The sequence below is a fragment of the Plantibacter sp. genome (genome assembly GCF_059073635.1).
In genome coordinates this window covers 225,379-281,636 of sequence record NZ_JCACOF010000012.1, presented here as the reverse complement: position 1 = coordinate 281,636, position 56,258 = coordinate 225,379, and the positions used below count along the sequence as shown (strand labels likewise).

The following is a 56,258-nucleotide window of genomic DNA, read 5'->3' as shown; positions in this document are numbered from 1 at the left end:
TCGGTGGGGCGTTCCTCCGAAGCACCCCGGCGGGACCCGTCACCGCCGCGACGGCGCGGTTCGCGCTTCTCGCGCCGGCTCCGACGACCGTCGTGCGACCCGGACTGATCCTCCGGTGACGTCGTGGACTCGTCCGCGACCGACTCCTCGGAACCCTGCGCCTCGGTGTGCTGCGACTGCGTGTGCTGCGCCTCGGCCACGACGGCGTCGGCCACGGCCTCGGCGGCGGCGAGCTCCTCGTGGTGCAGCGTGCGCGCCGCGATCAGGGCGAGCGCGTTCTTCGCGTCGTCGGTGATCCCGTGCGTCTGTCCGGCCGGCTTCTGCTGGGCGCTCTGGCCGTTCGAGGACGGCTGGCCGCCCTGGGACCCGCCCTTGCCGCGCCGGCGCTGCTGCTCCGGCTGCGGCGTCTGGCGGTGCTTCACGACGGGGTCGTGGTGCACGACCACGCCGCGTCCGGCGCAGACCTCGCAGGGCTCGCTGAACGTCTCGAGCAGGCCGAGACCGAGCTTCTTGCGCGTCATCTGCACGAGACCGAGCGAGGTGACCTCGGCGACCTGGTGCTTCGTGCGGTCGCGGCTGAGGCACTCCACGAGGCGGCGCAGCACGAGGTCGCGGTTCGACTCGAGCACCATGTCGATGAAGTCGACGACGATGATCCCGCCGATGTCGCGCAGCCGCAGCTGACGCACGACCTCCTCAGCGGCCTCGAGGTTGTTCTTGGTGACCGTCTCCTCGAGGTTGCCGCCGGAACCGACGAACTTCCCCGTGTTGACGTCGACGACCGTCATGGCCTCGGTGCGGTCGATCACGAGGGATCCGCCGGACGGCAGCCAGACCTTGCGGTCGAGCGCCTTCTCGATCTGCTCGGCGATGCGGTAGTCCACGAAGGAGTCGCCCGTGCCGTCGTACGGCTCGACCCGCTCGAGCAGGTCGGGGGCGACGCCGCGCAGGTAGCTCTGGATGTCCTGCAGCGCATCCGAGCCCTGGATGACGAGCTTGTGGAAGTCCTCGTTGAAGACGTCGCGGATGATCTTGATGAGCAGGTCGGGCTCGCTGTGCAGCAGTGCCGGCGACTGGACCGTCTCGATCTGACGGGAGATCTCCGACCACTGCGACTTCAGCCGCGTGACGTCGAGCGTGAGCTGCTCCTCGGTCGCGCCCTCGGCGGCCGTGCGGACGATGACGCCGACGTTCTCCGGGAGGACCTCCTTGAGGATCTTCTTCAGGCGGGCGCGCTCCGTGTCGGGCAGCTTGCGCGAGATGCCGTTCATCGAGCCGTTCGGCACGTAGACGAGGTACCGACCGGGGAGCGAGACCTGACTCGTCAGGCGCGCACCCTTGTGCCCGACCGGGTCCTTCGTGACCTGGACGAGGACCTTGTCGCCACCCTTGAGCGCGAGCTCGATCCGGCGAGGCTGGTTGCCCGTCTCCACGGAGTCCCAGTCGACCTCGCCGGAGTAGAGCACCGCGTTGCGTCCGCGACCGATGTCGACGAACGCCGCCTCCATGCTGGGCAGGACGTTCTGCACGCGGCCGAGGTAGACGTTGCCGATGAGCGACGCCTCCTGGCTCCTGGCGACGTAGTGCTCCACGAGCACGCCGTCCTCCAGCACGCCGATCTGCGTCTTGCCGTTCTTGGAGCGGACGACCATGACACGGTCGACCGATTCGCGGCGGGCGAGGAACTCGGCCTCGGTGACGACCGGACGACGACGACCGGCGTCGCGTCCGTCACGGCGACGCTGCTTCTTGGCCTCGAGCCTCGTCGAGCCGCGCACCTTCTGCGGTTCGGTGATGAGTTCCGGCTCACGCGGCGTGCGGACCTTGACCACGTTGCGGGTGTCGGGGCGCGAGTCGCCACCCCGCTCGCCCTGCTCCGGTCCGTCCTCGCCGGCACGACGACGCGTGCGACGCCTCGACGAGCTGAGCTCCGCCTCGAGCGGTTCGTCGTCGCGGTGGACGATCGGCGGCAGGTCGGGCGCCTGGAACAGCAGCATGGTGGTCGGTGGACGCACCGGTGCGGCAGGTGCCGACTGCTCGTCGGGCCCGGCCGCCTGGGCGTCCGTCTCGGTGCTGGTCGACTCGTCCGCCGTCTCAGGCGTCGTGAGGTGCTGGTCGGTCGGTTCGTGCTCGGTCCCCGGCGTGGCCGGATCCTCGGTGTGCTCTTTCACCATTCCTGGTGTACTCCCCTATGCCGGGTCGGTGGCCGCGCCACCCTCCGGTTCTTCGTCTCGTGCGTGCGGCCGCGGGTGCAGCCGTTCGCAAATCCTGTGTGATCGCTGGCTCTCGGAGCTCTCACGATCGTGCCGGCACGTGCCGGCGGGTCCTGGGCTCTCATTGCCCAACAAGCCTGTTGTGTCGTGCGGTCGAGCGCGGCTCGGGCACCACCCCACGATTATCGCACGAACAGGGCCGACGGTCCTGAGTACGGACCACCCGGGCATGTCCCGCCGCCGTTCAGGCGGGCGTGCGAGAATCAGGGCGTGTCAACTCCGGTCATCGACGCGCGCCCCAAGGGCCTCGCCATCTTCCTCATCGTCGCAGGTGTCATCGGGTGGATCGCGGCGTTCGCGCTCACCCTCGACAAGTTCCAGCTCCTGCAGGATCCGAACGCCCAGCTCGGCTGCAATCTGAGCATCCTCGTGCAGTGCGGGGTCAACCTGAACTCCTGGCAGGGTGCCATCCTCGGGTTCCCGAACCCGATCATCGGTCTCGCCGCCTGGATCGCCCCGATCGCCGTCGGCGTCGCGGTCCTCGCCGGTGCGCAGTTCGCGCGGTGGTTCTGGATCGCCTTCAACATCGGGTTCCTCGGCGCGCTGGGATTCGTCATCTGGCTGATCTCGCAGAGCATCTTCGTCCTCGGCACGCTGTGCCCGTGGTGCATGGTCACCTGGTCGGTGACGATCCCCTCGTTCATCGCGGTGACCGCGTTCACCCTGCGGAACGGCATCATCCCGGCGTCCCCCGCCGTCCGCCGCGTCGCCGGGGTCGTGTCCTCCTGGATCGTGGTGGTGACGCTCGGGTGCTACCTCGTGGTGGCGGTCATCGCCCAGCTCCGCCTCGACGTCCTGTCCTACCTGTAGCCGGTGGCGGCCCGAACGGCCGCCGGACGCGTACGACGAAGCCCGCCCCCGGAATCGGAGGCGGGCTTCGTCGTGCGGAGTCGGTGCGTCAGGCGAACCAGAGCGCGAGCTCGCGGGAGGCGGACTCGGGGCTGTCCGAGCCGTGGACGAGGTTCTGCTGGACCTTGAGGCCCCAGTCGCGGCCGAAGTCGCCGCGGATGGTCCCGGGCGCGGCGGTGGTCGGGTCGGTCGTGCCGGCGAGCGAGCGGAAGCCCTCGATGACGCGGTTGCCGGCGACGCGGATCGCGACGACGGGACCGCTCAGCATGAACTCGACGAGGGGCTCGTAGAACGGCTTGCCCTCGTGCTCGGCGTAGTGGGCGGCCAGCAGCTCGCGGTCCGGCTCGACCATGCGCAGGTCCACGAGCGAATAGCCCTTCGCCTCGATCCGACGGAGGATCTCGCCGGTCAGGTTGCGTGCGACGCCGTCAGGCTTCACGAGTACCAGGGTTTCTTCAACAGCCACGGTCAATCCTTCGCTTCTCGGTAGAGCGCCTGCTGACGCTCGATCTTGTCGCCTTGGACCATCGCATAGGTCCAGACGGCTGCGGCCATCCCGCCGACGAGGAACATCATCGGCACGAGCAGGCCGGTAGCCACGATAGCGGCTTGCACCGCCCAGCCCAGCCAATACCCCCAGCGGAATCGCAGGAGCGGGATCGTCGCGACGATGATCAGGCACAGCACCGCTCCGCCGATCAACGCGACCGGGGCCGGGAGGGCCTTCAGCCCGAAGATGACGAGCGCGCCGAGGAACATGACGATCATCTCGAAGCCGAGGATGATCGATCCGAGGGTCTGCTTGATGCTCCGTGGAGCCCGACTCCGTGCCATGCCGCTCATGCGGTCGCCTTCCATTCCCGGTCGTCGGCGATCTCGATCGCCTCGCCCACGAGGGTGATCGAGCCGGTGATCACCACCAGCCGGCGCGGCGCCTCCTCGGCCCAGCGCCGTGCGTCCTCCGCGGCCTCGTCGAGCGTGTCGGCGAAGGTCGACGCCGGCAGGTCGAGCGATGCGGCGAGGCGCGAGAGCTCCTCGGCGGGGATCGCCCGCTCCGACTCCGACTGGGTGAAGAAGAAGCCGGATGCGGCGGGCGCCAGGGTCGTCAGGATGCCGGCGGCGTCCTTGTCCTGGAGGATGCCGACCACGAAGGCGATCTCGTCGACGTCGAAGTAGCTGCCGAGTGCGGCGACCAGGGACGCGGCACCGTGCGGGTTGTGCGCCGCGTCGACGAGCACGGTCGGTTCGGTGCCGATGAGCTGCAGACGCCCCGGGGAGGCGACCTCGGTGAGGCCCTCCGCGAGGACGTCCTCCGCGATCGGCTGGGTCGCTCCGCCGAGGAACGCCTCGACCGCGGCGATCGCGAGCGTCGCGTTCCGTCCCTGGTGGTCCCCGTAGAGCGGGAGGTACAGCTCCGGGTAGGTGCCGGCGCGCCCTCGGACGGTGATGAGCTGTCCGCCCACCGCCACGGCGTCCTGCACGAGGGCGAACTCCTCACCTTCGAACACGGCCGGGTCGTCGACCGCCGCGGCGGCGTCGACGATCGCCTGACGCGCGTCGGGGTGCTGCGCGGCCGAGACCACCTGCGCCCCGGGCTTGATGATGCCGGCCTTGGTGCGCGCGATCTCGGCGATCGTCTTGCCGAGACGCTGCACGTGGTCGAGGTCGATGGGCGTGAAGACGGCGACCTCGGCATCGGCGGCGTTCGTCGAGTCCCAGGCACCGCCCATCCCCACCTCGACGACGGCGACGTCGACGGGGGCGTCGCCGAAGCAGGCGAATCCCAGGACGGTGAGCGCCTCGAAGAAGGTCAGCGCGGGCTCACCGGCCGCCGTGAGCTCGGCGTCGACCATCGCCAGATACGGCTTGATGTCGTCCCAGTTCCTGGCGACGGCCTCGTCCGAGATCCGCTCGCCGTCGATCCCGATGCGCTCGGTGAACCGGACGAGGTGCGGACTCGTGAAGAGACCGGTGCGGAGCCCGTGGGCGCGGAGGATGCTCTCGATCATGCGCGCCGTGCTCGTCTTGCCGTTCGTTCCGGCGATCTGGATGATCGCGAAGGACGACTCCGGGTTGCCGAGGAGCTCGAGCGCCCGCTTGGTGGCACCGAGACGCGGCTGCGGCTGGGCCTCCCCCAGCCGTTCCAGGAGCTCGCGGTACACGGCGTCGGCGGCATCGGCCGCGGACAACTCGTCTCCGGGGATCAGGTCATCGGACATCGGCGGTCTCCTCTGCACGCGCGACGGTCACGGTGAAGGCTCCGGCGTTGCCGAACTTCCCGGCCGCGAACGACTGGGCGAAGCCCGACGCTCCAGCCTGGGCCTCGTCGTCGGACCAGGTCAGGGACGTCGCCAGGGTGTCGCCGGCGAGGTCGACCACGTCGAGAGCACTGCGCACCGCGCGTTCGTCGGCGTCGTCCTCGAATCGGAGCTGCAGCCGGATCCGGTCGCTCACCTGCAGGTCCGCCGCCTTCCGGGTGTCCTGCACAGCACGGATGACGTCGCGGGCGAGTCCCTCCGCTTCGAGCTCGGGCGTCAGCGTGGTCTCGAGCAGGGCGAAGCCACCCGAGGGCAGGAGCGCGAGCGCAACGCCACCGGCGGCGCCCGAGGACGCCTCCATGACGAGCTCGTACTCGCCGTCGACGAGCTCGATGCCGCCGGCCGTGACCGTGCCGTCGACCTCGGACCAGTCGCCGCTCCGAGCGCCCTTGATCGCCTGCTGCACCGTCTTGCCGAGGCGCGGGCCCGCCGCGCGGGCGTTGATCGAGAGGCGCGAGGTGACGCCGAACTCGGTGCCGCTGGTGTCGGTCAACTCGGCGAAGGAGACGGCCTTGAGGTTGAGCTCCTCGCGGAGGATCGCCTCGAACGGTGCGAGCGACGCGGGGTCGGGCGTGACCACGGTGAGCGATGCGAGCGGCAACCGGACACGGAGACCGGCCTGCTTGCGGAGGGCGAGGGTGACACCGGAGACCTCGCGGACCCGGTCCATCGCCTCGACGAGTGCTGCGTCCTCCGGGAACGCCTCGGGCTCAGGCCAGTCGGTGAGGTGCACGCTGCGCTCGCCCGTCAGGCCGGTCCAGATCTGCTCCGTGATGAGCGGCAGGAGTGGAGCGGCGACCCGGCAGTACGTCTCGAGGACGGTGTAGAGCGTGTCGAAGGCGTCGCGGTCGAAGACGCCACCGTCGGTCGACCAGAAGCGGTCGCGGGAGCGACGCACGTACCAGTTGGTCAGGACGTCCGCGAAGTCCCGCAGCGAGGCCGCTGCGAGGGTCGCGTCGAACGCCTCGAGGTGGTCGGTCACCGTGACGACGAGCTCACGCGTCTTGGCGAGGATGTAGCGGTCGAGGACGTCGGTGGAGTCCGTGCGCCACTCGGCGTCGTAGCCACCAGGCACCGCCGTGTTGGCGTACAGCGAGAAGAAGTACCAGGTGTTCCACAACGGCAGCATCACCTGGCGGACGCCCTCACGGATGCCCTCCTCCGTCACGACGAGGTTGCCGCCGCGCAGCACCGAGCTCGACATGAGGAACCAGCGCATGGCGTCGGAACCGTCGCGGTCGAAGACCTCGTTGACGTCCGGGTAGTTGCGCAGCGACTTCGACATCTTCTGGCCGTCGCTGCCGAGGACGATGCCGTGGCTCACGACGCTCGTGAACGCCGGCCGGTCGAACAGCGCGGTCGACAGCACGTGCAGGAGGTAGAACCACCCACGCGTCTGGCCGATGTACTCGACGATGAAGTCCGCGGGGCTGTGCGAGTCGAACCACTCGCGGTTCTCGAACGGGTAGTGCACCTGGGCGAACGGCATCGATCCGGAGTCGAACCAGACGTCGAGGACGTCGGTGATGCGGCGCATCGTCGACCGGCCGGTCGGGTCGTCGGGGTTCGGCCGCGTGAGCTCGTCGATGTACGGGCGGTGCAGATCGGTCGGGCGCACGCCGAAGTCGGCCTCGAGCTCGTCCAGCGAGCCGTACACGTCGATGCGCGGGTAGGCCGGGTCGTCGCTCTTCCACACCGGGATCGGTGAACCCCAGTACCGGTTGCGGCTGATCGACCAGTCGCGCGCACCCGCGAGCCACTTGCCGAACTGTCCGTCCTTCACGTTCTCCGGCACCCAGGTGATCTCCTGGTTGAGCTCCTCCATGCGGTCGCGGAACTCGGGCACGCGGACGAACCAGCTCGACACCGCCTTGTAGATGAGCGGCTGCTTGCAGCGCCAGCAGTGCGGGTAGGAGTGCTCGTAGCTCGCCTGACGCAGGAGGCGTCCCTGTGCCTTCAACAGCTGGGTGAGCGGCTTGTTGGCGTCGAAGACCTGGAGACCGGCGACGTCGGACACCTCGGGGAGGAACTTCCCGCCGTCGTCGACGGAGACGATCACCGGGATGCCGGCGGCCTCGCACACCTTCTGGTCCTCTTCACCGTAGGCGGGGGCCTGGTGCACGATGCCGGTGCCGTCCTCGGTCGACACGTAGTCGGCGACGAGGATGCGCCAGGCCTGCTCCATGCCCCACTCGGCGTCGGCGTAGTAGTCCCAGAGGCGGTCGTAGGAGACGCCTTCGAGCTCGCGCCCGACGATCGTCCGGGAGACGGCGGCCTGCGCCTCGGCCGCGGAGTCGTAGCCGAGGTCCTTCGCGTAGTTGCCGAGCAGCGCCGAGGCGATGAGGTACTCGCCGCCGAGGACCTCGGTGTCGGCGTGGGCGGAGCCCTCCTCGCGGAGCACCGTGGCGTCGGGGGTGCCGTTCGGACCGGCCGGGACGACCGCGTACTCGATGTCGGGCCCGACGGCGAGCGCGGCGTTCGTCGGCAGGGTCCAGGGCGTGGTCGTCCAGGCGAGCGCGCGGACGGCGGTCAGTCCGAGGCTCTCGGCCTTCGGACCGACCAGCGGGAAGGTGACCGTGACGGTCTGGTCCTGACGGGAACGGTAGACGTCGTCGTCCATCCGCAGCTCGTGGTTGGAGAGCGGCGTCTGGTCGCGCCAGCAGTAGGGCAGCACCCGGTAGCCCTCGTAGGCGAGGCCCTTGTCGTGGAGCTGCTTGAAGGCCCAGATGACCGACTCCATGTAGGTCACGTCGAGGGTCTTGTAGTCGTGCTCGAAGTCGACCCAGCGCGCCTGGCGCGTCACGTAGTCCTGCCATTCCTCCGTGTAGCGGAGGACGGAGTCGCGTGCGACCTGGTTGAAGGCGGCGAGCCCCATCTCGTCGATCTGTCGCTTGTCGGTGATGCCGAGCTGGCGCTCCGCCTCGAGCTCGGCGGGGAGGCCGTGGGTGTCCCAGCCGAACCGGCGGTGCACCTGCTTGCCGCGCATCGTCTGGAACCGGGGGAAGAGGTCCTTGGCGTAGCCCGTGAGGAGGTGACCGTAGTGCGGGAGGCCGTTCGCGAAGGGCGGGCCGTCGTAGAACACCCACTCCGGAGCGCCCTCGCGCTGGTCGATGGAGGCCTGGAAGGTGCCGTCGGCGGCCCAACGGGCGAGCACCCCCTCCTCGATCGAGGGGAAGCTGGGCGACGGCGTCACGCCGAACGCCGCGCCGTTCGACGCCGACTCGGTTGGGGTCGGTTCCTGGGACTTCGGGTAGCTCATCGTTCTCCTGGCAGGTCTCGTGGGTCCTGCGAGGACGCCGGCGTTGCCGACGCGGTACCACCCCGCTTGCCGCTCCACTGGAACGGCCGCTCTGCATCGGCTGTGACGGGCCTGACCCGCTCGGTTCTACTGGGCTCCCGCTGAGCGGTCGCTGTTCTGCCGAGGACTCCCCGGTGATGGCCGGATCGATGTCGATGGTCCCATCGTACAGCCTGCGGAGCGGCTCCGAGGAGGGTCGGCTACGAGGAGCTCGGCCCGTCGATCCGGGCGAGGGCGCGGCCGTACCCGTCCACCACCGGAGCGATCGCGCGGCGGAGGTAGTCGCCGAGCTCGCCCCGGCCGACACCTGCGGCCGCCCAGGCCCCGGCGCCGGCGACGATCGCGCCGGCGAGCGCCGCTGCGGCGGACCGGATGGTCAGCTCGTCGGCGCGGACGGCGAGGCGCGCGAGCGAGACCCGGAGCACGGCTTGGAGACGCAGCAGACGTTCGAGGCCGGACGCCTGCAGCTCCCACGCGGTGTCCATCAGCTCGATCTGCGTGAGCGCCCAGGGCACGGCGCCGTTCGAGCGCTCCTCGGCGATGCCCAGGAGCGCGGCTTGCAGTGACGGCATGGCGTCGGCGACATCCGTCGCGGGGGCGTCCCCGGCTGCGGCGAGCGCCCGTTCGAGTCCGGCGAGCGCGGCGTCGACGTCGACCCAGAGGACGTCGCTCTTGGAGCCGAAGTAGTTGAAGAAGGTGTTGCGGCTGACGCCGGCGCGGCTCGCGATCTGGTCGACGGTGGTGCCGGGGTATCCCTGTTCGAGGAAGAGTTCGGCGGCCGCCTCCTCGAGGACGCGTCGGGAGGATCGTCGGGGTCTGCCGACGGCGTTCCGTGCCGGTGGTCGTGCCATGTGGGCTCCTTCCGCCGCCTGTGAGCCTAGCCGTCGTGCGAGGGGTCGGGGCGTGGTGCCGAGGCTCTATGCTGGTTCCGAGACGGCGTCCAATAATTCGTCCGACGCCGCCACCGGGCCCTCAGCACCCGGTCGATCGCCTTCTGGAGTCCCTGTGCCCGCATCCCCCTCCCCTGCCCGTCGACGCCCTGCGTCCTCGCGTCGTCCGTTGCGCATCGCCGCGGCGCTCGTTCCGCTCGCGGTCCTGCTCGCAGCGTGTGCACCGGGGACGCCGGCCGACGTCGAGCACGCCGAAGGCCGGTGGGACCCTCGTCTACGCCAGCGGGGACGCCGAGCCCACGTGTCTCGATCCGCACGTCGGCGGCAACTACCCGCAGGCCCTGTTGAGTGCACAGTTCCTCGAGCCGCTCGTCTCCCGAGACGCGAAGGGTGAGATCATCCCGTGGCTCGCCGAGTCCTGGACGACGTCGGAGGACGGTCTGACCTGGGAGTTCACGCTGCGGTCGGACGTGACGTTCACCGACGGCACCCCGTTCGACGCGGCAGCGGTCAAGGCGAACATCGAGCACCTGCAGGACCCGGCGACGAAGTCGTCCACGGGCTACCTCGCGGTGGGCAAGGTCGCGTCGGTCGAGGCGGTCGACGCCACGACGGCCCGGTTCATCCTCTCCGCTCCCGACAGCGCGCTCCTGGAGTCGTTGTCGCAGCCGTGGACGGCGATGGAGTCCCCGACGGGGATCGCCCGCGGTGAGGCGGCGAACTGCGATGCGCCGGTCGGTACCGGACCGTTCGTCGTCGACGAGTGGGTGAAGCAGGACCACGTCTCGCTCGTCCGGAACGACGCCTACGACTCGGCACCGGGCGACGCCGCGAACGACGGGCCGGCGTACCTCGACGGCATCACGTGGCGCTTCATCCCCGACTCCGCGTCGCGCTTCGCGGCACTCCAGAGCGGCGACGTCGACATCATCGACAACGCGCAGCCCGACACGATCGCGCAGGCGAAGGACTCGAAGACGATCGTCGACCTGGACGCACCGCGCCCCGGTGCCTCGAACCGGATCGAGCTGAACGCGGGACAGGCGCCGTTCGACGACCAGCGCGTGCGTGAGGCCTTCGTGCGGTCGACGGACGTGAACGCCGGCATCGAGTCCCTGTTCTTCGGCACGGCGAAGCGTTCCTACTCGCCGCTGTCGAGTGCGGAGGCCACCGCCTACTCCGACGAGAGCCTGTTCGGCTACGACCTCGATGCGGCGAACAAGCTCCTGGACGAGGCAGGCTGGACCGAGAAGGACGAGGACGGCGTGCGGACGAAGGACGGCGTCCGGCTGACCGTGCGGTTCCCCGTCAGCACGAACCAGTCGATCCCGGCCGAGCAGTCGCTCTTCGAGCAGATCCAGGCCGGAGCCGGTGACGCCGGCTTCGACGTGCAGCTCGAGCTGCTCGACCTCTCGAGCTGGTACGAGGCGCTCGGCTCCAACGCCTACGAGGCCGTCAGCGCTCCGTACACGAAGGTGGGACCGGACGTGCTCCGCGTGCTCTACGACTCCTCGGGCATCGTCCCGGCGCCGAGCGGCTACTTCGCGAACCACGCCCAGCTGGACGACCCCGCGCTCGACGAGATCCTGAAGCAGGCGAGCGACACCCTCGATCCCGAGGAGCGGGCGTTCCTCTACGAGCAGGCGCAGCAGATCATCCTCGACGGCTACTACATCCTGCCGCTCTACGACCAGCAGAACCACTTCCTGCTGAGCACCTCGCTGCAGGGCGTCCGCGCGCTGCCGACGGTGTCGACGCCGGTCTTCGGGGACGCCTGGCTCGTGGAGTGAGCTCCGTCGGCCGCTCGGGACGCGACCTCCGCCGCCTGGCCGGGCGGATCGGGGCGCGTCTGGCCGGTGCGGTGTTCGTGCTCTGGGCGGTCGCGACGGTCACCTTCTTCGCCGTCCGGCTGATCCCCGGCGATCCGGCGCAGGCCTATCTCGGTGGCCCCGGCTCCCAGGCGTCGGCTGAAGCGCTCGAGCGGGTGCGCGAGCAGTACGGCCTGGACCAGCCGCTCCTCGTGCAGTACCTCGCGCAACTGGTCCGACTGGTCCAGGGGGATCTCGGCGAGTCGGCGTCCCTCCGCACGCCGGTGGCCCAGGTGCTCGCCGAACAGCTCGGCGGGACGCTGGTACTGGCGACGGCGTCGCTCGCCGTCGCCTGGCTCCTCGCGCTCGGCCTCGCGGTCTGGTCGACCCGTGGTGGGCGGGTGTCCGCGGCCCTCGGATCGGCCGTCGAGCTCGTGGCGGCGTCGCTCCCCCAGTTCTGGCTCGCGACCGTCCTCATCACACTCTTCAGCACCTGGCTCGGATGGCTCCCTCCGGTGAGCACGGGTGATGCGGTCGGTCTCATCCTCCCGGTGCTGACCCTGGCCATCCCGGTCGCCGGGTTCCTGGCCCAGGTGATGCGGGAACCGTTGCTCGACGCGGGGAGCGCACCGTTCGCCGTCTCCGCGGCCGCCCGTGGTGAATCGACCACCGGCCTCCTGCTCAGACACGGCCTACGCCACGCCGCCGTGCCCGCGGTGAACCTGTCGGGATGGGCCTTCGGGTACCTCATCAGCGGCGCGGTGGTGGTGGAGACCATCTTCGCCCGGCCCGGCCTCGGACGGACGCTGCTCCAGGCGGTGACCGTCCGCGATGTCCCGGTGGTCACCGGCGTGGTGCTGAGCTCGGCGGTGGCCTACGTCGTCGTCATGTTCCTCGCGGACCTCGCGGCGGAGCTGCTCGACCCACGCGACCGGATCCGGCGGTCCGGTTCATGAGCGGGCTCGCGATCACGCCGGCGTCCGGAAGCGCCGACGCCCGGGTCCGCCGCGGATGGCGCCGGTCGTCGGGATTCGGCGCACCCGAGATCGTCGCGGCCGTGGTGGTGCTGTTCCTGCTCGGCTGTGCGCTCGCCCCCCAGCTGTTCGCGACAGCGTCACCGACGGCGGTCGACCCGCGGGCCGCGTTCTCGCCGCCCTCCCTCACGCACTGGTTCGGCACGGACGAGTCCGGCCGCGACGTCTGGAGCCGGGTCGTGCACGGTGCGGGGACCTCGCTCCTCATCGGCGTCGCCGCGACGGCCATCGGACTGATCCTCGGAGCAGTCCTCGCGACGATCGCCGCAGTCGGCGGCCGGATCGCGGACTTCGCCGTAGGACGCGTCCTCGAGGTGCTCTTCGCGTTCCCCGGCCTGTTGCTCGCGCTCCTCGTGATCGTCATCGCGGGGCCCGGTCCCGTCACGGCGACGATCGCGGTCGGCCTGTCGACGGCGCCGGGCTATGCGCGCCTCATCCGCGGTCAGCTGCTCCAGGTCCGCTCCTCCGACTTCGTCGAGGCCGCGCGAGTGCTCGGGCACGGGCCGGCCCGGATCCTGTTCCGACACATCCTCCCGAACGCCGTCGCCCCGCTGTTCGTCCTCGCGACCCTCGGCATCGGACAGGCGGTCGTCTGGGCGTCCGCCCTGAGCTACCTCGGGCTCGGGGCGCAACCACCCGCGCCGGAATGGGGTGCCATGCTCGCCGCAGCACGAACCTACCTCGCGACGGCGTGGTGGCTCACGGCGTTCCCGGGTCTGATGATCGTCGCGACCGCCCTGTCCACCACGGTCCTCGGCCGGGGTCTCCAGCGCCGATCTCGGGAGGATGGCCGATGAGCGACACCAGTCCACTGCTCCAGGTGGAAGCACTGACGGTCGGATTCGACAGCGGGGACGCCGTCGTCTCCGGCGTCTCCTTCCAGGTCGAGCGCGGCACCTGCGTCGCGATCGTCGGCGAGTCGGGCTCCGGCAAGAGCGTGACCGCCAGATCGCTCCTGGGCCTCGCCGGCGCATCTGCGCGGGTGACGGCCACTCGACTCGACTTCGACGGCACCGACCTCCGCGGACTCGGAGCATCGGCCTGGCGACGCCTGCGCGGGCGTCGCATCGGACTCGTCCTCCAGGACGCCCTCGTGTCGCTCGACCCCTTGCGACCGATCGGGCGCGAGATCGACGACGCACTCCGACTCGGCACCGACCTCGACCGGACCGCCCGCACCCGGCGGGTGCTCGAACTCCTCGAATCCGTCGGCATGCCCGACCCGGCTTCCCGCATCGGCCAACGTTCCGGCGAACTCTCCGGCGGACTCCGTCAGCGCGCGCTCATCGCGTCGGCGATCGCACTGGACCCCGACCTCCTCATCGCCGACGAACCGACGACCGCGCTCGACGTCACCGTCCAAGCACGTGTCATCGGCCTCCTCGACGACGTCAAGCGGCGCGGGGCGGGCCTCCTCCTGATCAGCCACGACCTCGCCGTCGTCTCGTCGATCGCCGACCACCTCGTCGTGATGCAGCACGGTGTCGTCGTCGAGCAGGGGCCGGCCGAACAGCTGCTGACCAGGCCGACACACCCGTACACCCGGGCCCTCATCGCCGCGGTCCCCACCGACCGCGCTCGAGGGACACGCCTCAGCGCAGACCAGCCGGTCGACGCGGCACCGGTGGCCGAACAGCCGGCGACGCGCACCCGCCCGACGACGCAGGACCGATCGGACGCACCCGCGCTCGAGTTCCGATCCGTCTCCCGCAGCTTCGAGCGTGGCCGCGGCGCCTCGGCGATCCTGGCGGTCGACGACGTCTCGCTCCGCCTGGAACCGGGGACGACCCTGGGCGTGGTCGGCGAGTCCGGTTCGGGCAAGACCACCCTCGCCCGCATCGCACTCGGCCTCACCGCGCCACAGTCGGGAACGGTGCTCCTCGAGGGCGAACCATGGTCGGAGCTCCACGAGCGAGCGCGTCGTCCACGACGGAACCGTCTGGGCTGGGTCTCGCAGGATCCGCTGAGCTCGTTCGATCCACGCTGGCGCGTCGACGCCATCCTCGCCGACGCCGTTCATGGACGCGAAGTCGCACCTCGCGACATCACCCGTCTCCTCGAGGACGTCGGCCTCCATCCCTCGCTGGCTCGCGCGCGCCCGCGGACCCTCTCCGGCGGGCAGCGGCAACGCGTGGCGATCGCGCGGGCACTCGCGAGTCGACCGTCGACGCTCATCCTCGACGAACCCGTCTCCGCGCTCGACGTCACCGTCCAGGCCAGGATCCTGGACCTCCTCGACGAGCTGCAGCGACGCCACGGCCTGAGCTACCTGTTGATCTCCCACGACCTCGGCGTCATCCGGCACATGAGCGACCGGGTCGCCGTGATGCAGCACGGGCGGGTGGTCGAGCATGGCGACGCCGAGCAGGTCTTCACCGCCCCGGCCCACCCCTACACCGCCCGACTCGCAGCCGACGCTCCGCGCCTCATCGCGCCCGGTGCGGCATCAGGGCGCGACGGCGCCTGACTCCGGCGTCGGGATCCGGTCCAGCACCGCCTGGACGACGGGCGCGAGGGTCTCGGCGTACACCCAGCTCAGGTGGTGGTGATCGCGGTACGCGAGGACACCACCGATGACCGGCGAGCACCGATCGGACGCGCACAGGGCGTCCGAGAGGTCGACGGCGCGGACCCGTGGGTCGGTGCTCGCGAGGGCGGCCTCGTACTGCGGATCCTCCGTGAGCGCGTCGCTCCGGTCCCGGGCGCACCCGTCCTCCGGATCAGCGTCGTCGCGGACGCACTCCAGCACGTCGTCCGACATCGTCGGGGTGTCACGCAGGACGACGATCTGCTCGATCGTCGCTGGCACGAGCGCCCAGCGCTCCGCATAGGCTTCCGCGGCCACCTCCCGCCAGTCGCGGTCCCCCTCGGCGACGACCGGGTTCCGGGCGCGCGCCGAGACGACGAGCGTGTCGATCTCCGGTTCGTCCTGCAGCAGCTCGAGGGCGTCGCGGTTCCAGCTCAGGCACCCGGCGCGCATCTCGGCGAGCACCGCCGCGCTCGTCCCGGGCTCCGTGCGCTCGGCGTCGCTGAACGGGCAGGAGCTCTTCGCCGCGACGAGGAGCCGCCACCCGTTCGTCTCGGCAGCCGTCGCGAACGCCGGCAACCACTGCTCGGCGTGGGAGTCCCCGATGAGCGCCACCGTCCTCGTCGCCTGCTCCGCGCTGGCGCCGTAGGCGCAGACCTCGAACGCGGCAGCCCGGATGTCGGTGATGCAGCGGTCCGGCGGCAGGTCGGCGAGCGACGCGTCAGGAATGACGACCCCGCGGGTCTCGTCCCCGGGAGACGCCGAGGAACCGTCGCGCGAGGTCTCGCCACCGGAGCCCTCCGTGCCGTCCGATGACGCTCCGTCGTCCCGCGGACACGCTGCAGCATCGACGAGCTCCGCGGCACCGAGGCAGTTCGACGGGGTCGCGACCAGGGTCTCGATGCGCTGCTGTTCGGCCGCGATGCGCGCCTCGGCACCGGGGAGCACCCCGATCGAGGCGACCAACAGGACGCTCATCGCGAGGGCGGTCGCGCCGATGACCCGTCGTGGCCGCCAACCGGCGATCCGCCCGAACCGGATCGGGCGCTCCACGAACCGCGTCGTCACCTCCGCGAGGACGCCCGTGATGACGAGGAGGACGAGCTGCTCGGGGATGGAGGCCGACCGAGCGAGCACGATCCCGCCGAACACGATGAGGGGCCAGTGCCAGAGGTAGACCGCGTAGGAGCGGTCGCCGAGCCACTGGATCGGCGCCCGGGCGAGCAGCGCGGTCGGCGACCACCGGACGTCCGGGGCCCAGGCCGCGATCACGGCGATCGTCCCGCCCACCGGCAGCGCCGCGGTCAACGCCGGGAAGGGCGTCTCCCCCGAAAACCAGACGGCAGCCGCCCCGATCGCGGCGAACCCGAGCCAGGCGACGACCGTGCGCGCACCCGCCCGCAGCGCCCACCCGCGCCGGGCTCCCTCGGCCACCAGGATCGCCGTCAGTCCGCCGGCGGCGAACTCCCAGGCCCTCGTCGTCGTCGCGAAGTAGGCCGGGGACGGGTCTTGCGCGGTGAAGACGACCGACCAGGCGGCCGACGCGATGCAGACGAGTCCGATCGCGATCGCGACGCCCCGACGCCGTACCGTCGGCGCGGCCGAGCGTCGGGCGAACCGCACGGCGAGCCAGCCGGCGACGAGGACCAGGATCGGCCAGACGAGGTAGAACTGCTCCTCGACCGACAGCGACCAGAAGTGCTGCACGGGCGACGGAGCGTCCTCTGCCGCGAGGTAGTCGATCGCGGATCCGGCGAGCGCCCAGTTCTCGATGTACAGGCCCGACCACGCGATCTCGCGCAGGAACCGGGGCAGGTCCCCGAGCGGTGCGAGGTACCAGCTCGCGACGAGGGTCGCGGTGAGGACGGTGAGCGCAGCGGGGAGCAGCCGTCGTGCGCGCCGGGCCCAGAACCGCCCGAGTCGGACCGAACCGGATCGCTCGACCTCGGCGAGGAGGTGCGCCGTGATGAGGAACCCGGAGATCGCGAAGAACACGTCGACGCCGACGAACCCGCCCGGCACGAGCCCCGGCCAGAGATGGAACACCACGACGAGCGAGACCGCCACGGCACGAAGGCCTTGGAGGTCGGCTCTCACGGGGCCGGAGGCGGCTCTGGTCGACACGGTCCGATGCTATCGGCGGAGGATGACGGTCTGCGGTCCGGCGTCCTCCCGGTCCCCTGCGATAGCATGGGATGTTCCCACACACTCAGGCACGCAGACACGGTGCCGCACATATCAGCAGGAGATCGCCTCATGACCGCTGCCAGCATCCCGGACAAGCCGGCCCTCGAAGGTCTCGAGCAGAAGTGGGGCTCCTCCTGGGAGTCCGCGGGGACCTACCGGTTCGAGCGCGACGGCGCCACGCGTGAGTGCATCTACTCGATCGACACCCCGCCGCCGACCGCATCCGGCTCCCTGCACATCGGTCACGTCTTCAGCTACACGCACACCGATGTGATCGCCCGCTACCAGCGGATGACCGGCAAGCGCGTCTTCTACCCCATGGGCTGGGACGACAACGGCCTCCCGACCGAACGCCGCGTCCAGAACTACTACGGCGTCCGGTGCGACCCGACGCTCCCCTACGACGCCGACTTCACCCCGCCGTTCGAGGGTGGCGACAACAAGAGCACCAAGGCCGCCGACCAGATCCCGATCTCGCGTCGCAACTTCATCGAGCTGTGCGAGCGCCTCACCGTCGAGGACGAGCAGCAGTTCGAGGCCGTCTGGCGTGCGCTCGGCCTCTCCGTGGACTGGACGCAGAGCTACCGCACCATCGGCGACGAGTCGATCACGGCGAGCCAGCTCGCGTTCCTGCGCAACCTGGACCGCGGCGAGGCCTACCAGGCCATGGCGCCGACCCTCTGGGACATCACCTTCCGCACGGCGGTCGCCCAGGCGGAGCTCGAGGACAAGGAGCAGCCGGGCACCTACCGTCGACTCTCCTTCCACCGCCCCGACGGCGGCACCATCGAGATCGAGACCACACGGCCGGAGCTCCTCCCCGCCTGCGTCGCCCTCGTCGCCCACCCCGACGACGAGCGCTTCAAGCCGCTGTTCGGCACGACCGTGACCACGCCCGTGTTCGGCGTCGAGGTGCCCGTGCTCGCCCACCACCTCGCCCAGCCCGACAAGGGTGCCGGCATCGCGATGGTGTGCACCTTCGGCGACATCACCGACATCGTGTGGTGGCGCGAACTCGACCTCCCCAACCGCGCGATCCTCGGCTTCGACGGCCGCGTCATCTCGGAGGCCCCTGAGGCGATCACCTCCGAAGCCGGCCTCGAGGCGTACGCGCAGCTCGCCGGGAAGACCGTCTTCAGCGCCAAGCAGACCGTCGTCGACCTCCTCGCCGCCTCGGGCGACCTGATCGGCGAGCCGAAGCAGATCACCCACCCGGTGAAGTTCTTCGAGAAGGGCGACAAGCCGCTCGAGATCGTCTCGACCCGCCAGTGGTACATCCGCAACGGCGCCCGCGACGAACAGCTCCGCAGCCGCCTCCTCGAACTCGGCTCGGAGCTCGAGTGGCACCCCGACTTCATGCGCGTGCGCTACGAGAACTGGGTCGGTGGCCTGTCCGGCGACTGGCTGATCTCCCGCCAGCGCTTCTTCGGAGTGCCGATCCCCCTCTGGTACCCGCTCGACGCCGACGGCAACCCGGTCTACGACCAGCCGATCGCGCCAGACCACGCCGCTCTGCCCGTCGACCCGTCCAGCGATGCCGCACCCGGTTACGACGAGTCGCAGCGCGGCGTCCCCGGCGGGTTCATGGGCGAGGTCGACGTCATGGACACCTGGGCCACGTCGAGCCTCACCCCGCAGCTCGCCGGCGGCTGGGAGCGCGACCCCGAGCTCTGGGACCTCGTGTTCCCGTACTCGCTGCGCCCGCAGGGTCAGGACATCATCCGCACCTGGCTGTTCTCCACCATGCTCCGCAGCGTCCTCGAGTACGACCAGAAGCCGTGGGAGCACGCCTCCGTGTCCGGCTTCATCGTCGACCCCGACCGCAAGAAGATGTCGAAGTCGAAGGGCAACGTCGTCACGCCGGCGGCCATGCTCGAGCAGCACGGTTCGGACGCCGTCCGCTACTGGGCGGCCTCGAGCCGTCTCGGCACCGACGCCGCCTTCGACCCGCAGAACCCGACGCAGATCAAGATCGGCCGGCGCCTGGCGATCAAGGTGCTCAACGCCTCGAAGTTCATCCTCGGGTTCACCGGTCGTGAAGACGCCCCGGTGACGGAGGCCGTCGACCTCGCCATGCTGAGCGTGCTCCGCAAGACCGTCGCCGACGCCAGCAGTGCGCTGGCCGGTTACGACCACGCGCGCGCCCTCGAGCTCACCGAGGCGTTCTTCTGGACGTTCTGCGACGACTACCTCGAGCTCGTCAAGGAGCGGGCCTACGGCGAGGAGAGCCCTGAGCAGGCTTCGGCGGTGGCCGCGCTGCGGATCGCGCTCTCCACCCTGCTCCGCCTGTTCGCCCCGTTCATCCCGTTCGCGGCCGAGGAAGCCTGGTCCTGGACGCACGACGGCTCCGTGCACCGTGCCAGCTGGCCGACCGACGAGGAGTTCGCAGGACTCGCGGCGGGCGAACCGCAGGTGCTGCAGCTCGCGAGCGAGGCGCTCACGGGCATCCGGCGCGCGAAGACCGACGCCAAGGCTTCCCAGAAGACCCCGGTGGACTCCGCGGTCATCGCCGGACCCGCCGCATCGATCGAGCTGCTCGCGCTCGTCGCAGACGACCTCCGCGCCGTCGGACGCATCGAGTCCCTCGAGTTCCGCACCGCCGACGTCCTGTCGGTCGGCGACATCGTCTTCACGCCGGCGGCCGACGCCGAGGAGGCACGCGCATGAGCGTCACCATCCGTCCCGCCGTCGAGAGCGACCTGTTCGCCTGGCACGCGCTGTACTCCGGCTACGGGGAGTTCTACGGCAACCCCCTGACCGACGAGAAGGCCGTCCTCGTGTGGGGCTGGCTCAGCGACCCGACCCATCCGTTGACCGCGCTCGTCGCTGAGGACGCACAGGGCGCCCTCGTCGGGCTCGCCCACTATCGCGTGTTCCCCCGTGCCCTCGCCGGTGGGACCGGGCTCTACCTCGACGACCTCTTCGTCGCCGAGGACGCCCGCACCGGCGGGGTCGGGACCGCGCTGATCGAGCACGTCCGCGACCTCGCGAAGGCGGACGGTCACAGCGTCGTCCGGTGGATCACCGCCGCCGACAACGAGCGCGCCCAGGCCGTGTACGACAAGCTGGCGACCCGCACGAGCTGGGTCACCTACGACCTGGAGCCGTGATGCAACTCGGAACCCGCTGGGCCGTCGGCGCCAAGCCACCGGAGAACGTGCCGACGCCGGTGCAGACGGCCATCGCCGCTGAGGAGCAGGAGTTGCTCGCGCAGGGTGTCGACACGTCCTCGTGGCGCTGGACCCTCACCTGGCTCGAACGCCGGCCCGTGGTCGAGCTCGACGACGGTACGACCATCCGTCAGCACGCGGACGGATCCGTCAGCCTCACCCGACCGGACGACGACCACGACGACGACGAGGACTGAGCCTCCTCCCCGGCACGCTGGATAGGGTGAGGTATGGAATCACACACGAATCCGTTCCTCCAGCCGAGCACACTCCCCTATCAGCTGCCGCCGTTCGGCGAGATCCGCGAGGAGCACTTCCGCCCCGCCTTCACCGCCGGGTTCGCGCAGCAACTCGACGAGATCGCGGCGATCACCGCGCAGGACGACGCGCCGACCTTCGAGAACACGCTGATCCCGCTCGAACGGAGCGGCGCGATCCTCCGGCGGGTCGCAGCGGTCTTCTTCAATCAGAGTTCGGCGGACAGCTCCGCGTTCACCAATGAACTCGAGGAGGAGCTCGCTCCGCAGCTGGCCGCCCACGAGGACGCGATCAGGCTCGACCCCGCGCTGTACGCGCGGATCGCGGCGGTCCACGCGAATCTCGACGACCTCCAGCTGACCGCCGAGGCGGTCTACCTGGTCCGACGCGTGTACAGCGAACACACGCTCGCGGGCGCAGGTCTCGACGCCGAGGAGAAGCAGCGGCTCTCCGACCTCAATCTCCGCCTCTCGACACTGACCACCCGGTTCGAGAAGCAGCTCCTGGCCGACACCAACGAGCTCGCCGTCCACCTCACCGATGCCGCGGAGCTCGACGGCCTGAGTGCGGGCGAGATCTCCGCCGCGGCCCAGGCGGCCGCCGAGCGAGGCCTCGACGGCTGGCTCGTCACCCTCGTCCTCCCGACCGGCCATCCGGCGCTGTCGTCGTTGACGCACCGTGGCGTCCGCGAGCGGATCATGACGGCCTCCCGTGCTCGCGGCACACACGGCGGACCGAACGACAACCGCGACCTCGTCCTCGAGATCACCCGCCTCCGAGCCGAGCGCGCCGCACTCCTGGGATTCCCGTCGCACGCGGCAGTGGTCACCGCGGACCAGACCGCGGGGACCCCGGAGGCCGTCGCAGCGCTCCTCTCCCGTCTGGCGATCCCCGCCGCCCGCAACGCGGATCGGGAACAGCGCGAGCTCGAGCGGGTCACCGGCCTCGAGACCGTCGAGGCCTGGGACTGGCCGTTCGCGACCGAACAGGTCAGGATCGACCGGTTCGATGTCGACACCAGCGTGATGCGCCCGTACTTCGAAGCGGAGCGGGTCCTCTTCGACGGCGTGTTCGCCGCAGCGACCAAGCTCTACGGCATCACCTTCGCCGAACGGACCGATCTCCAGGGCTACCACCCCGACGTCCGTGTCTTCGAGGTCTGGAACGAGGACGGCTCCGGCCTCGGCCTGTACCTCCTCGACCTGTACACCCGCGACAGCAAGCGCGGCGGCGCCTGGATGAACGCGCTCATCTCCCAGAACCGCCTGCTCGACCAGCCCACCGTCGTGGTCAACAACCTGAACGTCCCGAAGCCGGCCGACGGCGAACCGACCCTGCTGAGCCTCGACGAGGTCACGACCTTCTTCCACGAGTTCGGCCACGCGCTGCACGGTCTCTTCGCGGAGGTCGAGTACCCGCGGTTCTCCGGTACGAACGTCTTCCGGGACTTCGTCGAGTTCCCGAGCCAGGTGAACGAGATGTGGATGCTGTGGCCCGAGGTGCTCGCCGGCTACGCCAGGCACGTCGAGACCGGTGAGCCGATGCCGCAGGAACTGGTGGCGAAGCTCCAGGCGTCCGAGGGGTTCAACGAGGGCTTCTCGACGAGCGAGTACCTCGCTGCGGCGATGCTCGACCAGGCGTGGCACAGCATCGGTGCAGATGACCGGGTCGACGATGTGGAGGCGTTCGAGGCGGCGGCACTCCGGTCCGCCGGGCTCGACAATCCGGCCGTCCCGCCCCGGTACGCGAGCACGTACTTCGCCCACACCTTCTCGGGCGGATACGACGCCGGCTACTACTCCTACATCTGGAGCGAGGTGCTCGACGCGGACACCGTCGACTGGTTCACGGAGAACGGCGGACTGACGAGGGAGAACGGCGACCGCTTCCGCACCAAGCTCCTCGGGGTCGGCGGTTCGAAGGATCCTCTGGAGGCCTACCGCGACTTCCGTGGGCGCGACGCGGTCATCGAGCCGCTCCTCCGACGCCGCGGGCTCGAGGACTGAACGACGAAGCCCGCCGCAGCGACTCCGGAGGATCCGGGGGCTGCGGCGGGCTTGTTCACCGCTGGGCGTCGTCTAGGCCGACTTCTCCTGGCGGCGAGCCGCACGCGGGACGATCGTCGGGGCCGCGTTCTCGACGACGGACTCCCGGGTGATGACGACGCGAGCGACCTCGTCGGTGGAGGGCACCTCGAACATGATCGGCCCGAGCACCTCTTCCATGATGGCTCGGAGCCCTCGGGCACCGGTCTTGCGGAGGACGGCGAGGTCGGCGATCGCTTCGAGTGCCGCCTGGTCGAACTCCAGCTCGACGCCGTCGATCTCGAACATGCGCTGGTACTGACGCACGAGCGCGTTCTTCGGGACCGTGAGGATCTCCATGAGCGCGTGCTGGTCGAGCGGCGTGACCGTCGTGACGACCGGCAGCCGACCGATGAACTCGGGGATGAGGCCGAACTTGTGGAGGTCTTCCGGCAGGACCTCGCCGAAGAGGTTCACGTCGTCGCCCTTGCTGTGCAGGGGTGCGCCGAAGCCGATGCCCTTCTTGCCCGCGCGGGAGGAGATGATCTCCTCCAGCCCGGCGAAGGCCCCGGCGACGATGAACAGGACGTTCGTCGTGTCGATCTGGATGAACTCCTGGTGCGGGTGCTTCCGGCCGCCCTGCGGGGGTACCGAGGCGACGGTTCCCTCGAGGATCTTGAGGAGCGCCTGCTGGACACCCTCACCGGAGACGTCGCGCGTGATGGAGGGGTTCTCCGCCTTGCGGGCGATCTTGTCGACCTCGTCGATGTAGATGATGCCGGTCTCCGCGCGCTTGACGTCGTAGTCGGCGGCCTGGATGAGCTTGAGGAGGATGTTCTCGACGTCCTCGCCGACGTAGCCGGCCTCGGTCAGTGCGGTCGCATCGGCGACGGCGAAGGGGACGTTCAGTCGCTTCGCGAGGGTCTGCGCGAGATACGTCTTGCCGCAGCCCGTCGGGCCGATGAGGAGGATGTTGCTCTTCGCGATCTCGATGTCGTCGTGCACCGTCTCGGCGGGAGCGAGCGTGGCGCGTGAGCGGACGCGCTTGTAGTGGTTGTACACCGCGACCGAGAGCGCCTTCTTCGCGGCCTCCTGGCCGATGACGTACTCCTCGAGGAAGGCGAAGATCTCCTTCGGCTTCGGGAGGTCGAACTCGCTCACCGTCTCCTCGCTCGCTTCAGCGAGTCGCTCGGCGATGATCTCGTTGCACAACTCGACGCACTCGTCGCAGATGTACACGCCGGGACCAGCGATCAGCTGCTGGACCTGCTTCTGGCTCTTGCCGCAGAACGAGCACTTGAGCAGATCGGCGCTTTCGCCTATCCGTGCCATGTCTTTCCCTCTCCCTGGAGATTCGGTGCTCCGAGCCTAACCTGTCCCTGCGACAACTCGGCGCGCCACCCCGCTGGGATGACGCGCCGAGTCGTGAGCACGGGAGCCGGGTCAGGCCGTGATGGCCGCGACCGGGTTCTTCCGCGAGGTGAGCACCTGGTCGATGAGACCGTACTCGAGCGCCTCGGCGGCCGAGAGGATCTTGTCGCGGTCGATGTCCTTGTTGACCTGCTCCACCGAACGGTTGGAGTGGTGTGCGAGGGTCGACTCGAGCCAGCCGCGCATGCGGAGGATCTCGGCCGCCTGGATCTCGATGTCCGAAGCCTGTCCGTGGCCGGCCTCGCCGACGGCGGGCTGGTGGATCAGGATGCGGGCGTTCGGGAGGGCCAGGCGCTTGCCCGGCGTGCCGGCGGCGGTGAGCACGGCAGCGGCGGAGGCCGCCTGTCCGAGGACCACCGTCATGACGTGCGGACGGATGTACTGCATCGTGTCGTAGATCGCCGTCATCGCGGTGAACGAGCCACCGGGTGAGTTGATGTACATGACGATGTCGCGGTCGGGGTCCATGCTCTCGAGCACGAGCAGCTGGGCCATGATGTCGTCGGCCGATGCGTCGTCGACCTGCACGCCGAGGAAGATGATGCGGTCCTCGAAGAGCTTCGCGTACGGGTCCTGGCGCTTGTAGCCGTAGGCCGTGCGCTCTTCGAAGCTCGGGAGGATGTAGCGAGCACCCGGCATCTGCAGCGAGCGGCCCGCCGCACTGAACGTTGGAGTCTCCATGTGTTGCATTCCTGTCTGGTCGAAGCCGGGTTACTTGTCGCTGTCGACGGTTCCGCCGCCGCCGGCCACGTCGAGCGCGGACTCACGGAGGTGGTCGACGAAACCGTATTCGAGCGCCTCTTCGGCGTTGAACCAGCGGTCGCGGTCGCCATCGGCGTTGATCTGCTCGACGCTCTTGCCGGTCTGCGCCGCGGTGATCTCGGCGAGACGGCGCTTCATGTCGAGGATGAGCTGCGCCTGGGTCTGGATGTCGCTCGACGTCCCGCCGAATCCGCCGTGCGGCTGGTGGAGGAGCACGCGGGCGTTCGGGGTGATGTAGCGCTTGCCCTTGGTGCCGGCCGTGAGGAGGAGCTGACCCATCGACGCGGCCATGCCGATACCGACCGTGACGATGTCGTTCGGCACGAACTGCATGGTGTCGTAGATGGCCATGCCGGCCGTGATGGAGCCACCGGGCGAGTTGATGTAGAGGTAGATGTCGCGCTTCGGGTCGTCCGCGGCGAGGAGCAGCAGCTTGGCCGCGATCTCGTTCGCGTTCTCGTCGCGGACCTCGGCGCCCAGCCAGATGATCCGGTCCTTCAGCAGGCGGTCAAAGACACTGGGCGAGAACTGTGGTTCGGCCATTATCGCTCCGTTTCGGTTGTGCAGTGGTTCGAATCTATCGGAGGCGACGCACCACCAACGCCCTGTTCGCCCTCGGCAGACTCCCGGGCGACGGGGTTCGCCGGCAGCGGACGGCGAGCGGACGGACCGCGCGACCGTCGGGGCTCAGCGGAGCGGATCCGTCTCGAGTTCGTCGGCGTAGGCGCGGACGGACCGGTGGTATCGCGGCAGGTGCGGCACGAGAGCGCGGAGGGCGACGGCGGTCGCTCGACGCGGGTCCCCCGAGCTGGCGAGCGCCAGGGCCAGGAAGGCCGCGGTCGCGTCCGCGTACGGACCGGTCGGATCGTCCGCGAGCTGCTGTTCGAGCAGGACGACGCTCTCAGCGGTCCGGCCGAGGTTGCGGAGGGTGCTGGCCAGTTGGATGATCGCCTGCGGACGGTGCTCCTCGTCGAGCCCGGCCTCGAGCGCGGCGCGATAGCAGACCTCGGCCTCGACCTCGTGGCCGGCGGAGTCGCGTGCACCGGCAGCCTCGAACGCGGCGCGGGCGTCACCCGGCGGACGCTCGGCGGCCAGGGCGTCGATGGCCGCGATGCGCTGCTCGTCGTCGATGGTCTCGTCGGCCCAGACGGCTGCGACGCGGTCGTCCCAGCCGGTTGCGTCGGTCGTCGTCATGATGGCTCCCATTCGGCTGACGTGTCCGGAGACGACGACAGGGGCGGAATCGCTTCCGCCCCTGTCGTCACTGCTGGTGCTGTCCTACTCGGCAGCGGCCTCGTCGGCAGCGGCCTTCTTGGCCGGTGCCTTCTTGGCGGGCGCCTTCTTCGCAGGTGCCTTCTTGGCGGCGGCCTTCTTCGGCTCTGCCTCGGCCGGAGCCTCGTCGGCGGCGTCCTCGGCCGGAGCCTCGGTCGTCTCGTCGGCTGCAGTCTCGGTGGCGGCGTCCTCGTCCTCGACCACGGCGACGAAGTCGCTCAGGTCGACAGGCTTGCCGTTGGAGTCGACGACCTCGGCCTTGCCGAGCGCGATGGCGATGGCCTTGTTGCGGGCGACCTCGCCGACCATGGCGGGGATCTGACCCTGCTGGCCGAGTGCCTCGATGAACTCACCGGGCTCCATGCCGTACTGCGACGCGCTCTGGATGAGGTACTCGGTGAGCTCGTTCTGGTTCACCTGGACGTTGAGCGACTCCGCGAGGGCGTCGAGGAGGAGCTGCGTGCGCAGTGCCTTCTCGCTGGACTCGGTGACCTCGGCGCGGTGCTCGTCGTCCTCGAGGCGGTTCTCGCCCTCGAGGTGACGGTGCACCTCGTCCTCGATGACGCTCTCGGGCACGGGGATCTGCGCGGCCTCGAGCATGGCGTCGACGAGCGCGGTGCGTGCGTCGCGGCCCTGGGTGATGACCTGCTGGCGCTCGACGACCTCGCGCAGCTGCGCCTTGAACTCGTCGATGGTGTCGAACTCGCTCGCGATCTGAGCGAAGTCGTCGTCGGCCTCGGGAAGCTCGCGCTCCTTGACGGCGGTCAGCGTGACGGTGACCTCGGCGTCCTCGCCCTCGTGCTCGCCACCGAGCAGCGGCGAGGTGAAGGTGGTGGTCTCACCGGCGGTGAGGGAGTCGAGTGCCTCGTCGATGCCGGTGAGCAGCTCGCCCGAACCGATCTCGTAGGAGACGCCGCTCGCGCGGTCGACCTCGGCGTCGTTGATCTTGGCGACCAGGTCGAGCTGGGCGAAGTCGCCCGTCTTGGCCGGGCGGTCGACGGTCACGAGCGTGCCGAAGCGTGCGCGGATGCGGTCGAGCTCGTCCTGGACGTCGGCTTCGCCGGCTTCCTGGGCGTCGACGGTGAGCTTGAGGCCCTCGTAGGCGGGAAGCGTGATCTCGGGACGGACGTCGACCTCGATGTTCACGAGCAGGTCGCCGGAGAAGTCCTTCTCGTTCGGCCACTCGACGATGTCGGCCTGCGGGCGGCCGAGCGGACGGAGTTCGTTCTCCTCGAGTGCCTTGCGGAAGAAGCCGTCGAGGCCCTCGTTGACGGCGTGCTCGATCACGGCGCCCTTGCCGACGCGCTGGTCGATGATCGCCGGTGGCACCTTGCCCTTACGGAAGCCTGGGACGTTGATGTCCTCGGCGATGTGTCCGTAGGCGTGGGTGATGCTCGGCTTGAGCTCCTCGGGCGTCACCGCGATGGCGAGCTTGACGCGAGTGGGGCTCAGCTTCTCGACCGTGGTCTTCACGTGATTACTTCTCCTGTGTCGGGGATTCTGCCTCAGTTGAGGACGCAAAACGGAGTCGGGGCGACAGGATTCGAACCTGCGACCTCCCGGTCCCAAACCGGGCGCTCTACCAAGCTGAGCTACGCCCCGGATCGGCGACAATCCGGCCAGCCGGCCCGACCGACGAGCGGTGGGCGAAATGGCCTCGGTCAGTCTAGCCCAGAATCTGTGCGGCCCCTGTGCGGTTTCCGGGGCGGAACCGGCCTCGGGACACGGAGCTGCACGGATGGGCGCTCGGGATGCAGTAGCATTGCCGGGTGAGTTCGTCGCACTGCGACGCCTCGGGGATGTAGCTCAATGGTAGAGCCTCAGTCTTCCAAACTGATTACGCGGGTTCGATTCCCGTCATCCCCTCTCCATTCGTCAGAACCAGGCAGCGCCGCGAAGGCAGGCGCGACGGTTCGGCTACCGCGCAGGGACTTCTTGGCGCCGCGCCCTTCGACAGGCTCAGGGACCGGAAGAGGATCGCCGGAGCGCGAGGCCCGCCGCTGAGCGCTTCGACAGATCCGGGCGGGGGCGGAGCACAGGATGCGCGACGCCCTAGGCTGAGCGCATGCGACTCGACGCGATCTGGCCCCACATCTGGACGGTGGCCGGTGCGCTCGTCTTCTTCGTCGGGGTGTACGCACTCGCGACCGGGCGACTCGGCGTCGGACTCATCTGCATGATCGGCTGCGTCGTCTGCCTGTCCGGCTCGCTCGCCGCGCAGCGTCGCCTCAGGAAGCGCGACGCACGCCGCCGCTAGTCTTCGTCGACGGCTGCGGCGTGGACCGCTCTGAGGGCGACGTAGTGTGCGGCGTTCTGCCGGATCGCCTCCCGCTCGTCGGCCGTCAGCTCCCGCCGCACCTTGGCCGGGACCCCCGCGACGAGCGAACCGGGCGGCACGATCATGCCCTCGAGGACCACCGCTCCCCCGGCGACGAGCGACCCGGCACCGATCACGGCTCCACTCAGGACCACGGAACCCATCCCGATGAGGCAGTCGTCCTCGACCGTGCAGCCGTGGACGACCGCGTTGTGCCCGACGGAGACGTTGCGTCCGATGACCGTCGGGTGGCCGCTGTCCGTGTGCACGGCGACCCCGTCCTGGATGTTGGACCCTGCGCCGAGCGTGATCGAGTCGGAGTCCGCGCGGAGGACGGCGTTGTACCAGACGCTCGAATCCGCGGCGAGCGTGACGGCGCCCACCAGCACGGAGCCCGGCGCCGTGTAGGCACTCGGGTCGATCTGGGGCGAGCGTCCGTCTGAGAGTTTCCTGACCGTACCGTGCAGCGTCATACCGGCCACGCTATCGCAGGCGGCCCCGGCCGTCGGGAACCCGCGTCGTTCCGGGGTGAATCGCCGGTACGGTCAGGCTTTCCTTGCTGAGTGCACCCTTCGTAAGCCGAGCCTCGACTTCCTTGCGGAATGTCTGCGGCTGAGTACCGTTGCATTCAAGCAGACCGACGAATCCGCCCGACCAGGGCCTCACTCGTCAACGAAGGGGAAACACCATGACCGACATCACCACCTCCATTCCGCAGGCCGTCGCCAACCCGGACGTCGCAGCAGGCACCGCGCAGTTCCTCAGCCCCGTCGTCGTCGACCTCACCGCCATCGTCGTCAACGGCAAGCAGGCCCACTGGCACGTGCGTGGCGCGAACTTCATCGGCGTCCACGAGCTGCTCGACGACATCGTCGACCACGCGCAGGAGTGGGCCGACCTCGCCGCAGAGCGCATCGTCGCCCTCGGACTCCCGGTCGACGCACGCCTCAGCACCGTCGCCGCGAAGACCAGCACGCCCGAGCTGAGCGAGGGCTTCCAGCAGTCCGACCGCACCATCGCCGAGGTCATCGCCCTCATCGACGCGGCCTCCGCCTCGGTCAACACCGCGGTCGACGAGCTCGACGAGCTCGACCAGACCAGCCAGGACATCGCGATCGAGATCGCCCGCGGCCTCGACAAGGACCGCTGGTTCCTCTTCGCCCACCTCAGCCGGTAGCACCCCGGCGGGGCGACCCGCCAGCATCACCCACGAAGGGGCAGTCATCCGTGACTGCCCCTTCGTCGCGCGTGTCACCCGTCAACCGTTGCGCTGGAGCAGGGCGAGGACCGCGAGGACGCGTCGGTGGTCGCTCCCGGAGTCCTCGAGACCGAGCTTCTGGAAGATGGCCGAGATGTGCTTCTCGACCGCACCGACACCGACCCGCAGGCGTTCGGCGATCGCCGTGTTCGTGCGCCCCTCCGCCATGGCGGAGAGCACCTCCGTCTCACGTGGGGTCAGGCCGGCCAACGGGTCGCGCTGTGCTGCGAACAGGGTGCGGACCACGTCGGGGTCGAGGACGGTCCCTCCCTCGACCAACCGGTGGATGGCGTCCTGCACCTCCTCCAATGAGGCGACCCGGTCCTTGAGCAGATAGCCGATCCCACGCCCGCCGTCCGCGAGCAGCTCCCGGGCGTAGACGGTCTCGACGTACTGGCTGAGCAGCAGGACGGGGAGGTCGGGATGCTCGGCACGCAGCGCTATCGCTGCGCGGACCCCTTCGTCCCGGAACGTGGGCGGCATGCGGACGTCCATGACGATGAGGTCCGGTCGGTCCGCCGCGAGCCCGCGCTGGAGCGCCTCCGCATCGGCGTACGCGGCGACCGTGATGAAGCCGGCCTCGTCGAACAGCCGCATCAAGCCCTCGCGGAGGAGTGTCGAATCCTCGGCGATCACGATGCGGAGCGGTCCTCCACCGGCACGGTCAGGGCTGATCACGCGTTCAGCCTACGGGGAGCGAGATCGAGACGGCGCTGCCACGTGCGACGCCGTCCCACACCGGGGCCGGCTCGATCACCAGTCTCCCGCCGAGGCCCTGCGCCCGTTCGGTCAGGCCTTCGAGACCGTGGCCCGGTTCCAGGTGCGCGCCGCCCCGACCGTCATCCGTCACGCGGAGGGTGAGCCGCGAACCCAGCTGCTGGTCCACTGTCACGTGGGCCTCGACGCCGGCGCGCCGCGCATCCGCATGCTTCGACACGTTGGTCAGGAGTTCGGCGACGATGAAGTAGATCCCACGTTCCGTCTCACGAGGCAGCGTCACCGATGAGACGACCGCCAGCTCCGTCCTCGTCGGCACCGGACACCGCGCGGCGAGGTCGTCGAGTGCGGCGACGAGGCCGCGGTCCTGCAGCAGTGGCGGCATCAGGCCCTTCGAGAGCGCGCGGAGTTCGTCGAGCGTCTCGGCGGCCTGGGCGCGCGCCTCACCCAGGAGCGAGCGTGCGGAGGCGGGGTCCGTGTCGAGGCGTCGTTCGGCGGCCGCGAGATCCATCTGCAGCCGGACGAGTCGCTGCTGCGGACCATCGTGGATGTCCCGTTCGAGCCGCCGCACCGCGCCCGCCTCAGCCGAGACGGCGGCACCGCGTGCACGCCGCTCCGCCAGGAGCTCGGCTCGCAGCTCCTCCTGTGGCCGCGCACCGAACAGCCCGGAGGCGATGGCGTGGTGCAGCAGCACCAGCACCCGGAGGACCAGCGGGAGCGTCACGAGGAACACGACACCGAGCGCGAGGTTCCAGAGCTTGTCGGCGAGCAACGCGTCCGACGGGTCCAGCGTGGGAGCCAGCAGCTCCGCGAAGCCCGAGGACGAACCAGCCGAGAGCCGGTCCGCCCAGATCCAGTACGTCGTGCCGGCGACGGCACCCACGGTCCAGGTGATGGTCAGCCCCCAGGTGACGCCCCCGACGATCGGGTTCACGATGACCGTGTGCAGGGCCGCGAGCCACCAACGCGGTCCGGCGAGTGGAGCGAGCACGGCACCCAGTGTCGTCTCGGTCCCGATGGACGACCGCCAGGCTCCTCCTCGGATCGGCGGGAGCCCCGTCGTGCGGAGACGCGCGACCTCGAGCTCCACGAACGCCCGCGACACCCAGAGGCCGCCGACGATGATCAGGAGACCGACCCCCAGGATCGCGAGCCCGAAGCCGAGGGAGAGGATCACCACGGCCACGATGCTTCCGGCGATGACGATCGGCAGGTTGGGCAGCAGGAACAGGAGCGATCCGGGGACGTCCCGCCAGAGCCGACCGTATCGCCATGCGCCTCGGGTGGAGGGATCGGGCTTCGCCGACGCGTCGAGCTGTCGGCCGATGGCGGTGGTCATGAAGGAGGTCCTTTCGACGGAGCGGTCCCGGCTCTCGCACCGGGCTCACCTCAGTCTGTTCGGCTCCGCCGACGAACGGCATCCGGTGGACGCCCCGTTCCGATCGGGGGTTATCCCCCGGCCGGGTGGACGGATGGAGCCGCCGTCAGGCGCCCACCCAGCATCGTCGCACGGACCGGCATGGTGCGCAGGGCCTCCGGTGCGCAGGAGAACGGGTCGAACGGCACGACGACGAGGTCGGCGGGGCGGCCGACGGCCACCACGTCATCGTCTCCTCTGGTCGACGCCGCCAGTGCCTCCTCGACCGTGATGGCCTGCTCCCCGTGCCAGGCCTCGCGTCCATCGCGGCTGCGCGTCACGGCGGCGGCGATGGAGACCCACGGGTCGAGCGGAGCGACCGGGGCGTCGGAACCGAGTCGGAGCGTGGCGCCGGCGTCGAGGAGGCTGCGGAGCACGAAGGCACGGTCGGTGCGCCCGGCCCAGTGGACCTCGGCGATGTCCCGATCGTCCATCGCGTGTTCCGGCTGGACACTCGCAGCCGTTCCGGTGCGGGCGAACCGCTCCAGGTCCGACGCCCGGAGCAGCTGCGCGTGCTCGATCGTGCCCCTCGCGCCCGTCGTCTCGATGGCGTCGAGGGCGAGGGTGTTGGCGCGGTCGCCGATGGCGTGCACCGCGCAGTGGAGGCCGTTGGCGGTCGCCAGGGTGAGCAATGCGGTGAGTCGCTCCGGCGGGACGTTGAGCATCCCGTGCGCGTCGGTTCCGGGAGCCGAACCCGGATAGGGCGCTTCGCAGCAGGCCGTCCGGGTGTTGAGGGATCCGTCGGTGATGACCTTGAACGGGCCGACCTGCACCAGGCCGTCCGTTCCGGCGAGCACTCCCCCGGTCACGAGCCCGGCGTCGATCGCGCGCTCGAGGTGCTCGGCGTACACACCGAAGGAGATGCGGAGCGCGCGAGTCCCGTTCCCGACCCGACGGATCCAGTCCGCGGCGTTCCAGCGCATCTCCAGGTCGACGACACCGACGACGCCGCGGGATGCCGCCTGATCGGCGGCGGCGTCGACCCAGCGGTCGGAGAGCTCGTCGGCGACCTGGTCGAGCTGTTTGAGGACGGCGAACGACTCCTCCTCCCGCAACAGGCCGGTGGGATGGTCGGCGAAGCCCGTGGCCCGGAGCGCTGCGCTGTTCAGCCAGCAGCAGTGGAGGTCGGCGCTGACCAGCACGACCTCGCGGTCCGGTGCGATCGCGTCGAGCAGCGCGAACGTCGGCGTGTCCGGCCAGAGGGCGTCGCGGAACCTCGCGCCCTCGACCCAGCCGTCACCGTCGGCCTCCTGGGCGATCCGCTCAGCGACCAACTCGACCGCCTCGGCGGCGGATGCGGCCGAGGACAGGTCGACGCGCCTCGCCGTGCGCGCCCACTGGGTGAAGTGCACGTGGTGGTCCCAGAGCCCGGGCAGGAGGAAGCCACCACCGCCGTCCAACACCCCGGGGTCAGAGCGAAGCAGGACCTCGGGGTCGGCGGGTCGGATCGCCACGATCGAGCCGTCCTCCAGCAGGACGTCGACCCGTTCGGCGTCGGACGAGCCTCCGCGGCGCGGTCCGGACAGGTGGACGTCGGCGATCGTCGTGACGAGGTCGCCGTCGGGTCCAGGGCGGTGCTCGGTCATCACATCGGTCCTCGTCGGTTGGGCAGGCGGGTTCGGTTCAGCGCTGACAGTTCGGGCACCAGTACAGTTTGCGGGCGCCCATCTCCTCGAGGAGGATGTTCGTCCCGCAGACCCGGCACGGCAGTCCCTCCCGCTTGTAGACCCAGTGGCGATCGGCGCGGTTGGCCATCGCGAGGCGGTAGTCGGCCGCCGACAGGTCGTCCATCGTCATCATCTGTCCGGTCTCGACCCCGATCGCGAGCAACCGCGTCCAGTCGAGCCAGATCTCGCGAAGCGTCTCGACGGGGACCGTCTTCCCGGTGCGGTGCGGATCGAGACGGGCGCGGAACAGCAGTTCGGCGCGGTAGACGTTGCCGATCCCGCTGATGATCTGCTGATCCATGAGGAGCAGACCGATCGGGGAACCCTTGCGGTGCGCACGCGACACGAACCGCTCCCCCGCCTCCGCACTCGGGTCGAGCAGTGGATCCGGTCCGAGCCGATCGATGACGGCCTGCACCCCGGCGGCGTCGATCACCTCGCAGGCGGTCGGCCCGCGGAGGTCCGCCACGGTCGTCTCGGTCAACAGCCGCACGCGCACCTGACCCACCGGTTCGGGTGGGAACCGCTCGTCGATCTCGGCGAGTGGACTCGACTGCTCGGACATCCGGACCCTGGCCCGGCGCGGTGCACCGATGCTGTGCAGGGAGTTCTCGCCGTCCGCATCGTGGATCGGCGCATCGTCGTCGTCGAGCACCGTGCCGCGCTGGTTCGTCTGCCCCATGCGGCCGTTCGAGGCGGCGATGGTCGGGTCCGACCGGATCTCACCGGCGAAGTCCCACGCGCCGTACAGACCGAGGTGCACCCGCAACCACAGTCCGTCGTCGAACTCGAGGAACATCTGCTTGCCCACGGCCTTGGCGTCGGTGACCGTCCGGCCGTCCAGCACGGCGGCGCCCTCGGCGAAGCGCCCCTGGGGAGACGACACGGCGACCCGGTGTCCGACGAAGTTCTGAGCGAACTGTCGGGCGATGCGATGGACGGAGTGCCCCTCGGGCATGGTGACTCCTCACTCGGTGGGGGCGCGATCCGGCGCGCCGCGCGGTGGCGGTGGAGGACGCGTCAGGCGTCGACGTGCTTGCCGGCGATGGTGCCGGTCGCCTCGAATTCGGCGAGCTGGGCGATCCGACGGGCGTGACGTTCCTCGAGGCTGAACGGCTCGGCGATGAACGCGTCGATGAAGGACACCGCCTCGTCGGTGCTGTGCTGACGCGCACCGATCGAGATGACGTTGGCGTCGTTGTGCTGCCGAGCCAGCTGCGCCGTGCTGAGGTTCCAGACGAGCGCCGCGCGGACACCGACGACCTTGTTCGCGGCGATCTGCTCGCCGTTGCCCGAGCCGCCGAACACCACGCCGAGGGCGTCCACACCGGCCTGCTGGTCGCGCACGACGGCCTTCGCCGCGTTGATGCAGAACGCCGGGTAGTCGTCCAACGCGTCGTACTCGGCCGGGCCGTGGTCGACGACGTCGTGACCGGCTGCGCGCAGGTGGTCCTGCAGGAACTGACTGAGCTCGAGACCGGCGTGATCGGTGGCGATGTGGATGCGCATGTGGAAAGTCTAGGGTTCCGGGCGCCGGCGTCGCGTCAGTCGAAGATCGGGTCCGCCGTACGGCTGCGCTTCAGCTCGAAGAAGCCCGGGTAGGCGGCAGCGGCGACGACACCGTCCCACAGTGCGAGCGCCTGCTCGCCCTTCGGCGCCGGCGAGATGACGGGTCCGAAGAACGCCACGTCGTCGATCGCGATGACGGGGGTGCCGACGTCCTGGCCGACCCGTCCGATGCCGTCGAAGTGGCTCTCGCGCATGGGCCCGTCGTAGGCGTCCGTCGTCGACGCTTCGGCGAGCGCCGCCGGGAGCCCGGTCTCGGCGAGGGCTTCGGCGATCACGGCGTCGACGTCCTCCGCGCGTCCGCCGGGGTGGATCCGCGTCCCGAGCGCGTCGTAGAGCGGCTTGACGACCGCGTGTCCGTGTTCGGCTGCCGCGGCGGCGACGAGCCGCGTGTATCGGAGCGCCCGGGGGAAGAAGGCCCGGTAGTCGTCGCTGACGTCCTGGTCCTCGTTGAGGACGGCGAGGCTCATGATGTGCCAGTGGACGTCGAGGTTCCGGGCTTCGGTGACCTCGTCGACCCAACGCGAGGTCATCCAGGCCCACGGGCAGGAGGGGTCGAACCAGAAGTCGACGCGGGTGTTGTCTGCAGCGGAAGTCGTCATGCCGTCACCCTACGCGCCGATCCCCGTCGACTCCCCCGAAACCGATGGACGGCGGGTCTAGGCTGGTTGATCGTGCCGCGGTCGTCACGAGCGACCACGTGCAGTTCACACGTCACGTGTCCATCAACACCAGGGAGCAGTTGTGCCAGGAGAGAACCTCACCCGAGTCGAAGCCCAGGAGCGCAGGGCGCTCGTCGACACGTCGAGCTACGAGGTCGTGCTCGACCTCACGACCGGTCCCGAGGTGTTCCGCAGCACCACGACGGTGCGCTTCACCGGTGAACCGGGTGCCTCGACCTTCATCGACGCCATGACGCGCACCGTCCACTCCGTCACGCTGAACGGCGTCGAGCTCGACCCGTCGACCGTCTCCGACGGCGTGCGCATCCAGCTCGACGGCCTCGCTGCGGAGAACGTGCTCGTCGTCGACGCGGACGCCGAGTACACGAACACCGGTGAGGGCCTCCACCGCTTCGTCGACCCCGTCGACGGCGAGGTGTACCTGTACAGCCAGTTCGAGGTGCCGGACTCCCGTCGGGTGTTCGCGGTCTTCGAGCAGCCCGATCTGAAGGCGACGTTCACCTTCACGATCACGGCGCCCGCGGCCTGGCAGGTCGTCAGCAACTCCCCGACGCCTGAGCCGGTACCGGCGCACGACGGCGCGGCGACCTGGAGCTTCGCACCCACGCAGCGCATCTCCTCCTACATCACCGCGATCGTGGCCGGCCCGTACGACGTGGTGCGCAGCGAGCTCACCTCGAGCGACGGCCGGACCATCCCGCTGGGCGTCTTCGCTCGCAAGAGCCTGGCGGAGTACCTCGACGCCGACTACATCTTCGAGAAGACGCGTCAGGGCTTCGCGTACTACGAGGAGAAGTTCGCGTACCCGTACCCGTTCGAGAAGTACGACCAGCTCTTCGTCCCCGAGTTCAACGCGGGCGCGATGGAGAACGCCGGCGCGGTGACCTTCACCGAGACCTACGTGTTCCGCTCGAAGGTGACCGACGCGATCAAGGAGCGCCGGGTCGTCACGATCCTGCACGAGCTCGCCCACATGTGGTTCGGCGACCTCGTCACCATGAAGTGGTGGAACGACCTGTGGTTGAACGAGTCGTTCGCCGAATGGGCTTCGACGATCGCCACCGCTGAGGCCACCGAGTGGACCGAGGCGTGGACGACGTTCAACGCGATGGAGAAGACCTGGGCCTACCGCCAGGACCAGCTGCCGTCGACGCACCCCATCGTCGCGACCATCAACGACCTCGAGGACGTCCAGGTCAACTTCGACGGCATCACCTACGCCAAGGGCGGCTCCGTCCTGAAGCAGCTCGCCGCCTGGGTGGGCATCGAGGCGTTCTTCGCCGGCGTCGGCAACTACTTCCGCAAGCACGAGTTCGGCAACACCGTGCTCGACGACCTGCTCGTCGAGCTCGAGGCGACGAGCGGCCGCGACCTCCGCGAGTGGTCCAAGCTGTGGCTCGAGACCGCCGGGGTCGGGACGTTGAGCCCGGAGTTCACGGTCGACGCCGACGGCGCGTTCACCGCGTTCGCCGTCCGTCAGACGGTCCCCGCGGACTACGACACGCTGCGTCCGCACCGCCTCGCCATCGGCCTGTACCGGCTGCAGGACGGCAAGCTCGTCCGCACCCAACGCGTCGAACTCGACGTCGACGGGGCGCTCACCGAGGTGCCGGAGCTCGTCGGTGAGACGCAGCCCGACCTGGTGCTGCTGAACGACGACGACCTCGCCTACGCGAAGATCCGCCTCGACGAGCGGTCGCTCGCGACGGCGATCGGCCACCTCGCCTCGATCGAGGACCCGCTCGCACGCTCGCTGGTCTGGGGCGCTGCCTGGGACGCGACCCGCGACGCCGAGTCGAGCGCCTCCGACTACGTGGAGCTCGTCCTCGGGAACATCGCCACGGAGACCGAGTCGACGACCCTGCGCACCACGCTCGGCCAGCTCGGTCTGGCCGCGCGCAACTACGTCGCTCCGGAACGCCGCCTGGCGACCATCTCCCGGGTCGGCGACGCGCTCTGGACGCTCGCCCAGGAGGCGGAGGCCGGCTCCGATGCGCAGTTCCAGTTCGTGAAGTTCTTCGCCGCCCTCGCCTCGACCCCCGAGCACGGCGAGCACCTGCGTGCACTGCGCGACGGCTCCGCGGCACTCCCGGGCCTGGAGATCGACACCGACCTCCGCTGGGAGCTCCTCGAGGGCCTGGTCCTCCTCGGTCTCGCGGACGGTTCGGACATCGATGCGGCGCTCGCCGAGGACAACACGGCGAACGGTGCGCAGGCGGCCGCTCGTGCACGGGCGACGATCCCCACCGTCGAGGGCAAGCGCGCAGCGTTCGACTCGGTCGTCGAGCACGACGACCAGCCGAATGCGATCGTCCGGAACGTCGGTCTCGGGTTCGGGCACGTCATCGACCCGGCCGTCCTGCAGCCGCTCGTCGAGCCGTACTTCGCCGCGCTCACCTCGGTCTGGGAGTCGCGCAGCTACAAGATCGCCGAGTACATCGTCGAGGGGCTCTACCCGGCGGCGCTCGCCTCCACCGAGCTCCGCGACCGCACCCGCGCGTGGTTGGAAGCCAACGCCGATGTCCCGGCACTCCGACGCATGCTCGTCGAAGCCCTCGCCGGGGTCGAGCGGGCACTCGCGGCACAGGCACGGGACGCCGCGTGATCCACTCGGCCGGATAGCACTCCGGTACCAGGATCCTCTGGCGAGAACCCCTCCACGGCACGACCCGCTGTGGAGGGGTTCTCCGTATCCTGGAGGGATGCGCCGACCAGTGAACGACGACCGACCCTCAGGGTCGTCCTCGTCGTGACCGCTCGGAAGCCGTCCTCCGACCGGGACCGGGCCGCGACGGAGGCCGCACTGATGCTCCCGCGCCCACCCGGGGTCGTCCGACGCTGGTGGTCGAGGCATCCGTGGACCGCCGACTCGCTCATCGCCGCCGGGTACCTCCTCGTCGCGCTCTCGGTCAGCACCGTCGAGTGGTTCGACGTCGACCTGGCGGCCCAGCCCGGCCGCATCGCGCTCGCCGTCGCGATCGTGGGCATCACGACACTCGCCGTCCTGCTCAGGCGACGGCGCCCGCTCGCGATGACCGTGCTCGTCATCGCCGTCGGGCTCGTCTCGGTCGCACAGACGGTGGGCGTCGACGCGTTCGCGGTGCCGATCCTGCTCTACTCGGTGGCCGTGTACCGGACCGTCGCACTCGGCTGGCAGGCCTTCGCCGCCGCCGCGGTCGTCGCCGTCCTCGCCCCGTTCCTGCCCTGGGCCGCACCACATGAGCCGGGAGAGCCGCAGCAGACCATCATCTCGGTCGTCCTCTTCGCGCTCTTCGGGCTGCTGATCGGGATCAACGTCGGCAATCGCAAGCGGTACGTCGAAGCCCTCGTCGATCGGGCGGCGCAGCTGGCCCGCGAGCGCGACCAGCAGGCCCAGCTCGCCGCCGTCGCCGAGCGGACCCGCATCGCCCGCGAGATGCACGACATCGTCTCCCACAGTCTCACCGTCATCGTCGCGCTCAGCGAGGGGGCCCTGGCGACGAAGGACCCGGCGGCGTCCCGGTCCGCCATGACCGCCGTCACCGACGCCGCCCGCGGCTCCCTCGTCGACATGCGACGCATGCTGGGCGTCCTCCGCGAGACCGGCAGCGCACCCCTCGCTCCGCAACCCGACGCCGCGTCGATCCCCGCGCTCGTCGAGACCTTCCGCGGGCTCGGCCTGCCGGTCGCACTCACCGTCTCGGGGCCGTCGACGGACGACCCGTCGATCCTGCTCGCCGTGCACCGGATCACGCAGGAGGCACTCACGAACGCGCTGCGGTACTCGGAGCGGCCGAAGCGCGTCGACGTCGTCATCACCACCGACGACGAGCACCTCGAGCTCATCGTCGAGAACGACGGGTCCATTCCGGACGCGCCGTCGCTCGGCGCCGGCCAGGGGTTGCTGGGCCTCCGCGAACGCGTCGCGTTCCAAGGGGGTCGGGTCACCGCCGGAGCCGTCGGCGATCGGCTGTGGCGCGTCCATGCCGTCCTCCCCCTGGAACCACGCCCGACGAGAACGTCCCCGCCGACCACCGAACCACGAGGAACCACACCATGACCGACCCCGTCCGCATCCTGCTCGTCGACGACCAACAGCTCATCCGGCTCGGATTCGGTCTCGTGCTCGGCGCGGAGGACGATCTGGACGTGGTCGGTGAGGCTTCGAACGGCGCCGAGGCGATCCACCTCGCCGCCACCCTGCGGCCGGACGTGATCCTCATGGACGTCCGGATGCCGGGACTCGACGGGATCGAGGCGACCAGGAGGATCGTCGCCGCGAACCCCGACAGCCGCATCATCATCCTGACGACCTTCGACCTCGACGAGTACGCCTTCGGAGCGCTGCGGGCCGGCGCGAGCGGCTTCCTCCTGAAGGACGCCCTGCCGAACGAGCTGACGTCCGCGATCCGCGCGGTCCACGCCGGCGACGCCGCCGTCTCGACCCGCATCACGAAGCGGATGCTCGAACTCTTCGCGACGGCCCTCCCCGGCACCCCCGCGGCCGCCGAGGACGGCTCGGCAGCAGAACTCGCCGAGCTGACACCGCGGGAGCACGACATCCTCGTCGCCATGGCGGAGGGGCTGAGCAACGCGGAGATCGCCGCCCACTTCGTCCTCTCCGAGTCGACGGTGAAGACGCACGTCGGTCGCGTGCTCATGAAGCTGCAGCTGCGCGACCGCGTGCAGGCGGTCATCTTCGCCTACAAGCACGGACTCGTGCGTCCATGACCGTTCACGCAGGCACCGTCCGGCTCGCACTCGGGCGGCTCACACGGTTCACTCCGGGTCGCTCGATACACTGAGGCCCATATGAACTGGGATGAGATCTGGCCTGACGTGACCGCCTTCCTCTGGACGGCGGGGTGGAAGATCATCGGCGTGGTGGTCGTGATCGGCCTGGCGTTCGCCGCCGCATGGGTGCTCCGATTCGTCATCCGACGCGTCGTCGGCCGCATCGTGAGTGGCGTCAAGAAGAGCGCCGACGTCACCGACACGCAATCGCTGCTCGCCTCGCCGCTCGCCGCCGTCCGACTCGTCCAACGCACGCGGACCCTCGGCACCGTGCTCAGCAACATCGTCAACGTCACCATCGTCATCGTCGCGGCCATCCTCGTCGTCAACGTCATCGACTCGAGCATCATCGGCTCGTTCGCCCTGCTGACGGCCGCGGTCGGTGCCGGTCTCGGTTTCGGCGCGCAGAACATCGTCAAGGACATCCTCAACGGCCTGTTCATGGTGGTCGAGGACCAACTGGGCGTGGGCGACGTGGTCGACCTCGGGCCCGCCACCGGCGTCGTCGAGACCGTCGGCATCCGGATCACCCAGGTACGCGACGTCAACGGCACGCTCTGGTTCGTCCGCAACGGCGAGATCCTGCGGGTCGGCAACATGTCACAGGGGTGGTCGCGGGTCATCATCGACCTGGCGATCCCGTACGACACCGACGTCGAGGCCGTCCAGGAGCGCATGCTCGACACGGCGAACGAACTCGCCCACGACCCCAAGTGGCGCTCCCGCATCCTCGAGAAGCCCGAACTGTGGGGTCTCGAGTCGATCTCGGGCGACGCACTCGTCATCCGCCTCGTCATCAAGACGCGCACGAGTGCCAAGGACGACGTGGCTCGCGAACTGCGGATGCGGTTGAAGCGGGCCGTCGACGAGATGGACGTCAAGCTGCCGTCGCTCAACAGCATCGTCCTCTCGGGCTTCGAGGGTGCCGCAAGCGTGACCGGTTCGCGTCCCCCGCGCACCCACCCGACCACGGTGGTCCCTCCACGGGCGCCGAAGACCAAGCGACCCCCGAGAGGGCAGCAGTGACCGACTCCCAGGCACCAGGCATGTCCTTCTACGAGCAGGTCGGCGGACACGCCACCTTCAAGGCCCTCGTGGACGAGTTCTACCGCGGCGTGGCCGGCGACCCCGTCCTGAAACCGATGTACCCCGAGGAGGACCTCGGTCCGGCGGCCGACCGGCTGATGCTCTTCCTCGAGCAGTACTGGGGTGGGCCGGGCACCTACAGCGCCGAACGCGGCCACCCGCGTCTCCGGCTCCGACACCAGCCCTTCCACGTGAACCCCGACGCTCGCGACCGCTGGCTGCTGCACATGCGCGCCGCCGTCGACAGCCTCGACCTCGCGCCGGTGCACGAGGCGACGCTCTGGGACTACCTCGAGCGGGCAGCCCACGCCATGGTCAACACCTTCGACGAGGATCCAGGGGCACCGCGCCGCAGTCTCCTCTGATTCCGGCCGCACGGTCGTAGGATCGGACGCACGTCCGTGCCGAAGGAGTCAGCAGATGCCAGCAGCCGTCCCTCCCAACCCGTCCGCCGATCGAACCGAGGCCGACGCGATCGTGATCGGCAGCGGGCTGGCCGGGCTCGTCGCCGCCGCAGAGCTCATCGACGCCGGCAAGCGGGTCATCCTGCTCGAACAGGAGCCGGAGTCGAACCTCGGTGGCCAGGCGCACTGGTCGTTCGGCGGCCTGTTCCTGGTCGACTCCCCCGAGCAGCGCCACCTCGGCGTCCGTGATTCGCTCGAGCTCGCGACCCAGGACTGGTTCGGCGCAGCAGCGTTCGACCGTCCCGAGGACCACTGGCCCAAGCGCTGGGCAGAGGCGTACCTCGATTTCGCCGCGGGCGAGAAGCGCGCTTGGCTCCACGAGCAGGGCGTGCGGTTCTTCCCGGTCGTCGGCTGGGCGGAACGGGGCGGTTACGGCGCCATCGGCCACGGCAACTCCGTTCCCCGCTTCCACATCACCTGGGGCACCGGACCCGGTGTCGTCGCGCCCTTCGTCCGACGGGTGAACGCCGGCGTCGAGGACGGCACGGTGTCGGCTCACTTCCGGCACCGTGTGGACGAGCTGCTCACCGAGGACGGCGCGGTCGTCGGCGTACGCGGCTCCGTGCTGGCCCCGTCGCATGCCGAGCGCGGGGCTCCGAGCTCGCGCGAGGTCGTCGGCGAGTTCTCGTGCAGGGCGCCCGCGGTGCTCGTCGCGAGCGGCGGCATCGGAGGGAACCACGACCTCGTCCGCGAGCAGTGGCCGGCCCGGCTCGGGACGCCGCCGACGACCATGCTCTCCGGGGTCCCCGCGCACGTCGACGGACGCATGCTGGCGATCAGTGAGCGTGCGGGCGGGCATCTCATCAACGGCGACCGGATGTGGCACTACGTCGAAGGCATCACCAACTGGGATCCGATCTGGCCGCAGCACGGCATCAGGATCCTGCCGGGGCCGTCCTCGCTCTGGTTCGACGCGACCGGGAAGCGGCTCCCGGTGCCGCTCTTCCCGGGCTTCGACACGCTCGGTACCCTCGCGCACCTGCGTGCCACCGGCCACGACCACAGCTGGTTCGTGCTGACCCAGCGGATCATCGAGAAGGAGTTCGCGCTGTCGGGGAGCGAGCAGAACCCCGACCTCACCGGGAAGGACCTCGGGCTGCTCGCGAAGCGCATCGGCCCGGGAGCGCCCGGGCCGGTCGAGGCGTTCAAGGAGCACGGCGCGGACTTCGTCGTCGCCGACACGCTCACCGAGCTGGTCGCCGGCATGCAGGAGCTGAGCCCGGAGACGCCCATCGACGCGGGGAACGTCATCGCCGAGGTGGAGGCTCGCGATCGCGAGATCGACAACCCGTTCACGAAGGACCTGCAGATCACCGCGCTCCGCGGTGCCCGCTCCTACCGGGGCGACAAACTCATCCGCGTCGCCGCACCGCACCGGCTCCTCGATCCGAAGGCCGGACCGCTCATCGCGGTGAAGCTGCATGTGCTGACCCGCAAGAGCCTCGGCGGGCTCGAGACCGACCTCGCGAGTCGGGTCCTCGGCCCGGACGGGAACCCGGTGCCCGGCCTCTACGCCGCCGGTGAGGCGGCTGGCTTCGGCGGTGGAGGGATCCACGGCTACCGCGCGCTCGAGGGGACCTTCCTCGGCGGGTGTCTGTTCAGCGGTCGGACCGCCGGCCGCGCGATGGCAGGCGCCTGAGGATCAGGACACGGCGCCCGCGAGCACATGCCCGCGTCGGGTGCTCAAGCGGACCCATCCGCCTGAGCGGAAGACGGCCGCGCGCTCCGGCTCGGCGATGAAGCCGAGGCCCACCGCGGCGAACGCGGCACCGGTCGGGAGTCCGTGGCCGTCGCCGAGGGGCCGTGACCACACCTGCGACCGCACCTTCTGGACGATCTGATCGCCCACCGCGGTGGGGAGCGTCTCGGCGATCTCCGAGGCCCCCGTCCTGGCGACGAGTTCCAGCTCGATGGTGTCCACGTCGCCCGCACGTTCCCAGCCGCCACGGGGCGGTGCCTGTCCGACCCACGGGGCCGTCCTCGTGGACGGCGGCAGCTCGAGCGGCACGGTCTCGCGGGCATTCGCGACCAGGTCCTCGGCAGCGACGCCGCCGAGCGTTCGGACGATGCGGTCGATGAGTTCACGCGGGGTCGCGAGGACGTCGGCCGTGGCGGGTTCGGCGAGGGCGAAGGTGCGCATCCCGATGATCGTCGGACTCCGGTCGAGCAGACCCTGCGGGTGCAGCACCGGGGCGGAGACCGCCAGGACGTCCCCGGCAGCCAGGAGTCGCACACCGGAGTCGTCGATCCGGGCGGCGCGTGCGAGGAAGGTGCGGAGGTCGGCGAGCGAGGTGGCGTCGAGGAGCTGCAAGGTGGTGGACATCTCCTCTCAATCTACGCCACCGCCGCGTGCGCTCCGGCACCGCGTCGCCAGGGCCTGGATAGACTCGGCGGGTCGGGTCGGGCATCGACGACCGAGCCTCGACCCCCGGATGAAAGGCGTGTTCGCGTGAAGGAACCGATCCACTCCCTGCTCACCGCACTCGACCTCAGTGCTCCCGGTGTCCGGACCGACGAGGACATCTTCACCGGTCCGTCCCAATGGATGCCACAGGGGCGGGTCTTCGGTGGTCAGGTGCTCGCCCAGTCCGTCGTCGCCGCGACCCGGACCGTCGACGCCGAGCGCATCATCCACTCGATGCACGGGTACTTCCTCCGACCGGGCGACGTCGACCTGCCGATCACCTTCGCGGTCGACCGCATCCACGACGGACGCTCCTTCGCCACCCGGCGCACCCAGGCGTACCAGAACGGAGTGCCGATCCTCTCGATGATCGCGTCCTTCCAGACCCAGGACGAGGGCCCGGAGCATCAGATCGAGCTGCCCGACGGGATCCCGGACCCGGAGACGCTCCCGTCGGCCGCCGAGCTCCTCAGCGGGATCGACCACCCGGCGGCCGAGGCGTGGGCGACGGGACGCCCCTTCGACCTCCGACACGTCGGCTCCCCCGTCTACCTCCGGGTGGAGGGCGAGCGGACCACCCGGCAAGCGGTGTGGTTCAAGACGATCGAGGACCTGCCCGACGACCCGGCGCTGCACCGTGCCGCGCTCGCCTACGCGAGTGACTACACGATCCTGGAGCCGGTGCTCCGTCGTCACGGCGTCCCGTGGGCCACCCCGGGCATCAAGATCGCCAGTCTCGACCACGCCATGTGGTGGCACCGACCCGCCCGCGTCGACGAGTGGCTGCTCTACCTGCAGGATTCCCCGAGCGCCACCGGCGGACGAGGTCTGTCCCTCGGGCGCATCTACGATCGGGCGGGTCGCCTCGTCGCGAGCGTCGCCCAGGAGGGCATGGTGCGGTTCCCGACGCCTCGGTGACCGGCGTCGCTCAGCGCCGCGAGAACTCGATCGGATCCTCGAGGAACGGCTCCCATGCGGCACGTTCGACGTCCGAGATCCGGCGCGGCTTGAGCGTCTTGGCGTCCACCATGACGACCGTCGTGGAGGCTCGGGCGTACAGCGTCTGCGATGCCCCGCCCAGCGGCGAGTAGACCTCGTACGCGACCTGCAGGCTGGCACCGCCGATCTTGCCCATCCAGAGCTGGACGTCGAGCGGATCGCGCTGGTACGGGATCGGGGCCAGGTACTCGATCTCCTGGTGCGCCACGAGCGTCAGCGTCTCGGCCTCGAGGCTCGCATCGATGACCGCGGTCGGCGGGACGTCCTCCGACGCCAGCGTCGGGATCCAGAAGACGCGGACGCGCGCCTCCTCCAGCAGCTTGAGCATCGAGGCGTTGTTGACGTGGTTGAAGGCGTCGAGGTCGCCCCACCGCAGTGGGATCGGCACGTGGAGTCTGGTCATTGCTGGGCCCTCCGTGGGTCGGGGACGTACGGGTCGTGAACGGACGACGGCCCACCGGCAGAAGCCGATGGGCCGTTCGCACGAGTCCTAGTCGCGCGTGAGCTTGCGGTAGGCGGAGCGGTGCGGCTTGGCCGCATCCGGTCCGAGGCGCTTGATCTTGTCCTCTTCGTAGGACTCGAAGTTGCCCTCGAACCAGTGCCAGTTCGACGGGTTCTCCTCGGTGCCCTCGTACGACAGGATGTGCGTCGCGATGCGGTCGAGGAACCACCGGTCGTGGGTGATGACCACAGCGCAACCCGGGAACTCGAGGAGCGCGTTCTCGAGGCTCGAGAGCGTCTCGACGTCGAGGTCGTTGGTCGGTTCGTCGAGCAGCAGGAGGTTACCGCCCTGCTTGAGCGTCAGCGCGAGGTTCAGTCGGTTGCGCTCACCACCGGAGAGGACGCCGGCCTTCTTCTGCTGGTCCGGGCCCTTGAACCCGAAGGTCGACACGTAGGCGCGGGACGGGATCTCCTGGTTGCCGACCTGGATGTAGTCGAGCCCTTCGGACACGACCTCCCAGAGCGTCTTGTTGGGGTCGATGCCCCCACGGGACTGGTCGACGTAGGAGAGCTTCACGGTCTCGCCGACCTTGAGCTCACCGGCGTCGAGCGGCTCGATGCCGACGATGGTCTTGAACAGCGTGGTCTTACCGACACCGTTCGGGCCGATGATGCCGACGATGCCGTTGCGCGGGAGGCTGAAGGAGAGGTCGTCGATGAGGACGCGTCCGTCGAAGCCCTTCTCGAGCTTCTTGGCCTCGAGGACCGTCGAGCCGAGTCGCGGACCGGCGGGGATCTGGATCTCCTCGAAGTCGAGCTTCCTGGTGCGCTCGGCCTCCGTCGCCATCTCCTCGTAGCGAGCGAGACGAGCCTTCGACTTCGCCTGGCGGCCCTTCGCGTTGCTGCGGACCCACTCGAGTTCGCTCGCGAGTCGCTTGGCGAGCTTCGCGTCCTTCTTGCCCTGGACGTTGAGACGCTCGCCCTTCTTCTCGAGGTAGGTCGAGTAGTTGCCCTCGTACGGGTACAGGCGACCGCGGTCGACCTCACAGATCCACTCTGCGACGTGGTCGAGGAAGTACCGGTCGTGGGTGACGGCGAGCACGGCGCCCGCGTACTGAGCGAGGTGCTGCTCGAGCCAGAGCACGCTCTCGGCGTCGAGGTGGTTGGTGGGCTCGTCGAGGAGCAGGAGGTCGGGCTTCTGCAGGAGGAGCTTGCAGAGCGCGACGCGACGCTTCTCACCACCGGAGAGGTGGGCGACCGTGGCGTCGGACGGCGGGCAGCGCAGGGCGTCCATCGCCTGCTCCAGCTGCGAGTCGAGGTCCCAAGCGTCGGCGGCGTCGATCGCCTCCTGCAGCACGCCCATCTCGGCGAGCAGGGCGTCGAAGTCGGCGTCGGGCTCGGCCATCGCGAGCGAGATCTCGTTGAAGCGGTCGATCTTGCCCTTGATCTCGCCGACGCCCTCCTGGACGTTCTCGAGCACCGTCTTGTCCTCGTCGAGTTCCGGCTCCTGCATGAGGATGCCGACGCTGAAGCCCGGCGTGAGCTTCGCCTCGCCGTTCGAGGGGGTGTCGATCCCCGCCATGATCTTCAGGATCGTGGACTTACCGGCACCGTTCGGGCCGACGACGCCGATCTTCGCTCCGGGCAGGAACGCCATCGTCACGTCGTCGAGGATGAGCTTGTCGCCGACCGCCTTGCGGGCGCGGACCATCGAGTAAATGTATTCAGCCATGTCGCCGTCCAGTCTACGGGCGGACCCTCCGTTTGCGCTGCACGACGACGCCCGCGATGACGGCCGCCGCCGCGATCGCGCAACTCGTCGTCACCTCGAGGAGCCGGGCGGGTCCGCCGAAGAACATCGACACCAGCAGCGCGACGAGCGCGACGACGACCACGACCGTGAGCCACGGGTGTCCCCACATGCGGATCCCGCCGACGCGGTCGCTGCTCTCCGACGCCGAGACCTGGTCGAACCGTCGGCTGCGCAGTTGAGCGACGGCGATCACGATCCACACGAAGATCGCGATCGCGCCGGTGGAGTTGACGAGGAACGTGAAGACCTCGTCCGGTGCGAGGTAGTTCAACAGGACGCACACGAGCCCGACGACGGCCGAGCACAGGATCGCGACCGCCGGCGTGCCGCGTCGCGTCGTCGCGCGGACCGCTCGCGGGGCCTCCCCGCGGCCGCCGAGTGAGAACAGCATGCGCGACGCCGTGTACAGCGAGGCGTTGAGCGTCGACAGCAGGGCCGTGAAGACGATGATGTCCATCGCCACCCCGGCACCGGGGATCCCGGCGGCGTGCAGCATGGTGACGAAGGGACTGATCCCCGGCGTGATCTCCGTCCACGGCACCACGATGAGGACGACCAGGATCGAACCGATGTAGAACAGCAGGATCCGCCAGACGACCGAGTTCACCGCTCGCCGGACGGCACCCTTCGGGTCCACCGATTCTCCTGCCGCGATCGTGGCGACCTCGGCACCGAACATCGAGAAGATGATCGGCAGCAGCGCCGCCAGGACGCCGCCGATACCGAACGGCAGGAAGCCCCCGTCGGTCGGAGCGAGGTTGGCGACGGTCGCCGTCTCGGTCGGGACGACGCCGACGATGATGAGCGATCCGAGCGCGATGAACAGGATCACGGCCGCGATCTTGATCGACGAGAACCAGAACTCGAACTCACCGAACGACTTCACCGAGACGAGGTTGGCGGCGAGGAACGCGACGGTGATCACGAGCGCCGGGATCCACTGCGGGAGACCGGGCACCCACTGGCTGACGATCTGCGCTGCGGCCGTCGCCTCGATGCCGACGACCACGACCCAGAACCACCAGTAGAGCCATCCGATCGCGAGACCGGCCCAGGGGCCGATGAAGCGCGAGGCGTAGGCGGAGAACGACCCGGTCTCGGGCGACGCGGAGGCCATCTCCCCCAGCATGCGCATGACGAGCACCACGACCACGCCGGCCAGGGCGTACGCGAGGATCACGCCGGGCCCCGCTGCGAGGATCGCCGTGCTCGACGCCACGAGGAGCCCGGCGCCGATCATGCCGCCGAGGGCGATCAGCGCCAGATGACGAGGCTTGAGTGTATGCGCCAACGCCGTCGGCGCCACGGCCAGACGTTCGTCGGCCAGGAAGACGGCCTCGGTGGCAGGTTCCCCGCCAGGTGATGGGTTGGCGGTCATGCGGGCCCTCGATTCCGGATCGAGCCACCTAGGAGGTGGCGATATCTGAAATGTCAGGTTATGGCATGCCCACGGCTTGCACCAGCCCGGGAGTGGTCGGCGGCGCTACCAGTCGATCGCGCGGGTGACCCCGATGAGGCATCGCCCGGTGTCGAGCTGCGACACCACCGACGAGTGATACCCCGTCGCCGGCCCGTTCTGCCCGAGGATGCACTGCCCTTGCCACCGGATGGCGAACTGGATCGAGTCGGCCGGCTCGCCGATGCTCGTCGTGTCCGAGGAGACCTCCATCTCCGCCTTCGGGAAGCCGGCGGCGACGAGACCGTCGATGATCGCCTGGCCGCCAGCGGCGGGGTTCGCGGCGAGCGTGGCGGCGTTCACGGCGTCGAAGAACGGCAGGTTGTCGGTGGCGGTGCCCTCGGGGAGCAGCACGGGCGCCGCCGGAGCCGTCTCAGTGGCGGTCGGCGTCTGGCTCGGCGTGGCCGTCGGCTCGGGAGCGGGCTGGGAGCAGCCGGTCACGACGATGCCGAGCAGGCCGAGCACCACGCCGACCCGGACGCCGGCGATCGACGTGCGGCGACGGATCGAGGTGACGGCTGAGACGGGGCGGTCGCGGAGGCTCTTCTGCACGTCGAGCAGTCTACGCGGCGCGTCAGAACGGCGTGTCCTGCGGCGGTGCCGACGCCCACTCCCCGGTTCCGGTTCCGGAACCGGTCGACTCGGATGCGGCGGGCGCCGGAGACACCCCCGCTCCGACCGGCGACTCACCGGACCCCTTCGGTTGCCAGCCGATGTCGGGCCCGATGTGATCGGCTTCGATGTCGACCGACGTCCCTCGTCGCTCACCCTGCTCCCAGTCGCGGATCCGCAACCGGCCGAGCACGATCACGCGTTGTCCTTTGACGAGCGATGTGGCGGAGGCGGTCGCCAATCCACGGAAGGCGCTCACCGTGTACCAGTTCGTCTCCTGCGCCACCCAGGAACCCTGCTTCTGGTCGTACCGACGTTGCTGCGACGCCAGGCGGAAACTGGTGATGTCCAGCCCGGACGTCGTGCGATGGTGCTTGGGGTCTGTCGCGACGTGTCCGCAGACGGTGATCTGGTCGTTCATGGGTTCCTCTCCTGTCGGTCCGACGATCCTGGCGGTGGATCGCGGAAGCGTCCGGGGCGGGTCCGTGCCGATCGCCACCCCGGACGCGCTGCCAGCCTCACCGATCCCGTGGGCCCCGTGTCGAGCCGGGCGGCCCTCGTCGATGTCCACAACCGCGCACCTCGCTGTGGAGGACCCTCGCTCCGCTCTGACCAGGGCCGATGTCGGTGGCCCCGCATACGCTGACGAGTACCAGCCGGCAGTCCCAGTCCGGCATCGCCCCACCAGCGCACGAGGAGTCCCATGCCCAACGCCCTGAGCATCCGTCCCGGCTACTGGCGCGTGACGACCCCCGACGGCCGCGTGCTCGGCAACATCGAGGCCGTCGGAGCGGACGGCGTTCCGGAGTACCGGGCCAACCGGTTCCGACCGGCGGTCCTCGGGTACGCCCCGCTGGGCAGCTTCAGCGATCTCGCGGTCGCCATCGACGCCTTCCGCAACTGAGCGACGACCCTCCCGCCGTTCCCGTCGAACCCGGTGCGTCGCCCGTGTTCACGCCCGAACGAGGGGTAGTCTGCGGCCCATGCAGTGGTGGAATGACTTCGTAGAGTGGGTGACCTCAGCTGAGGTCCGCCCCATGCTGTTCGCTGCGGCCCTCTTCATCGTGGCCGTCGTGGTGTCCTCCCTCGTCGCCGCCGGCGCAAGCCGTCGCGCGCTGCGAGCCATCGTGGACCAGCGCGATCGAGAGCAGAAGAACGTCGCGATCCTGGCGCTCGTCGACGCCGCCACCGAGGCCAGCGTCTGGAACTCGCTCACCCCGCAGGAGCAGGTGCTCAGCGATCGGGCCGTCGCCCAGGCCGACACCCTCGTGCGGCTCAGCCCGATCAAGGGTGCGGCCGTCGCTGCGGACTGGGCGAACCACCAGCTCCACGAGATGAAGCGCAACTCCGCGACGTTCGGGTACGAGTTGGACCCGGTGGTCGAGGACTTCCGCGACCGCCTCGTCGAGTGGTCGAAGAAGCCGGCACGGGCCCGCAAGGACTTCGACGGCGACCTCCGTCGCTGGCGCGCCGAGTCCACAGGATCGGAACAGGCGCTCGTCGCGGAGCAGGAGTCGTGGGTCGCCAAGCAGCACCACGAGCAGTACGCCGCGGTGAAGCCCGCGTCCACCGCCCCGGCATGCACGGCCCGGCGACATCACCCGCTCGACGGGCGGCACGATCAACACCAGCACGACGCAGCGCATCATCGACGACGTCGCGGTCCTGGAAGCCGAACGCAAGCAGTCCAGCGTCAGCTGACCACCGCGACTGACAGACGGCGGCCCGATCATCCGATCGGGCCGCCGTCTTCGTGTCAGGGGTGCGTGGTCAGCGCCACCAGGTGTCGAACTTGCTGACCGGGACCTGCCGCTTGTGCTCCGTCGCCGCGTACCGGGCCTCGATCGCTTCGGCGGCCACCGGATCGATCTCGCTCCCCTCGAGGAAGTCGTCGATCTGCTGGTAGCTGAGCCCGAGGTTCTCCTCATCGGTCTGGCCGGGGGTGCCGTCGAGGAGATCGGCGGTCGGGGCCTTCAGGTAGAGGCGTTCCGGAGCGTCGAGCGACTCGAGGAGCGCACGCCCCTGACGCTTCGTCAGGCCACTGAGCGGGAGCACGTCGGCCCCGCCGTCGCCGAACTTCGTGAAGAAGCCGGTGACCGCCTCGGCCGCGTGGTCCGTCCCGACCACCAGGAGCCCCTGCTGACCGGCGATCGCGTACTGCGCGACCATCCGTGCGCGCGCCTTCGCGTTGCCCTTGACGAAGTCGCTGAGGGGTTCGCCGGTCGCATCCGCGTACTCGGCTTCGAACCCGTCGACCGCACGTTGGATGTTGAACACGACGGAGTCGTCCGGGCGGATGAACGACAGCGCCAACTGGGCGTCGTCCTCGTCGTGCTGCACGGCGTACGGCAGACGGACGGCGACGAACCGGGCCTCGCCACCCTCGGCTCGGACCTCTTCCGCCGCGAGCTGGCACAGGCGCCCGGCGAGCGACGAGTCCTGTCCCCCGCTGATCCCGAGCACGAACCCCTTCGTGTGCGTCGCCCGCAGGTACGACTTCAGGAAGTCGATCCGGGAACGGACCTCGGCCGCCGGGTCGATCGTGGGGCTGACATGGAGTTCCGCAATGATGCGGGCCTGGATCTCGCGCATGTCCCCAGGCTACTCGCTCACCGGAGGCGCACCCGGAACTCCGAGGCACTTGCAACACACCGGAAACACGGCTCGGTGGGCGAGGCGGGTCTCAGGCCCAGCCGAGCTCGTGCAGCCGCTCGTCGTCGATGCCGTAGAAGTGCGCGATCTCGTGGACCAGGGTGGTGTGGATCTCGTCGGCGAGCTCGTCGAGTGTCTCGCACGCCGCCAGATGCGGCTCGCGGTAGACGATGATCCGGTCGGGCATCTCGCCGAAGCCGTAGCGGTCGCGCTCCGTCAGGGCGACGCCGTCGTACAGCCCGAGCGTGTCGAGCGTGCCGTTCTCAGGCCGGTCCTCGACGACGAAGACGAGGTTGTCGAGACCGTCGACCATCTCGTCGGGCAAGCGGTCGAGTTCGTCCACCACGAGGGCTTCGAACGCCTCGGTGTCCAGCTCCAACATGCCCGCTCCCCGGATACGACAGAAGCCGGAGGGATCCTCCGGCTTCTGTACGACATGGGGTGAGTAACGGGGCTTGAACCCGCGACCTCCTGGACCACAACCAGGCGCTCTGCCAACTGAGCTATACCCACCATGCGACCTGCTCCGCGGAGACCGCGTCACAAGCGACTGGACGAGTCTATTACATGTTTGGGGCGTACCGTGACACGACCGCTTCCGAAACCTGCTTCGCGTCGTCGGAGGACGGGCCGGGGAGGTCGACGAACAACGCTCCGCGGTAGTAGGCGAGCTCACGGATCGACTCGAGGATGTCCGCCAGCGCGCGGTGTCCGCCGTGCTTCGACGGGGCGTTGAAGTACACCCGCGGGTACCACCGACGGGCGAGTTCCTTGATGGAGGAGACGTCGACGTTGCGGTAGTGCAGGTGGGCGTCGAGCCGCGGCATGTACCGCGCGAGGAATCCTCGGTCGGTCCCGATGGTGTTCCCGGCCAGCGGTGCCTTCGACTCGTCGGGGACGAAGCGCTGGATGTACTCGATGACCTGGAACTCGGCGTCCGCGACGCTCACGCCGTTCGGGATCTCCTCGAGCAGCCCCGAGGTGCGGTGCATGTTCGTCACGAACTCACCCATGTTGTCGAGTGCCGACTGGTCGGGCTTGATCACGACGGAGTAACCCGGGTCGAGGATGTTCAGTTCGAAGTCGGTGATCACGACGGCGATCTCGACGAGTTCGTCGACCTCCAGCTCGAGTCCGGTCATCTCGCAGTCGATCCAGACCAGACGGTCCCCAGCTGTGCTCATGGGTCGAGTCTACTCAGCACGACCGACGCCGCCGGTTCCGTAGACTCGAGCGGTGATCATCGCCATCTCCGTCCTGCTGCTCGTCAACGGTGTCTACAACGTCGTCGTCTGGCCCCGCTTCCTCAAGCGGATCGTCGCCGACCCGCGTGCCCGCGACGATCAGGGACGTGCGACGACGTTCCTGCGCGTCCACGTCATCCTCATCAGCATCGCCCTCGTCCTCGCAGCCCTGTCGCTCGTCTTCGGAGTCCTCGGCCTCCTCGGCGTCGGCGCCTGAGACACCGCTGCGGTATCCTGGACGACGCCCGCCTCCGTAGCTCAGGGGATAGAGCAGGAGCCTTCTAATCTCTTGGTCGCAGGTTCGAATCCTGCCGGGGGCACCTCACACGACATCGCGGACCCTTCGTCATTCAAGCTCGAGGGACCGGAACCTCGAGTCCTGACCCCTCGACACGCTCAGGGACCGATGACCGGAAGCTGACCCTTCGACCAGCTCAGGGACCGAGAACCCGGACCTTGGGTCTCAGGAACGGAGCCAGGGGCTCCAGCGTTTCGCTTCGTCGCGCGCGAGGGCGTCGAGGACGAGGGATGAGACCTGGTCCGCGGCGCCGGTCGCCTCGATGCGGAGACCGGCGTCGAGGTCGGGCCGCTCCCGCTCGATGAAGGCGTCCTCCTGGAGGGTCCACTCGGCGAGCCAGTCGACGCCGTCACCGCGCCCGATGAGGCGGTCGGTGCGCTGGACCACCGGCGCGTCGAGCCACAGCACCGTGTCGGCGAGTATTCGCGACGCCCGCGACGACGACCCGCAACCCTCGACGATGAGTGGACGGTCACTCGGCACGAGGTGCGCCTCCGCACGGGCGGACCGTTCCCAGTCCCAGCGCCGCCACTCCCCCGCGCGCCGCTCGGAGAACGGTGTGAGGATCCACTCGACGAGGAGTCGAGCACCCTCGTCGAGCCCCTCCCACCCCGGATACAGGTCGTCCATGTGGACGACCGTGCTGGCCGTCAATGCGGACGCCACCGAGGAGGCGAGCGTCGTCTTCCCCGTGCCCGACCGTCCGTCGATGAGCAGGACCGGCGGAACCGCGCTCACTGGCCCACGACCCGGAACGTGCCGGCGAGGACCGCCGTGGACAGCGCGAAAGCCATGATCACGATCGTCACCAGGACGGCGACGAGGTCAGCCCGGCCCAGGCGGGACGGTCTGGCCCAGGTGCGTTCGTTCGGTGCCCCGAACCCCCGCGCCTCCATCGCCGTCGCGAGTTTGCTCCCGCGGCGGATGGCGAACACCAGCAGCACGAACGCCATGGACGCGAACCGCCGGACCACTCCCCGGTCCCCCAGCCCACGGGCACGACGGGCGAGCGCGAGACTGCGCCAGTCGTCGATGAAGAGTCCGAGCATCCGCGCGCCAGCAAGGATCCCGAGCACGAACCGCGACGGCAGCTTCGTGATCTGGGACAAGCCGTCGGCCAGATCGGTCGGATCCACCCGCGCGAAGAGCAGGATCGTCGGGAGACCGAGCGCCAACACGCGGATCGTCACGGCGACCGCCAGCTCGATCGAGTTGTCCGTCACCCTGACGAACCCGAGCGACAGGTACTCCGTCCCTCCCGGCTTCGCGTACAACAGCATGCTGATCCCGCCGATGGGCGCGAAGACGAGCACCGGCAGTGCCCGCTTCAGCAGCGCGGTGAACCGCAGGCCGGAGAGCGGGAACAGCATCACTTCGAGCAGCACCGCCGTGCTCGCACTCACCCAGTCGATCGTCAGCAGCAACGGGACGGACAGGATGAGGACGGCCAGCACCTTCGTCACCGGATTCACGCGGTCGAGTGGCGGTCGATGGTGCAACACCGTCGAGCGGTCCGCTGCCGTGAGGCTCGTCATGCGGCCCGCCTCCCGAGTTCCAGCGGTTCGAGGAGGATGCGATGGTCGCCCAGATGTTCGACGACCCCCGCGTCATGCGTGACGGAGACGATCGTCGCGCCGCGCTCGAGCTCGTGCTGCAGCAGGCGGACGAGTGACAACCACGTGCGTCGATCCTGCCCGAACGTCGGTTCGTCGAGGACCATGACCGCCGGCCGGGCGGCGAGGACGGTGGCCACCGACAACCGGCGCTTCTGACCGCCCGAGAGGCTGAACGGGTTCGCCTCGGCAAGACGACCGAGACCGAGCGCCTCGAGGATCTCGGAGACCCGCTCGTCGATGGCGGTCCGGGACCAGCGGAGGGCCTGCAGGCCGACACCGAGCTCGTTCCGCACGGTCGATGAGACGAACTGGTGCTCGGGATCCTGGAAGACCGTCCCGATGCGTGTGAGCAACTCGGTGGACTTCCAGCGGATCGGCCGGGATCCCAGCCTGCCGGCGAGCTGCGGAGCGGCGGTCACCGTCCCCGTGATCTCCGGCAGCAGTCCCGCCAGCGTGAGCGCGAGCGTGGACTTCCCCGCGCCGTTGGGGCCGACGATGACGGTCGCCGCGCCCTCGGGCACCGCGAGCCCCAGGTGCTCCTGCACCGGCTGCTTCCGCGTTCGACCGATCGCCAGGTCGTCGGTCGTGATGACCGCCGCTGATGGGCCGGACACCGGACGAGGGGCCAACCCCAGCGGGATGCCCGGCACCCAGACACCCGCATCGGCCAGGCG

At 69.6% G+C, this 56,258-nt stretch carries 51 protein-coding genes, 4 tRNA genes and 1 pseudogene (2 of these 56 only partly in view); 23 read left to right on the top strand and 33 right to left on the bottom strand.

Features of this window, described 5'->3' with window-relative positions; translation table 11 throughout:
- On the bottom strand, positions 1–2,171 hold the 5' portion of the coding sequence (locus tag AC5JOC_RS18635; RefSeq protein ID WP_494246981.1) for an Rne/Rng family ribonuclease. The gene continues 244 nt to the left of window position 1, outside the view; only the first 2,171 of its 2,415 coding nucleotides appear in the window; it begins with the start codon at positions 2,169–2,171; its stop codon lies off the left edge, out of view.
- Between the two features lie 312 nt (positions 2,172–2,483).
- Here AC5JOC_RS18635 and AC5JOC_RS18630 point away from each other — a divergent pair, with 312 nt between their 5' ends.
- Positions 2,484–3,083 carry a vitamin K epoxide reductase family protein gene (locus AC5JOC_RS18630; RefSeq protein ID WP_159878484.1) on the top strand — a complete coding sequence of 200 codons (600 nt, stop codon included), beginning with the start codon at positions 2,484–2,486 and terminating at the stop codon, positions 3,081–3,083.
- A gap of 88 nt (positions 3,084–3,171) precedes the next feature.
- Here the strand turns inward: AC5JOC_RS18630 and ndk are convergent, their stop codons facing one another.
- From ndk to AC5JOC_RS18605, 5 genes are all read right to left on the bottom strand, one after another.
- Positions 3,172–3,588, bottom strand: a complete 417-nt coding sequence (gene ndk, locus AC5JOC_RS18625) for a nucleoside-diphosphate kinase (RefSeq protein ID WP_064295600.1) — start codon at positions 3,586–3,588, stop codon at positions 3,172–3,174.
- 2 nt (positions 3,589–3,590) lie between these two features.
- Complete coding sequence (locus AC5JOC_RS18620; RefSeq protein WP_064295611.1) at positions 3,591–3,965, bottom strand: DUF4233 domain-containing protein; 375 nt, start codon at positions 3,963–3,965, stop codon at positions 3,591–3,593.
- Positions 3,962–5,341, bottom strand: a complete 1,380-nt coding sequence (locus AC5JOC_RS18615; protein WP_124769186.1) for a bifunctional folylpolyglutamate synthase/dihydrofolate synthase — start codon at positions 5,339–5,341, stop codon at positions 3,962–3,964. Before AC5JOC_RS18615 ends, AC5JOC_RS18620 begins: the two co-directional genes overlap by 4 nt.
- Complete coding sequence (ileS, locus tag AC5JOC_RS18610) at positions 5,331–8,699, bottom strand: isoleucine--tRNA ligase (RefSeq protein ID WP_494246980.1); 3,369 nt, start codon at positions 8,697–8,699, stop codon at positions 5,331–5,333. Before ileS ends, AC5JOC_RS18615 begins: the two co-directional genes overlap by 11 nt.
- Positions 8,700–8,938: 239 nt before the next feature.
- Positions 8,939–9,589: a TetR/AcrR family transcriptional regulator gene (locus AC5JOC_RS18605; RefSeq protein WP_079705719.1), complete on the bottom strand. Its 651-nt coding sequence runs from the start codon at positions 9,587–9,589 to the stop codon at positions 8,939–8,941.
- Between the two features lie 154 nt (positions 9,590–9,743).
- Here AC5JOC_RS18605 and AC5JOC_RS18600 point away from each other — a divergent pair.
- From AC5JOC_RS18600 to AC5JOC_RS18585, 4 genes and pseudogenes are all read left to right on the top strand, one after another.
- Positions 9,744–11,418 (top strand): annotated as a pseudogene (locus AC5JOC_RS18600) (ABC transporter substrate-binding protein).
- Positions 11,415–12,392, top strand: coding sequence for an ABC transporter permease (locus AC5JOC_RS18595; protein ID WP_494246979.1), 978 nt, complete (start codon positions 11,415–11,417; stop codon positions 12,390–12,392). The pseudogene AC5JOC_RS18600 and the gene AC5JOC_RS18595 overlap by 4 nt, the downstream one beginning before the upstream one ends.
- The gene (locus AC5JOC_RS18590; protein WP_124769182.1) at positions 12,389–13,267 is read left to right on the top strand and encodes an ABC transporter permease; all 879 of its coding nucleotides are present in this window, start codon (positions 12,389–12,391) and stop codon (positions 13,265–13,267) included. The genes AC5JOC_RS18595 and AC5JOC_RS18590 overlap by 4 nt, the downstream gene beginning before the upstream one ends.
- Complete coding sequence (locus AC5JOC_RS18585; protein WP_494246978.1) at positions 13,264–14,937, top strand: dipeptide ABC transporter ATP-binding protein; 1,674 nt, start codon at positions 13,264–13,266, stop codon at positions 14,935–14,937. The genes AC5JOC_RS18590 and AC5JOC_RS18585 overlap by 4 nt, the downstream gene beginning before the upstream one ends.
- Here the strand turns inward: AC5JOC_RS18585 and AC5JOC_RS18580 are convergent.
- Entirely contained in the window at positions 14,917–17,121 is a 2,205-nt protein-coding gene (locus tag AC5JOC_RS18580; protein WP_494246977.1) for an acyltransferase family protein, read from the bottom strand. The genes AC5JOC_RS18585 and AC5JOC_RS18580 overlap by 21 nt on opposite strands.
- A 132-nt stretch (positions 17,122–17,253) precedes the next feature.
- Between AC5JOC_RS18580 and valS the strand changes: the two genes are divergently transcribed.
- The 4 genes from valS to AC5JOC_RS18560 are packed head-to-tail and all read left to right on the top strand — an operon-like array spanning position 17,254 to position 22,618.
- The gene (gene valS, locus AC5JOC_RS18575; RefSeq protein WP_494246976.1) at positions 17,254–19,851 is read left to right on the top strand and encodes a valine--tRNA ligase; all 2,598 of its coding nucleotides are present in this window, start codon (positions 17,254–17,256) and stop codon (positions 19,849–19,851) included.
- Positions 19,848–20,294 (top strand): GNAT family N-acetyltransferase, encoded by a 447-nt coding sequence (locus AC5JOC_RS18570; RefSeq protein WP_064295157.1) that lies wholly within the window; start codon positions 19,848–19,850, stop codon positions 20,292–20,294. The genes valS and AC5JOC_RS18570 overlap by 4 nt, the downstream gene beginning before the upstream one ends.
- Entirely contained in the window at positions 20,294–20,551 is a 258-nt protein-coding gene (locus tag AC5JOC_RS18565) for a hypothetical protein (protein WP_079705712.1), read from the top strand. The genes AC5JOC_RS18570 and AC5JOC_RS18565 overlap by 1 nt, the downstream gene beginning before the upstream one ends.
- 33 nt (positions 20,552–20,584) lie before the next feature.
- Positions 20,585–22,618, top strand: a complete 2,034-nt coding sequence (locus tag AC5JOC_RS18560) for a M3 family metallopeptidase (RefSeq protein ID WP_494246975.1) — start codon at positions 20,585–20,587, stop codon at positions 22,616–22,618.
- A 72-nt stretch (positions 22,619–22,690) separates the two neighbouring features.
- Here AC5JOC_RS18560 and clpX read toward each other — a convergent pair whose 3' ends face one another.
- From clpX to AC5JOC_RS18530, 6 genes are all read right to left on the bottom strand, one after another.
- Positions 22,691–23,968: an ATP-dependent Clp protease ATP-binding subunit ClpX gene (clpX, locus tag AC5JOC_RS18555; RefSeq protein ID WP_064295154.1), complete on the bottom strand. Its 1,278-nt coding sequence runs from the start codon at positions 23,966–23,968 to the stop codon at positions 22,691–22,693.
- A gap of 111 nt (positions 23,969–24,079) precedes the next feature.
- On the bottom strand, positions 24,080–24,748 hold the full coding sequence (locus AC5JOC_RS18550; protein WP_056006676.1) for an ATP-dependent Clp protease proteolytic subunit: 669 nt from the start codon (positions 24,746–24,748) through the stop codon (positions 24,080–24,082).
- 30 nt (positions 24,749–24,778) lie between these two features.
- Complete coding sequence (locus AC5JOC_RS18545; protein WP_056006680.1) at positions 24,779–25,372, bottom strand: ATP-dependent Clp protease proteolytic subunit; 594 nt, start codon at positions 25,370–25,372, stop codon at positions 24,779–24,781.
- 144 nt (positions 25,373–25,516) lie between these two features.
- Positions 25,517–26,023 carry a tetratricopeptide repeat protein gene (locus tag AC5JOC_RS18540; protein ID WP_124769176.1) on the bottom strand — a complete coding sequence of 169 codons (507 nt, stop codon included), beginning with the start codon at positions 26,021–26,023 and terminating at the stop codon, positions 25,517–25,519.
- A gap of 84 nt (positions 26,024–26,107) precedes the next feature.
- The gene (tig, locus tag AC5JOC_RS18535; protein WP_161578527.1) at positions 26,108–27,574 is read right to left on the bottom strand and encodes a trigger factor; all 1,467 of its coding nucleotides are present in this window, start codon (positions 27,572–27,574) and stop codon (positions 26,108–26,110) included.
- Between the two features lie 55 nt (positions 27,575–27,629).
- A tRNA-Pro gene (locus tag AC5JOC_RS18530) sits at positions 27,630–27,703 on the bottom strand.
- 193 nt (positions 27,704–27,896) lie between these two features.
- On the opposite strand from AC5JOC_RS18530, the gene AC5JOC_RS18525 reads away from it, so the two are divergent.
- A tRNA-Gly gene (locus tag AC5JOC_RS18525) sits at positions 27,897–27,967 on the top strand.
- 199 nt (positions 27,968–28,166) lie between these two features.
- A complete protein-coding gene (locus AC5JOC_RS18520; protein ID WP_079705708.1) occupies positions 28,167–28,358 on the top strand; it encodes a hypothetical protein in 192 nt (63 codons plus the stop codon).
- Here the strand turns inward: AC5JOC_RS18520 and AC5JOC_RS18515 are convergent.
- Entirely contained in the window at positions 28,355–28,891 is a 537-nt protein-coding gene (locus tag AC5JOC_RS18515; RefSeq protein ID WP_494246974.1) for a gamma carbonic anhydrase family protein, read from the bottom strand. The two genes, AC5JOC_RS18520 and AC5JOC_RS18515, sit on opposite strands and share 4 nt — an antisense overlap.
- 215 nt (positions 28,892–29,106) lie before the next feature.
- Here AC5JOC_RS18515 and AC5JOC_RS18510 point away from each other — a divergent pair, with 215 nt between their 5' ends.
- Positions 29,107–29,595 carry a Dps family protein gene (locus tag AC5JOC_RS18510; protein ID WP_064295149.1) on the top strand — a complete coding sequence of 163 codons (489 nt, stop codon included), beginning with the start codon at positions 29,107–29,109 and terminating at the stop codon, positions 29,593–29,595.
- Positions 29,596–29,676: 81 nt separating this feature from the next.
- Here AC5JOC_RS18510 and AC5JOC_RS18505 read toward each other — a convergent pair whose 3' ends face one another.
- The 6 genes from AC5JOC_RS18505 to AC5JOC_RS18480 form a co-directional block, all read right to left on the bottom strand.
- On the bottom strand, positions 29,677–30,354 hold the full coding sequence (locus AC5JOC_RS18505) for a response regulator transcription factor (RefSeq protein ID WP_494246973.1): 678 nt from the start codon (positions 30,352–30,354) through the stop codon (positions 29,677–29,679).
- Positions 30,355–30,358: 4 nt separating this feature from the next.
- Positions 30,359–31,732, bottom strand: a complete 1,374-nt coding sequence (locus AC5JOC_RS18500; protein WP_494246972.1) for a sensor histidine kinase — start codon at positions 31,730–31,732, stop codon at positions 30,359–30,361.
- A 110-nt stretch (positions 31,733–31,842) separates the two neighbouring features.
- Entirely contained in the window at positions 31,843–33,396 is a 1,554-nt protein-coding gene (locus tag AC5JOC_RS18495; protein WP_494246970.1) for an amidohydrolase, read from the bottom strand.
- Between the two features lie 37 nt (positions 33,397–33,433).
- Positions 33,434–34,435 carry an Fpg/Nei family DNA glycosylase gene (locus AC5JOC_RS18490; protein ID WP_079002304.1) on the bottom strand — a complete coding sequence of 334 codons (1,002 nt, stop codon included), beginning with the start codon at positions 34,433–34,435 and terminating at the stop codon, positions 33,434–33,436.
- Positions 34,436–34,497: 62 nt separating this feature from the next.
- Positions 34,498–34,986, bottom strand: a complete 489-nt coding sequence (locus AC5JOC_RS18485; RefSeq protein ID WP_085510673.1) for a ribose-5-phosphate isomerase — start codon at positions 34,984–34,986, stop codon at positions 34,498–34,500.
- Positions 34,987–35,021: 35 nt separating this feature from the next.
- The gene (locus AC5JOC_RS18480) at positions 35,022–35,645 is read right to left on the bottom strand and encodes a mycothiol-dependent nitroreductase Rv2466c family protein (protein WP_064295146.1); all 624 of its coding nucleotides are present in this window, start codon (positions 35,643–35,645) and stop codon (positions 35,022–35,024) included.
- A 142-nt stretch (positions 35,646–35,787) separates the two neighbouring features.
- Between AC5JOC_RS18480 and pepN the strand changes: the two genes are divergently transcribed.
- The 6 genes from pepN to AC5JOC_RS18450 all read left to right on the top strand — a co-directional run bounded on the left by pepN (position 35,788) and on the right by AC5JOC_RS18450 (position 43,688).
- A complete protein-coding gene (pepN, locus tag AC5JOC_RS18475; protein ID WP_494246969.1) occupies positions 35,788–38,331 on the top strand; it encodes an aminopeptidase N in 2,544 nt (847 codons plus the stop codon).
- Positions 38,332–38,475: 144 nt separating this feature from the next.
- The gene (locus tag AC5JOC_RS18470; RefSeq protein ID WP_274499786.1) at positions 38,476–39,765 is read left to right on the top strand and encodes a sensor histidine kinase; all 1,290 of its coding nucleotides are present in this window, start codon (positions 38,476–38,478) and stop codon (positions 39,763–39,765) included.
- Entirely contained in the window at positions 39,762–40,436 is a 675-nt protein-coding gene (locus AC5JOC_RS18465) for a response regulator (RefSeq protein ID WP_079002301.1), read from the top strand. Before AC5JOC_RS18470 ends, AC5JOC_RS18465 begins: the two co-directional genes overlap by 4 nt.
- 81 nt (positions 40,437–40,517) lie before the next feature.
- Positions 40,518–41,525 (top strand): mechanosensitive ion channel family protein, encoded by a 1,008-nt coding sequence (locus AC5JOC_RS18460; protein ID WP_079705699.1) that lies wholly within the window; start codon positions 40,518–40,520, stop codon positions 41,523–41,525.
- Positions 41,526–41,545: 20 nt separating this feature from the next.
- Positions 41,546–41,950 carry a globin gene (locus tag AC5JOC_RS18455; protein ID WP_079705698.1) on the top strand — a complete coding sequence of 135 codons (405 nt, stop codon included), beginning with the start codon at positions 41,546–41,548 and terminating at the stop codon, positions 41,948–41,950.
- A 55-nt stretch (positions 41,951–42,005) separates the two neighbouring features.
- The gene (locus AC5JOC_RS18450; RefSeq protein ID WP_494246968.1) at positions 42,006–43,688 is read left to right on the top strand and encodes an FAD-binding dehydrogenase; all 1,683 of its coding nucleotides are present in this window, start codon (positions 42,006–42,008) and stop codon (positions 43,686–43,688) included.
- A gap of 3 nt (positions 43,689–43,691) precedes the next feature.
- Here AC5JOC_RS18450 and AC5JOC_RS18445 read toward each other — a convergent pair whose 3' ends face one another.
- Positions 43,692–44,372: a DUF8185 domain-containing protein gene (locus AC5JOC_RS18445; protein ID WP_494246967.1), complete on the bottom strand. Its 681-nt coding sequence runs from the start codon at positions 44,370–44,372 to the stop codon at positions 43,692–43,694.
- 126 nt (positions 44,373–44,498) lie between these two features.
- Here AC5JOC_RS18445 and AC5JOC_RS18440 point away from each other — a divergent pair, with 126 nt between their 5' ends.
- Positions 44,499–45,371: an acyl-CoA thioesterase gene (locus AC5JOC_RS18440; RefSeq protein WP_234993952.1), complete on the top strand. Its 873-nt coding sequence runs from the start codon at positions 44,499–44,501 to the stop codon at positions 45,369–45,371.
- A gap of 10 nt (positions 45,372–45,381) precedes the next feature.
- On the opposite strand, the gene AC5JOC_RS18435 is transcribed toward AC5JOC_RS18440, so the two are convergent.
- From AC5JOC_RS18435 to AC5JOC_RS18415, 5 genes are all read right to left on the bottom strand, one after another.
- Positions 45,382–45,855: an acyl-CoA thioesterase gene (locus AC5JOC_RS18435; protein WP_064295138.1), complete on the bottom strand. Its 474-nt coding sequence runs from the start codon at positions 45,853–45,855 to the stop codon at positions 45,382–45,384.
- Between the two features lie 87 nt (positions 45,856–45,942).
- Positions 45,943–47,625 carry an energy-dependent translational throttle protein EttA gene (ettA, locus tag AC5JOC_RS18430; protein ID WP_085510665.1) on the bottom strand — a complete coding sequence of 561 codons (1,683 nt, stop codon included), beginning with the start codon at positions 47,623–47,625 and terminating at the stop codon, positions 45,943–45,945.
- Between the two features lie 13 nt (positions 47,626–47,638).
- Positions 47,639–49,084 carry an amino acid permease gene (locus AC5JOC_RS18425; protein ID WP_494246966.1) on the bottom strand — a complete coding sequence of 482 codons (1,446 nt, stop codon included), beginning with the start codon at positions 49,082–49,084 and terminating at the stop codon, positions 47,639–47,641.
- A 105-nt stretch (positions 49,085–49,189) separates the two neighbouring features.
- Entirely contained in the window at positions 49,190–49,714 is a 525-nt protein-coding gene (locus AC5JOC_RS18420) for a DUF6993 domain-containing protein (RefSeq protein WP_244175458.1), read from the bottom strand.
- A 22-nt stretch (positions 49,715–49,736) separates the two neighbouring features.
- Positions 49,737–50,195 carry a single-stranded DNA-binding protein gene (locus AC5JOC_RS18415; RefSeq protein ID WP_124769166.1) on the bottom strand — a complete coding sequence of 153 codons (459 nt, stop codon included), beginning with the start codon at positions 50,193–50,195 and terminating at the stop codon, positions 49,737–49,739.
- Between the two features lie 282 nt (positions 50,196–50,477).
- Between AC5JOC_RS18415 and AC5JOC_RS18410 the strand changes: the two genes are divergently transcribed.
- Positions 50,478–50,678, top strand: coding sequence for a hypothetical protein (locus AC5JOC_RS18410; RefSeq protein ID WP_064295136.1), 201 nt, complete (start codon positions 50,478–50,480; stop codon positions 50,676–50,678).
- Between the two features lie 109 nt (positions 50,679–50,787).
- A complete protein-coding gene (locus AC5JOC_RS18405) occupies positions 50,788–51,573 on the top strand; it encodes a hypothetical protein (protein ID WP_494246965.1) in 786 nt (261 codons plus the stop codon).
- On the opposite strand, the gene nadE is transcribed toward AC5JOC_RS18405, so the two are convergent.
- From nadE to orn, 4 genes are all read right to left on the bottom strand, one after another.
- Positions 51,545–52,366, bottom strand: a complete 822-nt coding sequence (gene nadE, locus AC5JOC_RS18400) for an NAD(+) synthase (protein WP_085510661.1) — start codon at positions 52,364–52,366, stop codon at positions 51,545–51,547. The two genes, AC5JOC_RS18405 and nadE, sit on opposite strands and share 29 nt — an antisense overlap.
- Before the next feature lie 91 nt (positions 52,367–52,457).
- Entirely contained in the window at positions 52,458–52,808 is a 351-nt protein-coding gene (locus AC5JOC_RS18395) for a metallopeptidase family protein (protein ID WP_079705689.1), read from the bottom strand.
- 55 nt (positions 52,809–52,863) lie between these two features.
- Positions 52,864–52,939, bottom strand: a tRNA-His gene (locus AC5JOC_RS18390).
- 50 nt (positions 52,940–52,989) lie between these two features.
- Positions 52,990–53,610, bottom strand: coding sequence for an oligoribonuclease (orn, locus tag AC5JOC_RS18385; protein WP_064295132.1), 621 nt, complete (start codon positions 53,608–53,610; stop codon positions 52,990–52,992).
- A gap of 52 nt (positions 53,611–53,662) precedes the next feature.
- Between orn and AC5JOC_RS18380 the strand changes: the two genes are divergently transcribed.
- Positions 53,663–53,887 carry an SCO4848 family membrane protein gene (locus AC5JOC_RS18380; RefSeq protein ID WP_064295131.1) on the top strand — a complete coding sequence of 75 codons (225 nt, stop codon included), beginning with the start codon at positions 53,663–53,665 and terminating at the stop codon, positions 53,885–53,887.
- 30 nt (positions 53,888–53,917) lie between these two features.
- Positions 53,918–53,990: transfer RNA gene (locus tag AC5JOC_RS18375), tRNA-Arg, on the top strand.
- Positions 53,991–54,133: 143 nt separating this feature from the next.
- On the opposite strand, the gene AC5JOC_RS18370 is transcribed toward AC5JOC_RS18375, so the two are convergent.
- The 3 genes in view from AC5JOC_RS18370 to AC5JOC_RS18360 are tightly spaced (each overlapping or abutting the next) and all read right to left on the bottom strand, a layout consistent with a single transcriptional unit that may run on beyond the window.
- Positions 54,134–54,706 (bottom strand): nucleoside/nucleotide kinase family protein, encoded by a 573-nt coding sequence (locus AC5JOC_RS18370; RefSeq protein WP_494246964.1) that lies wholly within the window; start codon positions 54,704–54,706, stop codon positions 54,134–54,136.
- The gene (locus AC5JOC_RS18365; protein ID WP_124769159.1) at positions 54,703–55,503 is read right to left on the bottom strand and encodes an energy-coupling factor transporter transmembrane component T family protein; all 801 of its coding nucleotides are present in this window, start codon (positions 55,501–55,503) and stop codon (positions 54,703–54,705) included. Before AC5JOC_RS18365 ends, AC5JOC_RS18370 begins: the two co-directional genes overlap by 4 nt.
- Positions 55,500–56,258 carry the 3' portion of an ABC transporter ATP-binding protein gene (locus AC5JOC_RS18360; RefSeq protein ID WP_229938569.1) on the bottom strand. 639 nt of this gene lie beyond the right edge of the window, so the window shows 759 of its 1,398 coding nt (coding positions 640–1,398); its start codon lies off the right edge, out of view — the gene reads right to left on this strand; its stop codon occupies positions 55,500–55,502. The genes AC5JOC_RS18365 and AC5JOC_RS18360 overlap by 4 nt, the downstream gene beginning before the upstream one ends.

Excerpts from the sequence above, each read along its gene's own strand:
- AC5JOC_RS18620 (WP_064295611.1), bottom strand. The coding sequence starts at position 3,965 with ATGAGCGGCATGGCACGGAGTCGGGCTCCACGGAGCATCAAGCAGACC.
- AC5JOC_RS18615 (WP_124769186.1), bottom strand. The coding sequence starts at position 5,341 with ATGTCCGATGACCTGATCCCCGGAGACGAGTTGTCCGCGGCCGATGCC.
- ileS (WP_494246980.1), bottom strand. The coding sequence starts at position 8,699 with ATGAGCTACCCGAAGTCCCAGGAACCGACCCCAACCGAGTCGGCGTCG.
- AC5JOC_RS18605 (WP_079705719.1), bottom strand. The coding sequence starts at position 9,589 with ATGGCACGACCACCGGCACGGAACGCCGTCGGCAGACCCCGACGATCC.
- AC5JOC_RS18590 (WP_124769182.1), top strand. The coding sequence starts at position 12,389 with ATGAGCGGGCTCGCGATCACGCCGGCGTCCGGAAGCGCCGACGCCCGG.
- AC5JOC_RS18585 (WP_494246978.1), top strand. The coding sequence starts at position 13,264 with ATGAGCGACACCAGTCCACTGCTCCAGGTGGAAGCACTGACGGTCGGA.
- valS (WP_494246976.1), top strand. The coding sequence starts at position 17,254 with ATGACCGCTGCCAGCATCCCGGACAAGCCGGCCCTCGAAGGTCTCGAG.
- AC5JOC_RS18570 (WP_064295157.1), top strand. The coding sequence starts at position 19,848 with ATGAGCGTCACCATCCGTCCCGCCGTCGAGAGCGACCTGTTCGCCTGG.
- AC5JOC_RS18565 (WP_079705712.1), top strand. The coding sequence starts at position 20,294 with ATGCAACTCGGAACCCGCTGGGCCGTCGGCGCCAAGCCACCGGAGAAC.
- AC5JOC_RS18560 (WP_494246975.1), top strand. The coding sequence starts at position 20,585 with ATGGAATCACACACGAATCCGTTCCTCCAGCCGAGCACACTCCCCTAT.
- clpX (WP_064295154.1), bottom strand. The coding sequence starts at position 23,968 with ATGGCACGGATAGGCGAAAGCGCCGATCTGCTCAAGTGCTCGTTCTGC.
- AC5JOC_RS18550 (WP_056006676.1), bottom strand. The coding sequence starts at position 24,748 with ATGGAGACTCCAACGTTCAGTGCGGCGGGCCGCTCGCTGCAGATGCCG.
- AC5JOC_RS18545 (WP_056006680.1), bottom strand. The coding sequence starts at position 25,372 with ATGGCCGAACCACAGTTCTCGCCCAGTGTCTTTGACCGCCTGCTGAAG.
- AC5JOC_RS18540 (WP_124769176.1), bottom strand. The coding sequence starts at position 26,023 with ATGACGACGACCGACGCAACCGGCTGGGACGACCGCGTCGCAGCCGTC.
- AC5JOC_RS18520 (WP_079705708.1), top strand. The coding sequence starts at position 28,167 with ATGCGACTCGACGCGATCTGGCCCCACATCTGGACGGTGGCCGGTGCG.
- AC5JOC_RS18515 (WP_494246974.1), bottom strand. The coding sequence starts at position 28,891 with ATGACGCTGCACGGTACGGTCAGGAAACTCTCAGACGGACGCTCGCCC.
- AC5JOC_RS18510 (WP_064295149.1), top strand. The coding sequence starts at position 29,107 with ATGACCGACATCACCACCTCCATTCCGCAGGCCGTCGCCAACCCGGAC.
- AC5JOC_RS18500 (WP_494246972.1), bottom strand. The coding sequence starts at position 31,732 with ATGACCACCGCCATCGGCCGACAGCTCGACGCGTCGGCGAAGCCCGAT.
- AC5JOC_RS18495 (WP_494246970.1), bottom strand. The coding sequence starts at position 33,396 with ATGACCGAGCACCGCCCTGGACCCGACGGCGACCTCGTCACGACGATC.
- AC5JOC_RS18490 (WP_079002304.1), bottom strand. The coding sequence starts at position 34,435 with ATGCCCGAGGGGCACTCCGTCCATCGCATCGCCCGACAGTTCGCTCAG.
- AC5JOC_RS18485 (WP_085510673.1), bottom strand. The coding sequence starts at position 34,986 with ATGCGCATCCACATCGCCACCGATCACGCCGGTCTCGAGCTCAGTCAG.
- AC5JOC_RS18480 (WP_064295146.1), bottom strand. The coding sequence starts at position 35,645 with ATGACGACTTCCGCTGCAGACAACACCCGCGTCGACTTCTGGTTCGAC.
- AC5JOC_RS18465 (WP_079002301.1), top strand. The coding sequence starts at position 39,762 with ATGACCGACCCCGTCCGCATCCTGCTCGTCGACGACCAACAGCTCATC.
- AC5JOC_RS18460 (WP_079705699.1), top strand. The coding sequence starts at position 40,518 with ATGAACTGGGATGAGATCTGGCCTGACGTGACCGCCTTCCTCTGGACG.
- AC5JOC_RS18455 (WP_079705698.1), top strand. The coding sequence starts at position 41,546 with ATGTCCTTCTACGAGCAGGTCGGCGGACACGCCACCTTCAAGGCCCTC.
- AC5JOC_RS18450 (WP_494246968.1), top strand. The coding sequence starts at position 42,006 with ATGCCAGCAGCCGTCCCTCCCAACCCGTCCGCCGATCGAACCGAGGCC.
- AC5JOC_RS18445 (WP_494246967.1), bottom strand. The coding sequence starts at position 44,372 with ATGTCCACCACCTTGCAGCTCCTCGACGCCACCTCGCTCGCCGACCTC.
- AC5JOC_RS18435 (WP_064295138.1), bottom strand. The coding sequence starts at position 45,855 with ATGACCAGACTCCACGTGCCGATCCCACTGCGGTGGGGCGACCTCGAC.
- ettA (WP_085510665.1), bottom strand. The coding sequence starts at position 47,625 with ATGGCTGAATACATTTACTCGATGGTCCGCGCCCGCAAGGCGGTCGGC.
- AC5JOC_RS18425 (WP_494246966.1), bottom strand. The coding sequence starts at position 49,084 with ATGACCGCCAACCCATCACCTGGCGGGGAACCTGCCACCGAGGCCGTC.
- AC5JOC_RS18415 (WP_124769166.1), bottom strand. The coding sequence starts at position 50,195 with ATGAACGACCAGATCACCGTCTGCGGACACGTCGCGACAGACCCCAAG.
- AC5JOC_RS18410 (WP_064295136.1), top strand. The coding sequence starts at position 50,478 with ATGCCCAACGCCCTGAGCATCCGTCCCGGCTACTGGCGCGTGACGACC.
- nadE (WP_085510661.1), bottom strand. The coding sequence starts at position 52,366 with ATGCGCGAGATCCAGGCCCGCATCATTGCGGAACTCCATGTCAGCCCC.
- AC5JOC_RS18395 (WP_079705689.1), bottom strand. The coding sequence starts at position 52,808 with ATGTTGGAGCTGGACACCGAGGCGTTCGAAGCCCTCGTGGTGGACGAA.
- orn (WP_064295132.1), bottom strand. The coding sequence starts at position 53,610 with ATGAGCACAGCTGGGGACCGTCTGGTCTGGATCGACTGCGAGATGACC.
- AC5JOC_RS18365 (WP_124769159.1), bottom strand. The coding sequence starts at position 55,503 with ATGACGAGCCTCACGGCAGCGGACCGCTCGACGGTGTTGCACCATCGA.